The 57,671-nt window shown below is 57.6% G+C and carries 49 protein-coding genes and 2 riboswitches (2 of these 51 cut by a window edge); of the genes, 8 read left to right on the top strand and 41 right to left on the bottom strand.

The genetic code is table 11. The features are described from left to right. From FOI68_RS11025 to FOI68_RS11045, 5 genes are all read right to left on the bottom strand, one after another. Positions 1–1,721, bottom strand: partial view of a hypothetical protein gene (locus FOI68_RS11025; protein ID WP_185973925.1) — the 5' portion only. The gene continues 1,006 nt to the left of window position 1, outside the view; the window shows 1,721 of its 2,727 coding nt (coding positions 1–1,721); it begins with the start codon at positions 1,719–1,721; its stop codon lies beyond the left edge, outside the window. 1,293 nt (positions 1,722–3,014) lie between these two features. Then, entirely contained in the window at positions 3,015–4,007 is a 993-nt protein-coding gene (locus FOI68_RS11030) for an S-layer homology domain-containing protein (protein WP_143863198.1), read from the bottom strand. A gap of 45 nt (positions 4,008–4,052) precedes the next feature. Further along, entirely contained in the window at positions 4,053–4,448 is a 396-nt protein-coding gene (locus FOI68_RS11035; RefSeq protein WP_143863199.1) for a thioredoxin family protein, read from the bottom strand. A gap of 188 nt (positions 4,449–4,636) precedes the next feature. Then, positions 4,637–5,164, bottom strand: a complete 528-nt coding sequence (locus tag FOI68_RS11040; RefSeq protein ID WP_044899127.1) for a YwgA family protein — start codon at positions 5,162–5,164, stop codon at positions 4,637–4,639. Further along, positions 5,157–6,452, bottom strand: a complete 1,296-nt coding sequence (locus tag FOI68_RS11045) for an HD domain-containing protein (RefSeq protein ID WP_143863200.1) — start codon at positions 6,450–6,452, stop codon at positions 5,157–5,159. Before FOI68_RS11045 ends, FOI68_RS11040 begins: the two co-directional genes overlap by 8 nt. Before the next feature lie 302 nt (positions 6,453–6,754). On the opposite strand from FOI68_RS11045, the gene FOI68_RS11050 reads away from it, so the two are divergent. Next, the gene (locus FOI68_RS11050) at positions 6,755–7,648 is read left to right on the top strand and encodes a hypothetical protein (RefSeq protein WP_255433431.1); all 894 of its coding nucleotides are present in this window, start codon (positions 6,755–6,757) and stop codon (positions 7,646–7,648) included. 108 nt (positions 7,649–7,756) lie between these two features. Here the strand turns inward: FOI68_RS11050 and FOI68_RS11055 are convergent, their stop codons facing one another. From FOI68_RS11055 to FOI68_RS11075, 7 genes are all read right to left on the bottom strand, one after another. Continuing rightward, on the bottom strand, positions 7,757–10,870 hold the full coding sequence (locus FOI68_RS11055) for an efflux RND transporter permease subunit (RefSeq protein WP_143863201.1): 3,114 nt from the start codon (positions 10,868–10,870) through the stop codon (positions 7,757–7,759). Continuing rightward, a complete protein-coding gene (locus FOI68_RS11060) occupies positions 10,867–12,108 on the bottom strand; it encodes an efflux RND transporter periplasmic adaptor subunit (RefSeq protein WP_143863202.1) in 1,242 nt (413 codons plus the stop codon). The genes FOI68_RS11055 and FOI68_RS11060 overlap by 4 nt, the downstream gene beginning before the upstream one ends. A 227-nt stretch (positions 12,109–12,335) precedes the next feature. After that, complete coding sequence (locus FOI68_RS11065) at positions 12,336–13,262, bottom strand: RluA family pseudouridine synthase (protein ID WP_143863203.1); 927 nt, start codon at positions 13,260–13,262, stop codon at positions 12,336–12,338. A gap of 105 nt (positions 13,263–13,367) precedes the next feature. Further along, positions 13,368–13,538, bottom strand: coding sequence for a hypothetical protein (locus tag FOI68_RS23435; protein ID WP_156110380.1), 171 nt, complete (start codon positions 13,536–13,538; stop codon positions 13,368–13,370). Between the two features lie 217 nt (positions 13,539–13,755). Continuing rightward, positions 13,756–13,881 carry a hypothetical protein gene (locus FOI68_RS23950; RefSeq protein WP_255433432.1) on the bottom strand — a complete coding sequence of 42 codons (126 nt, stop codon included), beginning with the start codon at positions 13,879–13,881 and terminating at the stop codon, positions 13,756–13,758. 13 nt (positions 13,882–13,894) lie between these two features. Next, complete coding sequence (locus FOI68_RS11070) at positions 13,895–15,148, bottom strand: helix-turn-helix domain-containing protein (RefSeq protein ID WP_044899122.1); 1,254 nt, start codon at positions 15,146–15,148, stop codon at positions 13,895–13,897. Positions 15,149–15,313: 165 nt separating this feature from the next. Continuing rightward, a complete protein-coding gene (locus tag FOI68_RS11075) occupies positions 15,314–16,426 on the bottom strand; it encodes an aminopeptidase (protein WP_143863204.1) in 1,113 nt (370 codons plus the stop codon). Positions 16,427–17,056: 630 nt separating this feature from the next. Between FOI68_RS11075 and FOI68_RS11080 the strand changes: the two genes are divergently transcribed. Further along, on the top strand, positions 17,057–18,313 hold the full coding sequence (locus FOI68_RS11080; RefSeq protein ID WP_143863205.1) for an MDR family MFS transporter: 1,257 nt from the start codon (positions 17,057–17,059) through the stop codon (positions 18,311–18,313). A 395-nt stretch (positions 18,314–18,708) separates the two neighbouring features. On the opposite strand, the gene FOI68_RS11090 is transcribed toward FOI68_RS11080, so the two are convergent. The 4 genes from FOI68_RS11090 to FOI68_RS11105 all read right to left on the bottom strand — a co-directional run bounded on the left by FOI68_RS11090 (position 18,709) and on the right by FOI68_RS11105 (position 25,251). Next, positions 18,709–19,449, bottom strand: a complete 741-nt coding sequence (locus FOI68_RS11090) for a hypothetical protein (protein WP_143863206.1) — start codon at positions 19,447–19,449, stop codon at positions 18,709–18,711. Positions 19,450–20,253: 804 nt separating this feature from the next. Next, on the bottom strand, positions 20,254–23,010 hold the full coding sequence (locus FOI68_RS11095; protein WP_255433433.1) for a DUF4855 domain-containing protein: 2,757 nt from the start codon (positions 23,008–23,010) through the stop codon (positions 20,254–20,256). 31 nt (positions 23,011–23,041) lie between these two features. Further along, complete coding sequence (locus FOI68_RS11100; protein ID WP_029100444.1) at positions 23,042–24,199, bottom strand: THUMP domain-containing class I SAM-dependent RNA methyltransferase; 1,158 nt, start codon at positions 24,197–24,199, stop codon at positions 23,042–23,044. 155 nt (positions 24,200–24,354) lie between these two features. After that, positions 24,355–25,251: a GNAT family N-acetyltransferase gene (locus tag FOI68_RS11105; protein ID WP_143863207.1), complete on the bottom strand. Its 897-nt coding sequence runs from the start codon at positions 25,249–25,251 to the stop codon at positions 24,355–24,357. A gap of 200 nt (positions 25,252–25,451) precedes the next feature. On the opposite strand from FOI68_RS11105, the gene FOI68_RS23440 reads away from it, so the two are divergent. Together FOI68_RS23440 and FOI68_RS11110 are read left to right on the top strand one after the other, a co-directional pair. Then, positions 25,452–25,622 carry a bactofilin family protein gene (locus FOI68_RS23440; RefSeq protein ID WP_160297105.1) on the top strand — a complete coding sequence of 57 codons (171 nt, stop codon included), beginning with the start codon at positions 25,452–25,454 and terminating at the stop codon, positions 25,620–25,622. 10 nt (positions 25,623–25,632) lie between these two features. Further along, positions 25,633–26,277: a thiamine diphosphokinase gene (locus FOI68_RS11110; protein ID WP_143863208.1), complete on the top strand. Its 645-nt coding sequence runs from the start codon at positions 25,633–25,635 to the stop codon at positions 26,275–26,277. Positions 26,278–26,293: 16 nt separating this feature from the next. On the opposite strand, the gene FOI68_RS11115 is transcribed toward FOI68_RS11110, so the two are convergent. From FOI68_RS11115 to FOI68_RS11155, 10 genes are all read right to left on the bottom strand, one after another. Then, positions 26,294–26,995: a uracil-DNA glycosylase gene (locus FOI68_RS11115; RefSeq protein WP_143863209.1), complete on the bottom strand. Its 702-nt coding sequence runs from the start codon at positions 26,993–26,995 to the stop codon at positions 26,294–26,296. A gap of 228 nt (positions 26,996–27,223) precedes the next feature. Beyond that, complete coding sequence (locus FOI68_RS11120) at positions 27,224–28,507, bottom strand: MDR family MFS transporter (RefSeq protein ID WP_143863210.1); 1,284 nt, start codon at positions 28,505–28,507, stop codon at positions 27,224–27,226. 194 nt (positions 28,508–28,701) lie between these two features. Continuing rightward, positions 28,702–29,559: an alpha/beta fold hydrolase gene (locus FOI68_RS11125; RefSeq protein ID WP_143863211.1), complete on the bottom strand. Its 858-nt coding sequence runs from the start codon at positions 29,557–29,559 to the stop codon at positions 28,702–28,704. Positions 29,560–29,623: 64 nt separating this feature from the next. Next, positions 29,624–30,211, bottom strand: a complete 588-nt coding sequence (locus tag FOI68_RS11130; RefSeq protein ID WP_143863212.1) for an NAD(P)H-dependent oxidoreductase — start codon at positions 30,209–30,211, stop codon at positions 29,624–29,626. Positions 30,212–30,224: 13 nt separating this feature from the next. Then, a complete protein-coding gene (locus tag FOI68_RS11135) occupies positions 30,225–30,683 on the bottom strand; it encodes a hypothetical protein (RefSeq protein ID WP_143863213.1) in 459 nt (152 codons plus the stop codon). Between the two features lie 108 nt (positions 30,684–30,791). Then, positions 30,792–31,460 carry a TetR/AcrR family transcriptional regulator gene (locus tag FOI68_RS11140; protein ID WP_185973926.1) on the bottom strand — a complete coding sequence of 223 codons (669 nt, stop codon included), beginning with the start codon at positions 31,458–31,460 and terminating at the stop codon, positions 30,792–30,794. Between the two features lie 310 nt (positions 31,461–31,770). Beyond that, entirely contained in the window at positions 31,771–31,938 is a 168-nt protein-coding gene (locus tag FOI68_RS24255) for a putative holin-like toxin (protein WP_370512123.1), read from the bottom strand. 24 nt (positions 31,939–31,962) lie between these two features. Then, entirely contained in the window at positions 31,963–33,294 is a 1,332-nt protein-coding gene (locus tag FOI68_RS11145; protein WP_143863215.1) for an APC family permease, read from the bottom strand. Positions 33,295–33,482: 188 nt separating this feature from the next. Further along, complete coding sequence (locus tag FOI68_RS11150; RefSeq protein ID WP_370512122.1) at positions 33,483–35,153, bottom strand: glutamine--tRNA ligase/YqeY domain fusion protein; 1,671 nt, start codon at positions 35,151–35,153, stop codon at positions 33,483–33,485. A 95-nt stretch (positions 35,154–35,248) separates the two neighbouring features. Further along, on the bottom strand, positions 35,249–35,848 hold the full coding sequence (locus FOI68_RS11155; RefSeq protein WP_143863216.1) for an SET domain-containing protein: 600 nt from the start codon (positions 35,846–35,848) through the stop codon (positions 35,249–35,251). Between the two features lie 285 nt (positions 35,849–36,133). After that, positions 36,134–36,223, top strand: a riboswitch (cyclic di-GMP riboswitch). 249 nt (positions 36,224–36,472) lie between these two features. Between FOI68_RS11155 and ggt the strand changes: the two genes are divergently transcribed. After that, positions 36,473–38,095 (top strand): gamma-glutamyltransferase, encoded by a 1,623-nt coding sequence (ggt, locus tag FOI68_RS11160; RefSeq protein ID WP_255433442.1) that lies wholly within the window; start codon positions 36,473–36,475, stop codon positions 38,093–38,095. Between the two features lie 95 nt (positions 38,096–38,190). Then, the gene (locus FOI68_RS11165) at positions 38,191–40,179 is read left to right on the top strand and encodes a methyl-accepting chemotaxis protein (protein ID WP_143863218.1); all 1,989 of its coding nucleotides are present in this window, start codon (positions 38,191–38,193) and stop codon (positions 40,177–40,179) included. 110 nt (positions 40,180–40,289) lie between these two features. On the opposite strand, the gene FOI68_RS11170 is transcribed toward FOI68_RS11165, so the two are convergent. The 7 genes from FOI68_RS11170 to FOI68_RS11200 form a co-directional block, all read right to left on the bottom strand. Continuing rightward, a complete protein-coding gene (locus tag FOI68_RS11170) occupies positions 40,290–41,009 on the bottom strand; it encodes a glycerophosphodiester phosphodiesterase (RefSeq protein ID WP_143863219.1) in 720 nt (239 codons plus the stop codon). Between the two features lie 14 nt (positions 41,010–41,023). Further along, entirely contained in the window at positions 41,024–42,349 is a 1,326-nt protein-coding gene (locus FOI68_RS11175; RefSeq protein WP_255433434.1) for an ABC transporter substrate-binding protein, read from the bottom strand. Positions 42,350–42,397: 48 nt separating this feature from the next. Further along, a complete protein-coding gene (locus FOI68_RS11180; RefSeq protein ID WP_035296301.1) occupies positions 42,398–43,225 on the bottom strand; it encodes a carbohydrate ABC transporter permease in 828 nt (275 codons plus the stop codon). A 70-nt stretch (positions 43,226–43,295) separates the two neighbouring features. Then, positions 43,296–44,240: a carbohydrate ABC transporter permease gene (locus FOI68_RS11185; RefSeq protein ID WP_143863221.1), complete on the bottom strand. Its 945-nt coding sequence runs from the start codon at positions 44,238–44,240 to the stop codon at positions 43,296–43,298. Continuing rightward, complete coding sequence (locus FOI68_RS11190) at positions 44,240–45,307, bottom strand: ABC transporter ATP-binding protein (RefSeq protein ID WP_143863222.1); 1,068 nt, start codon at positions 45,305–45,307, stop codon at positions 44,240–44,242. The genes FOI68_RS11185 and FOI68_RS11190 overlap by 1 nt, the downstream gene beginning before the upstream one ends. Then, positions 45,295–45,969, bottom strand: coding sequence for an HAD-IA family hydrolase (locus tag FOI68_RS11195; protein ID WP_065067483.1), 675 nt, complete (start codon positions 45,967–45,969; stop codon positions 45,295–45,297). The genes FOI68_RS11190 and FOI68_RS11195 overlap by 13 nt, the downstream gene beginning before the upstream one ends. Further along, positions 45,947–46,549, bottom strand: a complete 603-nt coding sequence (locus tag FOI68_RS11200) for a glycerol-3-phosphate responsive antiterminator (protein ID WP_143863223.1) — start codon at positions 46,547–46,549, stop codon at positions 45,947–45,949. The genes FOI68_RS11195 and FOI68_RS11200 overlap by 23 nt, the downstream gene beginning before the upstream one ends. 700 nt (positions 46,550–47,249) lie before the next feature. On the opposite strand from FOI68_RS11200, the gene FOI68_RS11205 reads away from it, so the two are divergent. Then, on the top strand, positions 47,250–47,660 hold the full coding sequence (locus FOI68_RS11205) for a hypothetical protein (RefSeq protein WP_143863262.1): 411 nt from the start codon (positions 47,250–47,252) through the stop codon (positions 47,658–47,660). Positions 47,661–47,988: 328 nt separating this feature from the next. Here the strand turns inward: FOI68_RS11205 and FOI68_RS11215 are convergent, their stop codons facing one another. From FOI68_RS11215 to FOI68_RS11245, 7 genes are all read right to left on the bottom strand, one after another. After that, the gene (locus tag FOI68_RS11215; RefSeq protein ID WP_143863263.1) at positions 47,989–48,711 is read right to left on the bottom strand and encodes a nucleoside phosphorylase; all 723 of its coding nucleotides are present in this window, start codon (positions 48,709–48,711) and stop codon (positions 47,989–47,991) included. Between the two features lie 2 nt (positions 48,712–48,713). Beyond that, positions 48,714–49,376, bottom strand: coding sequence for a sulfite oxidase-like oxidoreductase (locus FOI68_RS11220; RefSeq protein ID WP_044898547.1), 663 nt, complete (start codon positions 49,374–49,376; stop codon positions 48,714–48,716). A gap of 34 nt (positions 49,377–49,410) precedes the next feature. Beyond that, complete coding sequence (locus FOI68_RS11225; RefSeq protein ID WP_143863225.1) at positions 49,411–50,328, bottom strand: ABC transporter permease; 918 nt, start codon at positions 50,326–50,328, stop codon at positions 49,411–49,413. Beyond that, positions 50,315–51,385: an ABC transporter permease gene (locus FOI68_RS11230; RefSeq protein ID WP_143863226.1), complete on the bottom strand. Its 1,071-nt coding sequence runs from the start codon at positions 51,383–51,385 to the stop codon at positions 50,315–50,317. Before FOI68_RS11230 ends, FOI68_RS11225 begins: the two co-directional genes overlap by 14 nt. After that, positions 51,360–52,889: an ABC transporter ATP-binding protein gene (locus FOI68_RS11235; protein ID WP_143863227.1), complete on the bottom strand. Its 1,530-nt coding sequence runs from the start codon at positions 52,887–52,889 to the stop codon at positions 51,360–51,362. The genes FOI68_RS11230 and FOI68_RS11235 overlap by 26 nt, the downstream gene beginning before the upstream one ends. A gap of 77 nt (positions 52,890–52,966) precedes the next feature. Next, on the bottom strand, positions 52,967–53,995 hold the full coding sequence (locus FOI68_RS11240; RefSeq protein WP_143863228.1) for a BMP family lipoprotein: 1,029 nt from the start codon (positions 53,993–53,995) through the stop codon (positions 52,967–52,969). A gap of 228 nt (positions 53,996–54,223) precedes the next feature. Beyond that, positions 54,224–54,334: riboswitch (SAM riboswitch) on the bottom strand. An 87-nt stretch (positions 54,335–54,421) separates the two neighbouring features. Beyond that, positions 54,422–55,903, bottom strand: coding sequence for a methyl-accepting chemotaxis protein (locus tag FOI68_RS11245; RefSeq protein ID WP_143863264.1), 1,482 nt, complete (start codon positions 55,901–55,903; stop codon positions 54,422–54,424). A 235-nt stretch (positions 55,904–56,138) separates the two neighbouring features. Here FOI68_RS11245 and FOI68_RS11250 point away from each other — a divergent pair, with 235 nt between their 5' ends. Beyond that, on the top strand, positions 56,139–56,759 hold the full coding sequence (locus FOI68_RS11250; protein WP_035296333.1) for a DUF3298 and DUF4163 domain-containing protein: 621 nt from the start codon (positions 56,139–56,141) through the stop codon (positions 56,757–56,759). A gap of 136 nt (positions 56,760–56,895) precedes the next feature. Here the strand turns inward: FOI68_RS11250 and FOI68_RS11255 are convergent, their stop codons facing one another. Next, a protein-coding gene (locus FOI68_RS11255) for a 3-hydroxybutyrate dehydrogenase (RefSeq protein ID WP_143863229.1) crosses the window boundary here: on the bottom strand, positions 56,896–57,671 show its 3' portion. The gene runs 10 nt beyond the window's last position; the window shows 776 of its 786 coding nt (coding positions 11–786); its start codon lies beyond the right edge, outside the window; the stop codon is at positions 56,896–56,898.

Below are 57,671 nucleotides of genomic sequence, written 5' to 3' on the forward strand. Positions count from 1 at the left end.
TTCACGCGATCAAAGCCCTGATTGATTTTGGTCTGGTCGATCTCGACGCGGATCCTGGCCGGTTCGCGTTCCCATACACCGTCGGCATTCACCTGCAGCTTCTGCAGCTCGCGGCCGTCGCTGTCGAAAATCTTGAGGCCGATCTCGCCGCCTTCAAAGCTGCCTCCTCCTCCCGGCGGGGCGGGAATGGTTCCTCCTCCGCCTCCGGTCACCTCGACCGGCCATTGAGCGCGGTTGTCCGGCCAAATGGTTTCGTCAGCCGGCCTGTCTTTGTTCGGGTTGATGTTGGCGATGAAATCCTCCGACTGCTGCGGGTATTGGGTCGGCACGGTAATTTTGCGGACTTCCCCCGGCTTGAAGTTGTTTACGTCCAGCATGGTGGCCGTCGGGGAGCTTTCCCAGCGAACCGCCAGTTTTGTATCGTGTTCCAGTTTTCCGGCGTTTTTCACGTCAAACGTGATGGTTGCGGTCGTCCCTGGAGCCTGCGGATCGTTTGGTGTAATCTTGAAGCTGCTTTTGATGATCAGCAGGTTTTCCCCATCCGGATTCGGGTTGGGATTTTCGCCGTCTCCAATGCGAACAAAGAAGTAACCGTCACATTGGTCAGAATCACTGTTTTCATCATAGAACTCGATTCTGTAGAATCCGGGTAACGGCAACCCCGTTGGTCCACTGCTATCACGGGGGAACGAAATGCTGTGATGGTTCTGCGCTCGTGACGATGCGCTCAGCCATTTTCCGTCACGCTGTTTTTCCCAGGTGTTCGTTGCGGGATTGAGCCATGTGAGCGAAAAATGCGTGTCCGTGCTGGTAAAGAGACGGAAGCCGTGATACCCGTCGATCCAGTCTTCCGGCTTCAACTCAAGGATTTCACCGCGTTCGACGTCCTTCTCCCAAACGACCTGTCCTGTCGTGTGTTCAATAGAGGCGGTTAGTGTGTAACACTTGCGATCGGACCAGATTGGCAGTTCCAGCTCCCGAATGCAGCCCGTCTCGGAAATAAAGACCAGCGTGACGGTGTCCCCTGCCTCCACATCGTATGGCAAGAACAGGTGGAACTTTTCTTTCGCTGCCAATTTTCCTGTCAAGGGTGTCTGGCTGCCGTTGAATTTCAAGTACCAAGTGCCCGGCACGTCTGCGGCCACTCCCAAGTGGGTGTCGTAGTCGTTTCCGGTATCCGTGAAGTGGCTGAAGTACAGCCCTTCGTCAAGCAGCGTGTCGTCCAGCAGCTCGCCGCCGGGCGAATAACCGACAGGCGGTTCCCCGTACGCGTAAAACTTGATCCGATCCTGCTCGTCTATTGTGCAGCTCGTATCCCGGACTTTGATGGTGATGGACCAGGCGCATTCCGGCCGGCTGGCAGCATCAAAGTTCGTATGCTCCAGGTTGAGTCTCAGTTGGTACGTCTTTCCCCGTTCCAGAGGAACTATGTCTTTCCTAGCGTATTCGTAGGGCAATGTGAGCTTGTCCGACTCGTACGGTCCGACCTTTCCCTTATCGTTCTCTGCCAGCGGCACGGTCACCAGTTTCCCATCCGGCAGCGTCACTTCCCAATAGACATTCAGGGGCTGCACGTCACCATATCGATCCGTGTACTGCACACGAAAGTTCAGCTCTTCCCCTGGTGATACCTCGATGGTTTCCCCGTTTCTCACCGTACTTCCCGACAGTTTTACGATGGGGCACTTGTCGAGGCGGTCTCCTTTCTTTAGCACAAACATCGTTTTTACCCAACAGTCAGCCCCGTCATCGCTTTCGTACTTTATCTGTATTGGTCCTTCGTCGAATGGGGCGTCCAGCACACCAACCTTGGCGTTGTTCCCGGGCCCTTTCTCCATTGGCACGCCGTTGGCCGTGAATCTTCCCGACTTGGCTGCCGTAATGATGATCCGGCTGCCCGGTTCGACATAGATGGTTTCCCCGCCGCTGGGAACGCTCTGTAATTCCCGATCGCTTTTCTCTTCCTCGATTCGAATATCCAGCTTGGTTTGGGTGGAAGAGATGCTGCACGTCGCGGGCGGTGGCGGTTCATTTCCCCCACCTCCATCCGGAGGAGGCGAAGGAGGGCTGCCAACAACGAAAGGTGCTGCATACGCAACACCTTGACCTCCCACTGCAGGGGCATTTTTGGTATTTCGGGCATGTAAATCTGTGAAGAGGATTCTTGCTTCGTAGTTTCCGGCTTTCGAGGGGACCCACGTTTGTTGTGGGAAATTTATCGCTGCACCGCTCCCGTCCCCCTCGCCACTGATCGGGTATTCTTTGATCAACGAGGAAAACGTATACTCTGTCTTTCCGGTATCGACATTGTAGATGTAATAGTTGAAGACTTTTAACCCGCGATTGTAAATACTGTAGTCCTTGCCAGAAGCATCAATCTTGACGGTGTCCCCAACATGATACTGGCTCTTATCGGTGCGAATCGAACCATCCGGTCGCTGGGTCGTTACAAATTTAACAACACCAACCCACGAGCCTTGTTCGCCACTTTTTGCAGGTCTGAAAGAGAAAGGCAGGCCTTTTCCTCCGGACATTTCGGCGACTTTTGCAAGAAGATACCCGGTGTACGGCTCAGCGTTAGGTCCACCCTTGGTTATTTCAGCACCGTAAAGACCATTTGCGTTAGTCATAAACGCCGGGTTCCCATTAAAAAGAGAAGCCCATGCTAGAGCCTCAGAATAATCTACAACGGGGTAGCCGTTATCGGCGGTCTGTGTAGCTTTATTATAGTTTAAGACCCTACCGCTTCCGCTTGTAGCCCCAGTATACTGTACGTCAGCGATCGTGAGGCGCATGGTTTCGTTTTTATTTATACCAAAACCATCAATAGAGTGTGCATCACTACCTTCAACACCTTTAGCATCATTAAGCCATCCGGCAGCCCGCCCATACATTTTCGGACTACTGGGACTTGCCTCGACAGGCGTCAGCGGGTACATTGCAGAGTTTAAAAGGATGGTACATAAAACTATTATGCGGGAAAAAAACCTAATTGTTTTTAACATCATAGCCTGTCACCGAATATTTACCCTTTCAAGGGAAGGGAGTTTAAGATAGTTATAGAGTGCTAACGGGACGGCTTCTCCCGTTCTCTGCACACTCAATTCAAGGTAGCTAATTTGACTAACGTTGAGCATAACTTCCCCAGATTTTAAAGACAGCCCTTTTCCATTTTTAAATCTTGCTAAGAGGTGAACAGAGTAGCCTTTAACAGTTGGAATTACCCCCGATAAATATCCTCCAGAAATCCTAAAAGACTGATGAATTTGAGAAGCAATTTTTTCTCCTTCACGGATTCCTAAAATATCTCTATGAAGAACTGTCAAAGCCACCGATTCTTCTGCTCTTGAGACATTCGATAAAGCATCGTAAAGGGTTGTTTGAACTCCATTGGAAAATTTCCCTGATTTTGGAGGAAGCCATCCGCTACTTACAGCGACCTCGGCATAAGACTGCCGCGTTTTGTTATAGCTTTGCCGCAAATTCTTCCACGCATTATTCATCAGCAATCCAGCCTCTTCCCGATTCAAAACCTTATTGGGATTAATCGAAACATTATCCAAAATCCCGTCTTTCTTCGCCCTCTCATAGTACACCTTGGCCCAATGATTCGCCGGAAAACCGGGAACCGGACTGCCTACAGTCAATCCCTTAACATTCACCAACCCAGCAACAAGATCCGCCTGAGTAACCGGCTGCTCGGGACGGAAATTCCCATCAGGGTAAAGCCACATCAGTTTATTTTTGACCACATATTCGATCGCTGCACGGTTCGGATGGTTTTCATAGTCTTTCTGCACCGTTTGCGCTTGCGCAGTAGAGGGATGGGCCGCCGCGAAAAGACCGCTTAATGAAAGAACGGTTCCCAACACACTGGAGAGAAAAAAATACATTCGTTTCAAGTGCCTACCTCCTCCAAAATCAATATTTCCTCTATTCGGAATATTGAAATTATATGGAATTGATACCACTCGCATCGACACAATCACGTTTGCCAGGTCGTCCATTTGATGCTTCTCCGCCCCGTCCCCCCCTTTTCTCCTACGACCATTTTACCCACCCTCATCTTTTCCAGAAAGAGGTTTTGTTAGATGTTTCTGCAAAAATCTTCGCAAAGCCGGTGCCGGCACATCTCCTTCCAGCTTGCCCGCCACCGCCCCGTCTTGCACGACGAAGACGGTGGGCGTCGCTTCCGCTCCCAGCCGTTCGGCTTCGGCCAGATCCCGTTTGTCGTGAACGTCCAGCCGCTCCACCTGCCATCGCGGAAACTCCTTGATCACCTGCTCGAACGTAGGGGTAAACGTGGTGCAGTACCCGCAGCTCTCGCTGAACACGTACACCACTTTCGTCTGATTGGCACTGGCACCGGCACACAACACCATCGCCGCGACCGCGCAGCCAAACAGCGACGCCACCCACATCCAGCGGCGTTTGATGCCACCCTTCATTTCCGTACCTCCTCATGCGCTTCCCAATGCGTAATTTGGCAGATCAGGCGTGTCCATATGGAATTGTCAAGGAACGGTGCCTTCATTATGCCGCTCCCTGTTGAGACAAAAAAAGGACCGGCATCACGGCCGGTCTTTTTCTTGCATCCCCACTCTATCATTTTCTATCATAACAATACCATCACGAATCAGTGCGCGGGCGCGTCGCTGTCGGCATTCATCAGCGCACGCAGCTCCTCGATAAACGACATGCCTTTGAGAATCTCCTCTTCGGTATAACGCTGTTTGCTTTTAAAGGTAAAAATTTTGGCCTTCATTTCATCATAGGGAAGATTGCTGAAATACAGGATGGTGGAGACCAATTCGAGAAAGCGGGAGTTTTCCTCGTTCATCCGTCGGATCAGCCGCTCTCCAAAGCCGAAATCCACCTCGTGGAAACGGAGAAAATCGCGGCCCGCTTCGTTCAGGGTGTACCGATACAATTGAATGGCCCCCTTGCTCTCCATCTGCTCGTCCAACAAGCCCATGTTGCACAGCTCGTCCACACGCAGCGTCAGTTCCTCGGAATAGGGGCCGTACATGTGAAATTCAAACCGCTCGTCGAAGTCCATGTTCAGTTGTTTCGCTATGTATACCATCTTTTGCAACTTTTTTCGTCCGCTCACTTCGCCGGCAATCTCGATCAAGCGTATGATTTTGGCGTGACGACTAAGCATCTTCCATCACTCCCAGACGTTCTCGTATCTTTCCGGAGACGTCCTCCGGCAAAGCCAGCACCTTATCCATTGGAAAGTACAGCTTGTAGTCAAACCGGCGCTTGCCGCTGATCGCCTCCACAATCTCCGATCTCTGCGACAGCTCTACCAGTTCTCCGGACGGCATCAGGAGCATGATGGGAATACGCTCCTCTTCCTCGCCGGCACGATAAAAATCATACGGAAGATCGGAGGTGGTGTCTACTTCCAAATAATACATCGGGTCGATGCCCGCCGCTTGGAACTCTTCTTTCAGCTCTGCCAGCAAGCGGTAATCCCTCGGATTGTATTCGACGTATTTAAAGAGATTCCTGTCCAGAAAACGGGCGCACAAATCTTTCAAAATGGGATCGCTCTCCTTGCGCCACATCTGCATGTAAAAGAGAATCACAGACTCGTCAAGGGACAGGTAATCCGACAGGCTCACCTTGTCCGTCAAGAACGGCAGCAGCAGCACCGGCTCCTGCGCGAACGAGTAGCCTTGGGCAAACAGTTCCTTGGCCCGCTGGAAAATCTTGCGGAGCACCACTTCCGCGCTGCGCGTGACCGGGTGGAAATACACCTGCCAGTACATCTGGTAGCGGGACATGATGTAGTCCTCGACGGCGTGCATCCCGCTGAATTTAAACACGATGCCATCCTCGTGGGGGCGCATCACCCGCAGAATCCGTTCGATTTCAAAGTTGCCGTAGTTGACGCCGGTATAGTAGGCGTCGCGCAGCAAATAATCCATCCGGTCGGCGTCGATCTGGCTGGAGATGAGGCTGACAATCAGTTTGTTATCGTACGTTTTGGCGATTACCTCTTCCACCCGTTTGGGGAAATCGTCGCCCATCCGGCGCAAAATGCGGTTGATCTGCGTGTCGCCGAGCAAAATCGCTCGGGTCCAATCCTCGTGATGGTAGCGGAACACCTTTTCAAACGAATGGGAAAACGGCCCGTGGCCCACGTCGTGCAGCAGCGCGGCACACAGGCAGAGCAGTTTTTCCTCGTACGACAGGTGAATCCGCCCTTCAAACGTCTCAAGAATGCGCCGCATGATCTCATACACGCCGAGCGAGTGGTTGAACCGGCTGTGTTCCCCGCCGTGGAAGGTAAAAAAGCTGGTGCCCAGTTGCCTGATCCGGCGCAGCCGCTGAAACTCCGGCGAGTTGATCAAGTCCCAGATCAGTTTCTCCCGGACGTGAATGTACCGGTGCACCGGGTCCTTGAACACCTTTTCTTCATGAAGAAGCTGGGGCTGTTGCATCCTGGACACTCCTTTCCTGGTTTACGTCTCGTCGTCATGTCCCGATCGGGCTTTTGGGTCCATCATACCATAACGTCAGCCGGCTGGAAAACGACGGCATGTCTGCCAGCGGAGAGAGCTGCCGCCCAAGACGGAGGAGTTGACCTCGAAATGCCGAATGAAATCCTACGTTCCACTTGTTAAAAAGAGGAAGGATTCGTCTCAGATTGGGAAATATCCCGTTTACACAGTCGTTTACCTTCATGCCAACGCTCCGCTCTGTCTTTCTGCCCTATATCTCAACACGAAGGAGGGTTTGCCCAGTGATCCGCACTTGCCGTTCCTTTGCCGAAGCCTCCCGTTTCCTGCCGTTCGTCTGCCTGGTTCCCCGCGACATGATCGACAACTGGGACATTGCCGAGATCCGTATCCGTCCGGAAGGAGAGAAGTGGGCCACACTGTGGTATCGCGTCCAGGCGAAAACCGGTGCTTTTCGCGTCAAACAATTTTTTCTCGACCTTATGGAACCCTCCTACCCCGACACCTGCATCTTCCAGGCCAAAGGGGAATGCCATGCGGTGGACGGGATTGTGTTTTGGCGCGGAACCAACTACAAACAACGCGACAGCTACGTCCTCTCCTTGTGGAAAACGCAAATCGAAATCTCGATCGACTCCGGCCGGATAGATCTGGAGGAAATGGGCCGCTTCATTGCCGGGCTGCAGCCGGAGGATCCGCTGCGGGCGGAGGAGATTGTGAACAATCCGTTCCATGCGCTCAGTTTTCACACCCGAACCGGGAAGGGACAGGGAGAAATCAGCCGCTGCCGCCGCTGGACGTCTCCGAATGCTGCCGGCTTCCACCCACTCCCCGTCACGCTGCCAGGCACGTGGATCCTGGAATCGGTAGGGGCGGCTGACGACGAGACCCAATACGTGTATTGGGATGAACATTCAAAGACGTATGCCCTATGGGCCATCCGCACCAAAGCGGGCGGCTATTATCCCGCCGCCTCCTGGACCCGCAATTACTCGCCGCCTGTCGTGATCGGCCGCCGCGAGTTCTACCGGCATCCCGCCCGCGGTACGGTTGTCCACGAACGGTTGGATGATGAACAGATCTCGTACGTGTTCAGAGGACTACCCGCCACGACGCCGCAAGACGTGGACAGCATGTTTGGGCTCAGCCCTTCTTCCCCGGGCGGGTTAACCGGTTGATCTTCACAAAGAACCCCCTCCGCGCGTGCGGAAAACACCCGGCTTTCCGGTTCGGCACGGAGGGGGATCCCCACCTATCGTTGCAGCGTTTGCTTTATGTCCAGCGCGTTACGCGTTCATCTCCGCCTCCGGCCCAAACAGGTCGGGGCGCTTGGCAGCCTTTTTCGCCAGCCGCTTCCTTTTGCGCTCCGCCAGCACCGTGTAGAAGGACGGCACGACGATCAGCGTCAGCATGGTGGAAAAGAGCAGCCCGAAAATAATCGTGACCGCCAACGGCTGGAACAGCACGTCACCGGAGATGGCGAGCGGCATCAAGCCGGCCACGGCCGTCAGCGAGGTCAGCAGAATCGGCCTCAGCCGCGCTTCTCCCGCCTGGATCACCGCCTGCTTCAGTTCCGCGCCGTCACGCCGCGCTTCCTCGATAAATTCGATCAGGACGATCCCGTTGCGGACGACGATCCCGGAGAGCGAAATCACGCCCATCATCGTCATGAAGCCGAGCGGGGTCTGGGTGACAAACAGCCCGATCAGGCTGCCCGCAAACGCGAGGTAGACCGTGCTTAACACCAGCACCGGAATGCTGAGCGAATAGAACTGCATGGCGATCAGGATCAGGATGAGGAACACCACCACGACGGACAGTTTGCCCATGTCGATGAAAATGTCCGTCTGCTCCGACGTCTCCCCGCCGATCTCCCAGCGATAGCCGTCCGGCAGGGGGAATGCCTGCAGCATCGGCTTTATCTCCTGCATGACCTCGGTCGCCGTGCGCCCTCTGACGTCGCTGGAGATGGTGACGCAGCGGGACAAGTCGCGGTGCGGAATCGCCTGCGTGCTGAAAGACGGCTTTACTTCCGCCAACTGGGACAGCGGAATCTGTTCGCCCCGGGCGTTGGCCACGGTCAGCCGTTGAAAGAGCAGGGACGGGTCCTCCTCCCCTTTTTGCAGGAACAGCTTGATGTCGAGCAGATCGGTCCCGTTGTCAAACTGGCTGACCGTAATCCCTTCGCTGACGAGGCGCAGCGTCTGAGAAAGATCATTGTAGTTGACCAGCTTTTGTTCCATGATTTCCTTGTTGACGACAAATTCCAGCGTGTAGCGCTCGATTCCGAAGTCGTCCTGCACATCGTACGTTCCCGGAATTTTCGCCACCCTGCTCTTGACCTGCTCTGACAGGGTGCGCAGCGTCGCCACATCCTCCCCGTACAGCCGGATCACCACCGGCTTGCCGACGGGCGGACCCGCTTCCAACTGCTTGGGAAGGATGCTTGCTTCCGGGTACAGCTTCTTGAACTCCTCCCGCCACGGTTCCATCATGTCGTCGATTTTTACTTTCTCCTCGTCAAAACGGACGACCAACTGGCCGACGGTGATGCCTTCGCCGGCACCGGTGTCGCCGCTGAACATTTTCGGCGCGCTGCCGCCGGCGTACGAAGCGACCGATTCGATGCCCGGCTGCTTCATGATCCAGTCGGAAACCCCTCTGACCACGCGATCCGTCTCGTCGATGCTGCTGCCGACCGGCAGGCGGATGTCCACCAAAAACTGCGGGCGATCATCGTTGGGAAACAGTTGAACCGGGGTGAACGGAATCAATCCGTAGGCGAGCGTGCCGATCAGCACGCCGACCATCCCGGCCAACAGCGGGCGCTTCAAAATCCTCGGCATCAGCCGGTTGGCGTACCATTTGGTCAACTGCTGCAGCTGCTTGCCCAACAGTCCCGCCGGTTTGCGGTAGCCTTCCACTCCGGAGCGGCGGCGCTGCTCATACCATTGGCGGAAAATCGGAATGATCGTCAGCGACATGATCATCGACGCCAGCATGGTCAGTGAGATGATGACCGGCACGGGACGGATGAATTGGCCCGCATTGCCGTTCAAAAACATGAGCGGACCAAATGAGGCAATCGTCGCCAGCGTGGCCGTCACGATGGAGATGGACACTTCATTGGCGCCGTTGATGGCCGCCTGCAGCGGCTTTTCGCCCAGAACCGAGAGGCGCCGTTCGATGTTGTCGTTGACGACCACGGCGTCGTCCACCAAAATCCCCAACACGATGATCAGCGAGACGATGGAGATCATGTTCAAGGTGATGCCCAGCGGGGGCAGGAACAACAAGCCCACGGCCAGCGAGATGGGGATGGCCAGGGCGACGACAAACGAGGTGATCAGGTTCAGCCCCAGCGTACACACGAGCAAAACGGCGGCGATGGCAATCCACATCTCCCGCGACAGATCGTCAAACAGCTCATCCACGCGCTCGTTCTGCGTGTAAATGGAGTGCTTCTCGGCCCACGCCGGCAGCGATTTTTCCAGCGTCGCCATCATCTCGTCCACCCGCCGCTGCAGCGAGGGGACGTCGCTGCCCGTCTCGGCGTTGATGCTCAGGGAGACGGACGGTTTCCCGTTGTAGTACGAATACGATTTGACCGTCTCCGTGGTCAGCTTCACGGTGCCGATATCTTTCAGATAAATGGGGTAGCCTTCCGCAGTGCGCGAGATGATCACCTGGTTCAGCGCATTCACATCGTAGTTCTCTGCCAGTTTGAGCTGGTAGGTCCGGCTGTCGGCGGTCAAATCCCCCAGCGGGACGCGTTCGTTCTCCTTTTTCACCGCCATCATGACCTGGCCCCAGGTGAGGCCGTACTGGCTCAGCTTCTGCGTATCCACCTCGATATGTACTTCCTCTTCGGGCAGGCCCTCGATGGAAACGTCCGCCACATTGGGAATGGTACGCAGTTGATCCTTCCACGACTTCAACAGCGAGCGCAGACTGTAGAGCTGCTCCCGCGTGTCGGCGGTAATCGCCAGCGTCTGCACAAACGTGCGGTTCAGATCGTCGTTGATGATGGGCTGTTTCGCGTCGGCGGGCAGGTCCGCTTCCGCGTCTTTCACTTTCTTGCGCAGTTCATCCCATTTTTGCTTGGGGTCGATACCGCTCTTCGTCTCCACGACGATCGTCGACACGCCCAGGCTGGAACGGGACGAAATGTAGCTAAGCCCCTGCAGCTCGTTGATTTTCTCTTCCAGCTTTTTCGTGACGGTCTGCTCTACCTTTTCCGGTGAAGCCCCCGGGTAGATGGTCGTGACGGTTGCAATATTGATAATGATGTCCGGTGACTCCTGCTTGGGAAGCTGGAAAAAGCTGAGAAATCCAACCAGCACGACCATCACGAAAAACATCAGCGTGATTTTCCGTTTGCGGACGATGTATTCGATCACTGTGGCTGACCCCCTGCCGCTTCGATTGGGTCGCCGTCAAACAACCGGTCCACGCCTTTGACGATCAGTTGGTCGCCCTCTTTCAGACCGCTCAGGATCTCCAGTCGGTTGCCGTTGATCGCTCCGATGGACACGGCTGTTTTGACCGCCTTTCCGCCGACGTTGACAAAGACGTGCGCGTCTCCCTGCCCGCGGCTGATGACGGCCTCGACCGGCACGAAGATGCCTTCCTTGCCCTGGATCGTTTTTCTCGCTTTCACCACCTGGCCGGCAAACCAGTCATGCCTGGGATTAGCGACGTGAACCTCCACCCCGATCGTCCCCGTTCCCTGGTTGGTCGCCGGATAGATTTTCACCACCTTGCCGTCGCGCTTTTGGCCGTAGAGATCCATGGCGACGGTCTCTCCCTCCTTCCAGGCAAAAATCTCCCGGTCGGGGACAGGCAGCACCACTTTCAACGTGTCGATGTTGCCCACGCGGTAGACCGGCGTTCCCACGCCAACCAGCGAACCGGTGGAGGACAGCTTGGCGATGATGGTCCCGCTGATGGGCGCGCGGAGCTGCGTTTTGGCCAGCGTGCTGGCGGCGAGCTCCTTGGAAATCATCGCCTGGTTGTAGCTGGCCCGGGTCAGCTCCCTGTCCTCCGCCCGCGCCCCCTGCGTGACCAGCGAGTACGCCTGCTGCGCGTTCTGCAGGTCTTTCTGGGCGACGGCCAGATAGTTTTGGGCATTTTCGTACTCGCTTTGGGAAATCGCTTTTTCCTGGTACAGCCGCTCAATCCGTTTGAAGTCGTCTTGCGCCTTCCGGTAGGCAATCGTCGCTTTTTCCACCTGCAGCCGCGCCTGCGTGACCTCCTGATCGCGCGCCCCGTTGTTTACCTTTTCCAAATTGGCGGCGGTCTGCTGGACGGACGCGTTGGCCGACGCCACCTGCAGCGAGTAGTCACTGCCGTCCAACCGGGCGAGCAGTTCGCCTGCCTTGACGTTGTCCCCTTCTTCCTTGGCCAGTTCGACCACCCGGCCGCCCACTTCAAACGAAACAAGCGCCTCTTCCAACGGCTGCAGCGTGCCGGACAATTCTGACACCTGGGTCGCCTGTTCCTTCTTGACCGCGGTGATTTCCACTTTCTTGACCTCGGCAGCCGACACGGCCGGAGCCTCTGCCTGCTCCTGTCCGCTGCAGGCGGTCGTGGTCAAGAGGCCGGCCATGAGTGCAGAAACCAACCATTTGCTGTTCATGTCACCCTCCGCTCCATTTCCTTTCATTTCAGAAGATTGATCCATCTGTTACATACGGAACAGAAATCGGTCAAATTTCACATATTGGACTTTCCGCCCAGCAAAATTTTCCGCGGCGTTTTGGAACAGGCTCCTCGTTTTCCACATGCAGATGCTGCCTGTTGTTCGTAACATAAACGGGAAAGCTGCCCGACCGAATACCCGCAGCTTTCCCTCCGGATTCCCCCCTACAAACGAAGCCGGGTCACGAGGCTCGTCATGTCCTCAGGCATGCGGGCGGTGCACACAATCTCGTCCCCGCTCACCGGATGCGCAAACGAAAGCCTCCAGGCGTGCAAGGCCTGTCGCCGCAGCAGCCTGCCGTTTCCGCCGTACATGGCATCGCCCACCAGGGGATGTCCGATGTGCTGAAAATGGACGCGTATCTGGTGGGTGCGTCCCGTCTCCAGCCAGACACGCACCAGCGTTGCCTCCTCGGCCCGCGCGATTACTTCATAGTGGGTGACGGCAGGATCGCCGCCATCGATCACGCGCCGTCTGGTCGGGTGTCGCGGGTCGCGGCCGATCGGGGCCGTAATGGTGTCCGCCTCTTTCTCCACCACACCCGAAGCGACGGCCAGATACTCCCGCTTGATGCCCCCTTCGCGCAGCAGCCGGTCAGCCAATTGGTGGCCGTACCCGCTTTTGGCCAACAGGATCGCGCCCGAGGTCTCCTTGTCCAGCCTGTGCACCGGATGTACGCCGGCCTGTTCTCCCTTATCCCGCAAATAGGCGGCAAGGGCGTGGACCAGAGTGCCGTCCTGCCCTTCCCGAACGGGGTGCACCAGCATGCCCGCCGGCTTGTCGGCCACCAGCAGGTGCTCGTCTTCGTAGAGAATGCTGACCGGTATGCGGGCAGCTTCCCGGGCTCCGTCTGCTTCCGACGTCCCTTCCCTCTGCTGCTGCCGTTCCGCCACCCGGACAACTACCCGGTCGCCCGCCTTTACCTGCCTTTGCAAATACGGAGACTTGCGGTTCAGCAAAATCCCTTTGCTCCGCGTCAGCCGCTGCAGCATCCGGCCCGATACACTCAGTTTTTGCCGGGCGATCTGCTCGACGGTAAGCCCCGCATCTTCCTGTTTCACGACGTACTCCAACCATCCCTTGCGACTCACGTTTATCCCTCTGTTTCACGCTTTTCTCCCCATTGTACTGAAAAAGCGGGCCGGTATGCCAGCGCTCCCCCCGCCGCGAAAAGGGGAAAGCGTCCGCGTCCCGTATCAGGAGCGGACGATCATCGCCTGCAAATCGCGGTCAAAATCCGCAATCGCTTCCTGCTGGCCCATCTCCAGCAGTTGTGTCACATACCCCTCATCCGCGTACAATTCCCGTCCCAGCAGCTTCCCGGCAAACATCACATGCAGCCGACGTTTCCACCCCAAATGGATCATGGCAACATCCCCCTCACTTACCATACTTTATTGTATGTTAAGTATAGTATCGGACAGGGGTGTTTGTAAACATTTTTGTTTAAAAAATTAAAAACCCTGCCTTTCAGGAGAGGGTGTCCCATTTCAGGCACGCGCCGATCTTTCCCGCAAAAAAATACCCCCTTATTGAGAGCGTGCATCTCAATAAGGGGGAAGTTACTGTTAACAACGCAACAGTTTACCAGTCAGGGTCTGCATTCGTTACGATAATAGCCGCTTGTCCATTCTGATTTGGCAGTGCTGCGGGGATGGTGGTTGCGGTGAAAAGGAAAGCAAAAACGAGCATGGAAAACAATGTTTTCATAGGATACACCTCCTTATCCCTTTATTGCATCATTATTACATATTTTCTCAATAATTTCCATATGGTCGTAGGACAAGTTCTTGCCGCTTAGCCGATGGTGCTTCACGAGCAGGCCGAAACACTCGATTACCTTTTCAGAAGCGCCAAGCTGCCGATAGTATCCAATACTTTTCAGAAGACTGTCGATCCCCTCGTCAATACGTCCCATCGAGAGCTGGCACATACTTTTTCGCTGATAATACCTAGCTGCATTTTTGATTCTGTTTGGATGACAGTCAACAGGTAAAAACCTATCTTCAGAATCGATCAGCTCGTTGATCGAGTCATTTCTTCCAGTCTCCAGGTACACATCCAAAAGATCGCTAACGATTGTCATTCGAGCATCTTGCTTTGCTTCATGAAGACATTCTTTATAGAGACGAATCGCTTGGTCATACTCCCCTTTTTTCGCATGCAGCAGCGCCCGGAGGTGGTTTTTGCGAAAGTCCGCATATTCGCTTTTTTCATACTTTTTCAGGTAAAGCTCGGCCAGAATGAGATCGTTCAGGCGCAGGTACGCGTTTACGATGGCAATCAGAGCGGAAGCTTTCTGTTTGCTGTCGGTTTGGTCTTCACGAATTCCCTTGCTGCACAGGTCAATGCATTCCTGATAATAATCCAGGATGTAGGCGTGTACGCCCAAACGATAATACGCGGAGATTCGCTCAAACGGGTGCAGGTATTCGATGTAGTGCAGCAGTTCCTTTCCTCTGCGGTAGGTCTCCTCGAATTGGGTGAAGTGGTCGCGTTCGATTTCATACCGTTCCAGAAGCCCTTTTGCCAGGTAGTAGGGAATGCCGCGTCTCCTGGTATAGTCGATCAAAACGTCATACAAGGCCAGTTTGATTTCCGCCTCTTCTTTCTCTTTTGCGACCTGCAGCAGCGTATCCAGGGCAAGAAAGGTGTCCATTTTAGGGGTCTCCAGCAACTTTTGAGCCGCTTTCCGAACCAGCGACCTGTTATTCAGGGAGACAGCTTCTTCCAGGAGAAATTTCAGCATTTCCGCCCGCTCGGTCACGTCTAGGTACGAGCTGACAAGCGATGCGTAGGGAATTTGCAGTGCGCGCGTTATTTTTTTGCAGGTGGTAAATCCGGGCCGTTTCGTTTCCCCGGATTCGATCCGTGACAGGACGCTTTTGCTGACACCTGTCCGCTCCGCCAATTCGCTGATCGTGATGTTCTCCTGGCGCCGATACCTCAGAAGCATCTCTCGAACGTCCTCTACCATAGCAGAAGCCCCCTACAAAAATCTTTATCCTTTTTAACTTTTTTAATAGATTATCACAAGATTTGATTAACTGTAAATATTTTACTGCCTTTCCCGGTATTGTCCGCCCCAACAAAAAAAGACCCGCTTGGATAAGCGGGCCAGACCGTCCATGGTTCGCGTTGTTCAGCCTTTCAACTTGTCCGGATTGAGCGCCTCCAGCTCCGGCAGGACGAACAGGCCGTCTTTGCGGATCAGCACGTCGTCAAACCAGATTTCGCCGCCGCCGTACTCCGGACGCTGGATGTTGACCATGTCCCAGTGCACCTGGCTGCGGTTGCCGTTGTCCGCGTTTTCGTAGGCGCGCCCGGGCGTGAAGTGAAAGCTGCCGGCGATCTTTTCGTCAAACAGGATGTCGTTCATCGGGTGCAGGATGTACGGGTTGACGCCGATGGCAAACTCGCCGATGTATCGGGCTCCTTCGTCGCTGTCGAGAATCTCGTTCAGCTTCTTGGTGTGGTTGGCCGTCGCCTCCACAATCCTGCCGTTCTCAAACGTGAGCCGCACGTTTTCAAACCGGGTACCCAGATACGTGGTGGCCGTGTTGAACGTAATCGTGCCGTTGACGGAGTCGCGCACCGGCGCGGTGTAAATCTCCCCGTCCGGGATATTCGCCTCGCCGGAACAGATGACGCTGGGAATGCCTTTGATGGAGAAGGTCAGGTCGGTTCCCGGCCCGATCAGGCGCACGTTGTCCGTCCGCTCCATCAGCGCTTTCAGCGGCAAAAACGCCTCGTGCATCTTTTGGTAGTCCAGCGAGCAGACGTCGAAGTAAAAGTCTTCGAACGCCTCGGTGGACATGTTGGCGCTTTGGGCCATCGCCGGCGTCGGGTAGTTCAGCAGCGTCCAGCGCACATGGGAGGTGATGTAGTCGTGGAACGGCTGCATCACCGTCTGATGGGCCCGGCGGCGCTCGATCGGCACGTCGGCTGCCTCGCTGTCGTTGGTGGGGCCGTTGATCACGATAAACGCCTGGATGTCTTTGAACATCGGCTCTTCCCACTTGACCAGATACCCGGCCCGTTTTTCGTCAGCCCCCATCATCAATTCGCGCTGAATGGCCGGGTCGATGAACCGCACAAACGGATACGCTCCCTTGGCGTACGCCTGCCTGATCAGTTCCTTCGCCAGCGCATGTCCTTCCCCGCGCACTTCAATCAACAAACATTCCTTTTCCTGCAAACGAACGGAGTGGTTCAACAGGGTTTCCGCCAGCTTGACGATGCGTGGATCCAGCATCCTAACTCCTCCCCAAGGTGCCTTAAATAAAAAATATCTTATCGAATGGACAGATATTTTTCAATTATGGAACCACTCATTGTTTCATCCGATGTCACGGAGCGCCATCCGGCCACGATCAGCGCACGGCCGTGACCGCGGTCAATCAAAAAAATTTCTTGCATGTTTTCACAGCCTTGGAGTATTCTAGTCATCAAGAGTTGATCTGTACGAACGTTTTGAATGAACACGCAAAGGATGGGAGTGTTGGTTCATGGCGAATGCTGCAGTTTTTCTGGCATAGGACGGGGACCTTGTGCGAGGGGTCTCCGCCCCTTTCACATCCCTGTCTTGCAAGAAGCTGCAGGACGCCTGAACCACTTCCGTCCGTTTCGATAGGGGGCCGGCCCGGACTGCCGAAACCATCGGCTGTCCCGGCACGGGCAGCGGAAAACGCGCCGTTTTCGCACCCGCCCGATTCCCCGTATCCGTACCCGGCCTTGTCGATCAAGCGCATGCGGAAGAGGTTTCGCTTCTCTCCCGTTTGCGCTTTTTTGGTCCCGTCTTTTCGCGTTTGCGCGCGGGTGGGAGGCGCAGCGGGCAAGGCGCCTGCAGGCAGCGAACCATCGAGAAATCGGAGGGATGCTTGTCATGCATTGGCGTTCATGGGACGTGAACTTGAAAGTCAGGCTTTTCGGCGAACTGATTACACATACGTTTTTCTGGATGTACTTTCCCTTTATGGCGCTTCATTTCAGCGACGCGTTCGGCAAAGAGGCGGCCGGACTGCTGCTGACCATTCCTCCGCTGCTGGGGATGTTCGCCAACCTGGCCGGAGGATACCTGGCCGACCGGATCGGTCGACGGACGACGATGCTGCTGTCCATCGCGCTGTCCTCGACGATGTTCGGGCTGTTTGCCTTTTCTCCCTCGCCCTGGGTTGATTATGTCGCCTTTATCGGCATCGGGATTGCCGGCTCCCTGTACTGGCCGGCCAGCTCGGCGATGGTGGCCGACCTGACGACGGAAGAGGATCGGCGCCTGGTATTTGCCACCTTTTACACCGCGATGAACATCGGCGTCGTCGCCGGGCCCGTTCTTGGCTCCTTCTTTTTCGTGCACCACCGGTTTGAACTGCTGGTCACCTGTATGATCGTCGAGCTGTTGTTTGGCCTCGCGATATACGCCTGGGTCAAGGAGACGCTGCCGCCGCGCCAGGCAGGATCAGCTCCCCAGGCGTTCTCGCTGAAGGAGCAGTTTCAAAGCTATGCCGTGATCTTTCGCGACAAGCCGTTTGCCGTCTACATCGGAGCGGGTGTCCTGGTCGCGATCGCCTTCATGCAGCTCGATTTGTACATGGCGCTGTACGTCAAGGAACACGTGCCCAGCCAGCCTCTTGTCTGGTGGGGCGACTGGTCGTTTTCGATCGGCGGCACATCCGCGTTCGGCTGGCTGATGGGACTGAACGGCTTTTTGGTGGTGCTGTTCACGCTGCCGGTCACGCGCCGGTTTGAAAACTGGAGCGACCGCAACAGTCTCGTGCTGTCGTCCGTCCTGTACGGTTTCGGCCTGTTCCTGATGGGCTTTACGGTCAACATCTGGCTCTTGTTCGGCTGCATGGTCATCCTGACGCTGGGCGAGCTGATTCGCACGCCCGTGGCTCAAAGTTTCATCAGCAAATACGCGCCGGACGACGCGCGCGGCCAGTACATGGGGGCGTCCTCGCTGCAGTTTTCCATCGGCCGGTTCCTCGCGCCGCTGACCATCGGCTTATCAGAGCGGCTCTCCCCTCTCGGCGTCTTCTCCGTCATTTTCGGGATCACGCTGGTGAGCGCGCTGCTCTACGTGTACATGTTCCGGCTGATTCCGGAAGAGCGAAAAAAGGAAGCGAGTGTTCGACAGCCATAGGCAGATGCTTCGCCAGCCACCCGCCCGGGCAAGACATGTTTCCTCTGCTCATGATACAAGGGTGTCTTGCACGCCACATACCCCTTCACGTCATCATCGGTTTCCCTGAGGGGCTTCCCATGACTGCGTGAAGGGGTGTACGTTTTCCCTTGTGGGGCATTGAAGGTATCAGGTTCGATGGTGTCTCCACCATTCAAACACATAGAAGAAAACCAGCAAGACCAGGCTTGTCCACCAATGATCAGGGCTAATGTGATAGAATATAACACAAATCGCCCCTCCATTGATCGGCCGGAAAATCCACTTCCTTTTAAAAATGTCATACAGGGAAGTGACAAGGATCAGTACAAAAAGGATAGACACAAAATTTTTTGCAATCATGACCACTTCCTCTGTTATCTAGAGTAAATTGCAGATCCACCACTATACACTCGAATAATAACACCATTACCTTTATTTCGGTTACTTAACACAGAAGCTGCGGTACCAGCAATAACAGAGCATATTGTAGCGGAAGCGGCAGGAAGTGATTGACCGAAAAGCCCCAAAACTACAGCAGTAATAGTGGTAATGGCAGATGTGTAGATTAATACGTCAATAACCTTTCTAGTATCATTATCACTTAAGTAAAGCCAGTCACCCACATCCCAGTTAGGCCCTTGATAATAATAAGTTTTTTTATCCTTTCCTGTATATGTGGTTCCACCAGTACCAGGATCCGGTGCATTGACGATTGGACCAGGAGAATTTATTTTTTCTGCTGAGGTTATTTTTTTGCTCTTTTTACCAAATTCGTTTGCTTGGTTAAACGTATCTTCCAACAATACATAGATCTCTTTTGGAATGTGTTTTTCGGCATCTTTCGTAAAAGAGTAACCATTTTCGTCAACAGTATAATACTGTTTATATTCATCTAAACCTTTAAAAAGTAACTTTGCTTCTTTTGATTCCATAATTTTCTTTATCTTTTGCGTTGTTTCTGGTGGAAGGTTTAGGTCCTCTAGTAATTTTATCTGATTATGTACACTCGTCTGTGTACGCGCCTGTGTACTTGCTTGTGCCGACGTAGCGTTTACTCCGTACAATGAAGCGGTCATTACAGAAAAGGACAAAGCAACAAAAAGAACTTTTTTCATATTAACCTTTCCCCCACCCTTGAATATTGAATACAATTGCGATATTACAAATATTTTCCTAAAAAGTCAACAGTTGCTTTTCCCTGGTTTCAATTTCGTTTGGTAACTTGTCTTATACATAGGACAGCTCTTGTGGAAAAACCGCTTCAGTCGGTACAACCAAAAGAAAACGTGAGCTCTATGCGCTCACGTATCAGTGTGCAGACAAAGTACTGCTGGGGGGAGAAGCACGTTTCCGGCTTCCGTTCCGTGCTCGCCCTGCAGGGAAGCACAGACTGCACGCTCCGCACCGATTTGCGGGGGATCGCCAAAGCCGCATCGCTACGCAGCTCATTCAAAGGTGGCGCTCCTTTTTTTCCCGCAAAACGCTGCTCCGCTCGGTAGGGCTCACAAGTCACTCCGCCTGGAAACATGCTTCTCCTTCGATGCAATCGGTTTGTCTTCAGTCTGAAACGTGAGCTCTATGCGCTCACGTAAGTCCGCTGCCAAAACACCTAAATTACACCAATTGGTTATAATCGTTGAAGTGTTAAGGTCTTCATGAATTTCTGGTGAACTGTGAAACGATTTGATGAAGGCATCATGCAGTAACCTTTTCGAATCATGATGCATTTCATTTCGTATTGGAAGATTCGTTTTTAGTATTAGTGAACAGTGTAGAATTCGTCGTCGCCTTGTTTGTTGGATCGATGCACCACTTGAGCCCCAACTGCCGTACAGTCAATGCGAGTCCACCACGACAAACCTCCGCGGCTGTCATCACCACGGAGGTTTGTTGTTTCCCGTTTCCAGCGCGGACAGGCCCTACGGCATCTCCTCCGGCAGGTAATACTCCTCCCGGTCAAAACGGCCGCGCATCCACTTGTAGGTGTCGTCGTAGATGCCCCGGATCACCGGGTCGTCGCTGTTGGCCGCTTCCAGCAGCGTTTTGGAGCCGAAGTAGTAGGCGTGGATCCGGTTTTTGTCCATGCCCAGCTTGTGGGCCGCCACCAGTTGGTTGTAGTAGATCTGGTAAAACTTCGGATCGCGGTACATCCGCTCGTCCCCTTCGATTTCCACGCCCATGTCGTACTTGCTCACCACGTCCAGGGTGCCTTCGAAGCGGTCGAGCTGCACCGGCTTGTCGTTGTAGTAGTTGGGCTGGAGGAACGCGTAGTCGAAGTAGAGCGATTTCCACTCGGCCAGCCCCGGCGCTCCGTAGTACGGGATCCAGTAGAAGCGCAGCGCGTCGTCGTGCACGATGCCGGCCATGTGACGAATCAGCTCCCGCTCCTTGGGCGCGCTGTCATCGATCAGCTCGTGGAACCAGTAGATGCCCTCCAGCTTCAGATAGGCAAAACCGGCTTTGTCCCAACGCTTTTTCAGCTCCCGGTAGTACCACTCCAGCGCCTGCTTGCGGTTTTGGTACGCCTGCTCCTCGCCCACCTGACCGGCGTTGAAGGAGAGGGACGGCTGCTTGTCGTCCAGACTGCCGAAGTCCGTCTGGGCCGGATTGGGGTAAGGAAGGGCGAGCACGACGTTTTCCACCGTCGGCGTGCCGTACAACGTGCCCCGCAGGCGGTTGAACTCGCGCATCGCGTCGTTCAGCGCTTCCAACTGCTGGCCGGAGCGGAACAGGTCATTCATGTATTCCTTCCATCCCTCTTTGGTGGCGGGCAGGATTGAATACGGCAAAAAGAGCACCGTGTCAAACATCTGGTCGACCATGTACCCGTCCTTGGTCCGGTAGCCGACCATCGGCAGGAAGTCTTCCTTCCGCCAGACGCCCCGCTCGCCGTATGCGCCGGAATAGGCCAGCAGCATGTTTTCCACGCGACGGACCGTTTTTTCCTCGACGACGGTCTGCTTTTGGTTTTCCGGCGGCAGCAGGACGGACGGGCTCTCTCCCTTGCTCAGATCGGTCCCCCACACTTCCAACTGGCGCGCAAAGGCAAACACTTTTACCGGGAACGACACGCGGACGTAGCGCGCCTCCACTTTCGGCAGCGTCACGGCCAGCGTGCGCACCACCACCGCTTCCTCCGCCGGCGACACGTCATGCTTCGCTTTACCGGCGTAATACCAGGCCCTGCCGTCGCGGGAGACCTCCACGTCCATCCATTCCGGCATGGTGATGCCCGCGCCTTTTTGCTGCTTAAACGTCAGCGTTACCCGCTCCAGCCGCTTTACCTCATGCAGGGCGACGGTCACTTTGCGCCCAAATTGGCGGTTGTAGCCGGTCCAGGTCTCCGACGGGGTAACCAGTCCGCCTACCGGGCCGGGGTACTGTTTTTCCAACTGGGTGAAATAGGCATCGGCCTTGCCCATTGTTTGGACAGAGGTAAAGCTGCCCGGCGCGAAGTTGACCAGGCCTTCCTCCTCGGCAGGTTGTGAGGCGGGCTCTGTTTCATGCCCGGCCTGATTGGGTTTTGCGGGTGCGGTGTCCGTGCCGGCCTGATCGCCCTTGTCCGAATCGGCGGTTTCGGCCGGTTTGTTGGCTTCGCTCGCGCCATTTTCCGCCTTCTTCTCCGCATCCGGAGCCGCCGTTTCCGCCGCCTTCGCTTCCGATGCCCCTCCGGTTGCAGCCGCCGCCTCCGGCTGTTCATTCGGCTCAACCGCATCCTGCGGCTGCTGCGGCTCCGGCGCAGCGGTAATTTCCACGGGAATGTCCTTCGTGCGATACCCCAGCGTCACGGTCAACGTGCCCTTGCCGGGTGTGGGGCCGGCGACAAACGTGCCGTCCGGCAGCACCGTTCCCAATTCCGGCCGGTCAAAGGCAAAGACGGGGGAAAACGGCAGGGTCCCGCCGGTTGGTGTCACTTCCACCCGTGTGCTGGTGCCGGCCATTACCGACAGCTTGGCCGCATTGAGCGTAAAATCGGCCTGTTCCGCCTGCTGGTAGCGGGCGTTCAGCACGCGCTCGGCGATGATCGCGGCATCTCCCCGGGTCACCGTCCCCTGCGGGCGGAAATTGCCGCCAGCCCCCTGCATCCAGCGCTGGGCGGTAACGGCGGTCACTGCTTCCCGGGCGTAGTCGGCAATCTCCTCCTCATCCGCATACGCCGGTACGGCTGCGCTCTGCATCTGGCCGCCGCCCGCTTTCCACAGCCGCGTCAGCAGAACGGCCAGCTCCTGCCGGGTTAACGGGTCGGCCGCTCCCAGCGTGCCGTCGCTTCGTCCGTGAAGCACCCCCAGCTCCGCCAGTCCGTAGACGTACGGGGCGTACGGGCTGTCCGCCGGCACGTCGGCAAACACCGCTTGGTTCGGCTGTTTCGGCTGGACGCCCATCACCTTGGCCAGCAGCACCGCCACGTCCTGCCGGGACATCGGCTTTTGCGGATAAAAGCGGTCCCCGCCCTGGCCGCTGATCAGATGAACCGCAGCCAGCCGGTTGACGGCCTCCCGGGCGTAGCTGTTTTGCAAATCGGAAAAGGTCACGTTCTGCTCGTTGGGCAGCACCCCGCCCTGTTTCTCCGCTGCCGGGGCCGTCGCGGAACCAGCGGCCGCCGCAGCCTGGGTAAACAGCATCGACAGCGTCAGACAAACGGTCATCGTCCTGGCTGCCATACGTTTCAACACCATGTTTCCTCCTCCAACGTACTGCTTCTCTGTATTACGCATCCGGCGCAACCGCCGCCGGACGAGGCGGTTTCGGGCCGAAAAACTGGTAGTAGTCCACCTTGATGTTGCCGTTGTACAATTTCCGCTTCTTGCTGGCCGTCCGGCCGAAGTGCTTCTCAAACTGCTCGTCCGACGTCAGCACGTAAAACGACCACGTGTCCAGCGCGGAAAAGACCTCACCCATGTCGCGGTACAACCGGCTTATCTGCTTCCAGTCGCCCAGACGTTCGCCGTACGGCGGGTTGCAGATCAGATAGCCGTATTTGCGTTTGGTACGGACGTCGCGCACGTCCATGCGCTGGAAGTGAATCTGATCCTCCACGCCCGCTTCGGCCGCGTTGCGCCGTGCGACCCGCAGAATCTCGTCATCGATGTCCGTGCCGATGATCTCCAGCTTCTGGTCGTAGCGGGCCAGATCGTGTGTCTCCGCCCGGGCTTCCCGCCACACGGTCTTCGGGATGGTCGGCCAGCTCTCGGAGACGAATTCGCGGTTCATCCCCGGGGCGATGTTCTGCCCGATCAGGGCCGCCTCAATCGGAATCGTGCCGGAACCGCAGAACGGATCCATCAAGATGCGGTCCGGCTTCCAGCGGGACAAGAGGATCATCGCCGCCGCCATCGTCTCTTTCAACGGAGCCGCGCCGATCAAGCCGCGGTATCCCCGCTTGTGCAGCCCCGGTCCCGACGTGTCGATGGTCAAGGTGGCGACGTCCTTCAACAGGGCCACCTCGATCTTGTACATCGGTCCCTGCTCCTCGAACCAGTCCCGCTTGTACGTTTTTTTCAGGCTTTCCACCACCGCTTTTTTCACGATCGCCTGACAGTCGGGCACGCTGAACAGCGTCGATTTCACCGATTTGCCTTCCACCGGAAACGCTGCGTTTTCCGGGAGCCAGTCCGACCAGGGCAGCGCCTTGGTCTTTTCAAACAGCTCGTCAAACGTCGTCGCCCGAAACTCCCCCATTTTAAGACGCACGCGATCCGCCGTTCGTAACCACAAATTTGCCCGCGGTATCGCGGAAATGTCTGCCGTAAACGTCACCTTGCCGTTGTCCACCTTGACGTCCTCGTAGCCCAGCGCCCTTACTTCCTGGGCTACCACGGCTTCCAGGCCAAACGTCGCCGTGGCGATCAATTCCACTTTTTGCATGATACAATCTCCTGTCGTTCGGAAATGGCAGGGTGAAACCCCTCTACTATATTACCCGATTTGGCATACGCGTTGGTAATGTTCGTCAAACAAAAGTCCCGTCTCCCAAATCGGGGACGGGTGACGCCTCGCATGCCGGCAGGAGGCCCAGTCGCTCAGCAGCCCTGCTCCATCGGGCGGATCATGTACACCTGTTCGGTGCCGGACGGCTGAAACCCGGCCTGCTCCAGCACGCTCACCACCAGCTTGCGGGAGGCCGGCAGATTGAAGGTGGAACGCATGCAGGCCAGCTCCAGCGGCGCCCACACATGGGCCAGCGCAAAGCGAACGATCGCCTCCGCGTCAGCCCGTCCGGGCAGGACAGCGCACTGCCGCAGCACGATGGCGGTCGGTTTGCCCGACTCGTCCAGCGTCCGTTTGTAGAAGGCGTAGCCGACCGTCTCGCCGTACCCGTCTTCCACGAAGACCGCCTCCCCGTCGCGAAGGCTGGGCCACTGGTTTTGCCACGGCACGTCCGCCTCGTAAAAGGAGAGCGAAGCCGCCTCCTGGGGAATGCCGCGCCGCAGCCGGTACGGGGCCGATGTGACGTCACCAAACGGCCGATCCGCCAGCGCGTCGGTACGCTGCCAGAACAGCAGCCGGTCCGTCACCTCGTACCCGAGCTGCCGGTAGAGGGCGATCGCCTTTTCGTTTTGCCGGAGCGCTTCCAGCGTGGCCAGCTCGACGCCTGCTTCCCGGTACAGCGCAAGCGTCTCTTCCATCAATCGGCGTCCCACGCCCTGCCGGCGGTACGCCGTGGCGACGCCGGTGCCTCCGTTCCAGGCCACCTTTTTCCCGTTGATGGTGCGAACGCCGCTGGCGACCAGACCGATCGGTTCCCCGTCCGCGAACGCGACCACAGACAGGGATGGCGCGTATTCCTCCCGTCCCAGCCGCTGCAGCAGACTTTCCTCCGTCATCGTCACCGGAACAAAATAGCCCTCAAATCCCCGGTTCCACGCCAGCGTGACCTCGGCCAGCGTGCATTGGTTCATGCGCTTGACGACAATCATCGTTTCACCTTCCCGCATTTGGTAAAAATATTTTAATCGACCGAATCCAAAACATTCAATCATTTTCATCGGCGGCATTTTGGGCGATGACGGCCGGCACGATCTGCATCGACGGCCGGATATGCGGCAGGCGAAACGGACGGCGGCATCTTCATTGGCGAATCGGGGCGGGTCCATGGTATTGTGAAAGGGAGAAAAACGTGGCGGTCGCGGGTCGGTTGGAAGGCTGCTCCAACGCCTCCGGCACGCTGCGCCTCGCCGCCACCGGACGGATCGGCGGCGGTACGGGGCCGGACTCGCTGATCAAGGAAGACGGGGCCCGCTCCCAAGGAAACTGTCAGAGGAAGACAAACGCAATCGACACGGAATGAGGAAGAAACCATGAGCAAACCAACGCGAATCATCCTGTTTGCGGGAGGCAGCCTGGGCGACTGGGCGCTCGCCGAAGTGCGGGAAGGCGACTGTCTGGTCGGCGTCGACCGGGGAGCGCTGTTTCTCGTCCGCCACGGCCTTCGCCCCCGCCTGTCCATCGGCGATTTTGACTCGGTCACGCCCGAAGAGTGGGCGGAAATCCGCGCGCACAGCGAAGAGGTGCGCTCCTGCGACCCGGTCATGAAAGATTTGACCGACACGGAGATGGGCTTTGCCTGGGCGCTGGAGCAGGGCGCGCAGGAGATTGTCCTGGCGGGGGCGCTGGGTTCCCGTTTCGACCACGCGCTGGCCAACGTCCACCTGTTGTGGAAAGGGCTGCGCGCCGGCGCACGCTGCCGGATCGTCGACGCCACCAACGAAATCATGCTCGCCGACCGGGAGCTGACCCTCGGCCCCAGCCGCTTTCCCCACATCTCGCTGCTGCCGCTCACCCCGGAAGTGACCGGCATTACCCTGTCCGGGTTTCAGTATCCGTTGAAAAATGCGACGCTGCGCCTCGGCGACACGCTGGGCATCAGCAACGTGCTGACGGCGGACAGCGGGACGATCTCGGTCGCAAGCGGCTGCCTGATCGTCATTCGCAGCAGGGATTAACGAAAACGCGCCTCGCCTACTGCGCCCTCGCGGCGGTCAGTTCCGCCTGCAGGGGAAGCTGCCAGTCGATTTCGCCCAGGCCCTGCTCCCGCAAAAAGCGGTTGGCCCGGGAAAACGGCCGGCTGCCGAAAAAGCCCCGGTTGGCCGAAAACGGGCTGGGGTGCGGGGATTGAATCACACAGTGCTTCCGGGTGTCAATAAACGACGCTTTCTCCTGCGCGTGACGCCCCCAGAGAATAAAGACCATCGGCGTTTCCCGCTCGTTCAGGACGGCGATGACCCTGTCGGTAAACTGCTCCCAGCCCATCCCCTTGTGCGAATTGGGGCTGCCCGCCCGCACGGTCAGCACTGTGTTGAGCAGCAGGACCCCCTGTTTTGCCCAGCTCACCAGATAGCCGTGATCGGGGATGGCACAGCCCAAATCGCTCTCTAGTTCCTTGAAGATGTTTTGCAGCGACGGCGGCGGCGTGACCCCCGGTTTGACGGAAAAGCTGAGACCGTGGGCTTGTCCCGGTCCGTGATACGGGTCCTGACCGAGAATCACCACCTTGGTTTCCCGGTACGGCGTCAGATGGAGCGCGTTGAAAATGTCGTACATGTCCGGATACACGGTGCGGCTTTGGTATTCCGCCTTCAGGAACTGCCGCAACTGCCGGTAGTACGGTTTCTCGAATTCGTCCGCCAGCAGTTCGGCCCAATCGTTGCGCAAAATAGCCATGTCCTTCACACCTTGCTTTTTCTTCTCCATTGTCTACTGTATCAAAAAGAGACGGGTCCGGCGATAACTTTCCCGAACCGGCCGCCCTCCTTTTCCTCCACAACCGCAGAAAAAAGGCGAACGACGCGTGCTGTCTGCCGCCCGGCCATCGGAACAATCGAACGCGAAAGGGCACCCCTGGACGATCAAGGGCGCCCTGTTTCCCTTCCCCGCCGGACAATTCCACCGCTACACAGGGATCGGCGTATTGCGGGAAGAAGTGTCGGTCTCGCTTTTTTGCTGACGCTGTTTTAACACGTACTGAAACAAGCCGAGCATGGTGATTCCGAGCAGGACATAGAGGCCGCTCATCATCCAGGACGGCACAAGCACCCCGACCAGGATGCCGGCTGCGCCCAGAAGCCTTCCCCCATGGCCAACCAGTCCGTACACCGCCATGTAGGACCCCCTCGCCTCATCGTTCACCAGATCAGCGATCACGGACTGGTATACCGGCGTCATCACCAGTTCGCCGCATGTCACGACAAACACCGCCACGAGCAGAATCCACAGCATGTTGCTGCTTCCCATGGCGGCGAAGCCGATCATGTACAAGCACGCCCCTGTTCGCAGGACAAGGCTGTCGGAAAACCGTTTGATCCACTTCGTCACGAGCAGCATGCCCATGGCGACCAGGATGGTGTTTTCCGTCTGCATGATGCCGACCATTTTGATCCCGTTGATCTCGAGCGAAAACCAATTCGCCACGGATAAGAGCTGGCTGCCGAACTCCTGCTGAAGACGGACGGCAATGTAATAGGTTTTCTGATTGAGCAGGGCGTTTCCCAACAAGACCGCGAGGCAAAAGAAGAGAAAGGTTCGGTCCTTTGCCACGAGCCGATAGCTTTGCAGCAGTTCCTTCCAGACCGCCACGTTTCTTCCCTGTTCATTCCGCTTCGTTTGGTGCGATTCGGTCATGAACCAGACAAACATGATCAGCGTGAACAAATGAACGCCTGTCAGCACCAGAAACAATTCAAACCGGTGCGATTGAAACAGGAAGCCGCCCCCCAGGGCTCCAATCGACATCGCCAGGTTGATGGACCAGTAATTCAAGCTGTAGACATACCGGCGGTTCTCCTGATTCGTCACGTCGATGATCATGGCGTCCACGGCAGGAAACAGCATGCCGGTGCCGACGCTTTGCACCAGCAGCATCGCATAGGTGAGCCAGGCCGAATCGAGCCAGTCGGAGTTGGCGATGGTCATGACGGTGTACGCCCCCACCAGAACCGATTGCGACATGATCATCACTTTCCGCCGCCCGATCTTGTCGGCCAGAAATCCGCCGTAAAAGCTGATGATCACCGTGGTCAATACCGTCGACAGCATGAGAACCCCGGCGATCGCCTGCCCCAGCTTTTCCGTGAAATAAATCGACATAAACGGAAAAATCGTCGCACCGACGATGATGCTTAAAAATCTTGTCAGCAGACGCACCTTGATGTTGATGTGAAGATCGCGAAATCTCATCGTTTCCCCCCTTTTCCAAATTTTATACAGACATTATACACTAATATATGGGAATTTCACCTTCATTTTCATATTGAAAGGTGCACTTCTCCCCTGCTGACGTTCCGGCTCCACGACAAAAACCTCCTGACATGAATCAGGAGGTTTGTCGATGCAGCCGCTGCCGCCCGGCTTCCACCGTACGCATCGTGATGCTAACGGGCGCAGTCGAGAAACTGTATCATACGCTCCGCCGTTTCCCGCGGATGGGTCACCATCAGCAGGTGGAGCGAGTCGTCGATCTTTTCGCATCGCGCCTGCGGCACCATCCGCACGTACTCCGAAGCCGCATGCCGCAAAAACTGCCGCTGCGCCTCGTCCGGCAGCATCTCCTCGTCGGCCAGCAGCAAGAGGACGGGACAAGCCAGCGCGCCGAACAACCCGGCCCGGTCAAACGAGGCGTACTCGCGAAAATACGCGTCAAACGCTTCCGCCGGCAGTTTGTACCCGTATCGACCGTCTTCTTTTTGCTCCAGTTCGCTCTCCGCCAGACCGGCCGGAACAGCGTGCGCTCCGTACCGTCGGGCAAACTGTTCCTCCGCCTCGGTCAGCGAGGCGAACCGGGTGCGGGCCAGCCGGTCCACCACGGCTGCCCGGTCAAAACCGGGCAACTCCCCCAGTCGGTAAAAGCCCCCGTCCAGGAGCACCAGCCGCGACACGCAAGCCGGGTAACGGGCGGCAAAGAGCTGAGCCGGCACCGCGGAAAACGAGGCGGCCGCGACCGCCGCCTGCTCGACGCCTTCCGCATCGAGAAGCAGCCGGATGTCTTTGGCGATCCGCTCAAAGGTGTACGGCCCCTGCCGGGAGGAATTGCCGTGTCCGCGCAAATCGGGAGCGATGACGCGATAACCCTCGGCCAGACGGGGCACGATGCCGGCAAACAGCAGCCGGGTGTTCCGAATCGCATGGAGCAGGAGCAGGACGGGCCCGTCCGCCGGGCCGGCCACGCCGTACTCCAGCATAACCCCGTCCCGTTCCAGCCGCTTCACACGTTCAAATACCGCTTTACTCACGTTGTCGCCCCCTGTTCCCTTTGCCATTTGCCGGGGATCGACCCCCGGGATAACCGATTCTTCATCATGATTCCCTGAGTCCAAAACGCACCTGATGATAGACGGATGCCAGCCATTTTTGACGTCGCTTTTGGCTGCTCCTTTTGACGCCGGCAAACATGAATCTCTTGACCTTTCGTATTCCGCAAAACGCGAGGATCGCATCTCTCATGACCCTCCATTCGACGCTGCGGCGAACTAGTCTGACATACCATCCGGGAGAGTCAATCGTATAGAACACCCATGCCGATTTTCCGTTGAGCAATCCCTTTGGCACCATCCCCTCGTAGTGATAGGCGAATCCCGAGACAAACACGCGATCGAAGAACCCCTTCAGAATCGCCGGGACACCATACCACCAAACGGGATAAATGAAGATGAGATGATCGGCCTGCCGCACCAGCTCACGATAACGCGCCGTTTCCGGATCGTTCTTGAGGTCGCTGCGCCGGATGCTGTCATTGTACACCAGTACCGGCTGAAAGTTGTCCTGGTATAGATCGATGACCGTATACACGTGGCCGGCCTCTTGCAGGCCGCGCTCCACTTCCTTCAAGATGGCAGCATTCAAACTATTCGGATTCGGGTGTGCGTAGACAATCAACACATTCATCTGGATGCCTCCGTCAGAACGGCAGGATGACCAACAACACAGCCAAAACAAGAATGACGACCGAGAGAAACTCAACCCGCCGGTGTCCAGCACGCTGCTCGGCACTGCCGACAGCTTCAGCGCCGGCATCTTGCAGCCGCGTTTTCAGTGTCTGATCGATCGATAACTTTCCAAGCAGAGCCACTAAGATTGTAAGGATCAGACCCACATGCCACCAGGAAAAAGCCAGACCCGTAAAGATACGCACAAGATCAACGACCGCAACGACAATGGCCGCCCATAAGGCAAATCGGTTGTATCGGTTCCACACGCTGATCGAGAGCCCCTCAACGGTTTCAACCAAAACCGGTTGTTCCGGCTTCGCCAAAATGGACAGAAGGAGAGGACGGACACCAGCGGCCATGACAACCCCTCCGCCGACGATCACAGTCAGTGCCAATCGTTCCATTGCTGCCAGAACCAGATTCAACATGGTAACACCTCCATTATTTTTTGGTTGTATGACCAACCAATACAGAAGAAACCTGCACTCCTAACAACACACACATACCTTCCAAGCCTCGCAGCGGCACGACCCATGTCATGTCCGCTCACGTTCCGATTGCGTTTGCAAGAATTGTTTGACCATTTGGCCAAGGATTCGGTAAGCACCTTCAAGGTCAAACTCCGAATCAACGAAAGACTGCAAGGCCAGTCCTTCAAAACAGGCGAACAAAATGGCGGACATCTCAGCCCCATTTGGCAGCGGTTTTCCTGCCACCGTTTGGATTGTCTCTTCGATTCCCTCTCGTCCCCTTGCGAAAAGCTCTTTCACCCCGGACTGAATCGCGGGATTTCGCAAGCCAAGAACATACAATTCATATCGCAGCTTGTACCAATCCGCCTTGCTCTTCGTTCGCTCCATCGACTCCGCCAGCGCAGCGTCGGCAAGTTTGTCTTCAGCGACTGTTTCCCGTAGATGTCTCATCTGTTGGCAGTACTCATTTGCCGCTTCTTTGACAACAGACACCAAAAGGTCTTCCTTGTTTGCAAAGTGGTAGTGCACCAAGCCGGGCGACACGCCTGCCTCACGAGCAATGTCCTTGACGGAGCAGTTTTCGTATCCCTTTTCGGCGAGAACCTTATAAGCCGCTTCAATCAATTGGGCTCGCGTATTACCTGCTCTTGGTTTCATTCCGGATCCCCATTCATTTTTGGTTGGTTGTACAACCAATATATCATCTGTGTGTTGGTTGTCAAGATATTCCATGGGATATGCTGCCATCCAAAAGAAGTCTTTTCATCAAATAACGTGACCGGAATCGAGCATATCCGGCAGGTCGAACCTCTCTCGTTCCACAATCACGCTGCTGAGATCGGGGGGAAACGTGTATGCAGACGGTCTGTACATGTTGACTTATCACTCAGCGTTGTCTATCCTAATAACAACAGAAACTGCATAAACTAACACGACCGCCGGTGTTGCCGCACCGACGGTCGGTACAATAGACGTTCCCCACAAGGGGGCGGCTCATGTAATTGCGAGTAGACCACCTTAGCCTACCAAGTCCAAGGGTGGTCTACTTCTTTTTGTGGAAGGACAGTACGGCCACGATTAACAGCCCAAATGTCAGCATGAGCGAAATCGCCTCGTATACTGTCACGTTCTCACCCCCTTCCCGTGTGGGATAGAGAGTGAGCCGACCACCCTTGGGAGCCGAACCTATTGTACAGGTAAATGATACCACAGAACTCAAAAAATTGAGACTGGTTCAGCTCTCGTCAAAGCTCAGCTTCCGAACGGCCACCCGCTTGATTTTCACCAGGTACACCAGATACATCGCTCCAATCGCTGTCCAAACCAAGCCGAGCTGCATCGACTTGGCCTCCAGGTGGACCCATAAAAACGCGACAAAGCCGGCCCCGATCAGCGGGGAGACGAAATAGCTCCACCAGCCCGACAGCCCGCGCCGTTTGCCGGTGTAGTGGGCGATTACGCACAGATTGACAAAGGTAAACGCGATCAGCGCCCCAAAATTGATGAACGACGTAGCGGTGAGCAAATCCAAAAACAGTGCGCTCAGCATCAGTGCCCCGATCAGCAGCACGTTGAGCAGAGGTGTCTGCAGGCGGGGATGGACGTAGCCGAACCACTTTTCCGGAAGGTACCCGTCCCTCCCCATGGCGTACAGCAGCCGGGTCACGCTGGTTACCGACACGAGGCCGGACGCCAGCGTCGACGAGAGGGCCGCCGCCAGGAAGACGAGTTGAAACACCGCACCGCCGATGTGCAGCGCAATCTCGGCCGAGGCCGCTTCCGGGTCGGCGAAGACGCTCACGTCGGGAAACAGCGACTGCGTGAAGTAGGAAGCCGTCACAAACAGCGCACCCCCGGCCAGCGCCACGAGGATAATGCCCCGCGGGATGGTGTTGGCCGCGTCCTTCGTCTCCTCCGCCAGCGTCGTGACGGCGTCAAAGCCCAGAAACGAGAAACAGAGAATGGACGCGCCCGCAAGCAGGGCGGCGGCGGACATGTCCGGTGAGTAAAACGGCTGGACGGCAAACACCTGGCCGATCCCTTCACCGTGCAGCAAGCCTCTGACCGCCAGCGCGGCGAAGACGGCCACGACGGACACCTGAAACAAGACCAGGAGCGAATTGACGGTGGCCGTTACGGTCACCCGCATCACGTTCAGCGCGGTGATCAGGATGACAAACCCGACGATCCACAGCCGCGCCGGTATTTCCGGAAACACCGCCGACAGGTAGACACCGGTCAACAGGGCGTTGATCATCGGCAAAAACAAATAGTCCAACAGCGACGCCCACCCGACCAGAAAGCCCACGTAGGGGTGAAACGTCTGCTGCGCGTACGTGTAGGCGGAACCGGCGGAAGGAAACACCCGGACCATTTTGCCATAGCTCGCCGCCGTAAACAAAATGGCCAGCAGGGTGAGCAGATAGGCGGCCGGGACGTGACCGCCCGTCTCCTCCGCGACGATGCCGTACGTGTCAAACACTGCCATCGGCGCCATGTATCCGAGGCCGATAACGACGATGTGCCACAGTTTTAAACTGCGGTGAAGCTCTGATTGCTGTTGCATGGGCAGTCCCCCTCCGAAAGATGACATGAATTATTATACAGTTAGATGAAAAAATATCCACACTTTTCGGACTGCCCCACTCAAAAAAATCCCCCGCCCAGGTGAGCGCATGCTGCACCCGGCGGGGTCCCCAAGAATATGGAAAAAGCTGTTAACCGCGTTAACAGCCTTTCCACTTATGCTCGAAATTATCCCTGCTTCGGCAGTTCAAACGAACTTTTCAGCGAAACGATCCGGTTGAACACCAGTTTGTCCGGGGTCGTGTACTTCGGATCGACGTTGAAGTAGCCGTGGCGGAAGAACTGGAACTTGTCGTGCGGCTTGCTGTCCTTCAGGTTGGGCTCGACAAAGCCGTGCAGCGTTTCCAGCGAGTTGGGATTGATGTTTTCCAAGAACGAATCGCCGTCCTCCTGCCCGTCCAGAATGAGCGGTTCATACAGGCGAAACTCCGCCGGAACGGCGTGCTTGGCGTCCACCCAATGGATGGTCCCCTTCACTTTCCGGCCGGTGAACCCGGTGCCACTCTTCGTCTCCGGGTCGTACGTGCAGTGCAGTTCCACCACGTTCCCCTGTTCGTCCTTGATCACGTCGTGGCACTTGATGAAGTAGGCGTGCTTCAGCCGCACTTCGTTGCCCGGGAACAGGCGGAAGTACTTGCTCGGCGGATTTTCCATGAAGTCATCCTGCTCGATGTAAATCTCGCGGGAAAACGGGATTTGTCTGATGCCCATCGCGGGATTTTCCGGGTTGTTTTCCGCGTCCAGCATCTCCACCTGGCCTTCCGGATAGTTGGTGATGACCACTTTCAGCGGGCGCAGCACGGCCATCGTGCGCGGCGCCTTCAGCTTCAGGTCTTCGCGGATGAAATGCTCCAGCATCTTCGCGTCCACCACGCTGTTGCTGCGGGAGACGCCGATTTCCCGCGCAAACGCCCGGATCGCTTCCGGCGTGTAGCCGCGGCGGCGCAGTCCGGCGATGGTGGGCATCCGCGGGTCGTCCCATCCGTCCACGATTTTTTCGTCCACCAGCATTTTCAGCTTGCGTTTGCTCATCACCGTGTTGGTCATGTTCAAACGGGCAAATTCATACTGGCGTGGCACGTGCTCCATCTCGCACTCGCGAATGACCCAGTCGTAGAGCGGACGATGGTCTTCAAACTCGAGCGAGCAGAGCGAGTGGGTCACGCCTTCGATGGCGTCTTCCAGCGGGTGGGCAAAGTCGTACATCGGGTAGATGCACCACTTGTCTCCCGTGTTGTGATGGGTGGCATGGGCGATCCGGTAGAGCACCGGGTCGCGCAGGTTGATGTTCGGCGAGCTCATGTCGATTTTGGCGCGCAGCACTTTTTCGCCGTCCTTGAACTCGCCGTTGCGCATCCGCTGGAACAGGTCCAGGTTTTCCTCCACCGAACGGTTGCGGTACGGACTCTCCGTGCCCGGCTCCGTCAACGTCCCCCGCGTTTTGCGGATTTCCTCGGCGGAGAGGTCGTCGACGTACGCCTTGCCTTTTTTGATCAGCAGCACCGCGCGATTGTACATTTCCTCAAAGTAGTCGGAAGCGAAATACAGACCGTCCCACTCAAAACCCAGCCATTTGACGTCTTCCTTGATCGCTTCCACGTACTCGGTGTCTTCTTTCAGCGGATTGGTGTCGTCAAAGCGCAGGTTGGTTCTGCCCTTGAACTCGTCAGCCAGCTCAAAGTTCAGGCAGATGGATTTGGCATGCCCGATATGGAGATACCCGTTCGGTTCCGGAGGGAAACGGGTAACGACTTCTTTCACTCGTCCCGCCTGCAAATCCTCGATGACGATGTTGCGGATAAAGTTGGATGATGCCGACTTGTTTTCCAATTGAATCAACCTTTCACTTCACCTTTACATTCAATAATACTGATTCCTCATCGAGAGTTCAACAAATCGGGCCTCCCCCGTCCCGCCGCACACCGCCGGGGCACTTACCGCTGCAGCAGCCGGTCGTAGTAGATGTTCACGATGGAATCCAGCGGCTTGCGCTGTTCGACGACAGCCAGAATCTTCTCCAGATGCTGCGGGCGCACCAGATGGGCGAGCGGCTGCGGAACGCGGGCAAACTGGCGGAACGCTTCGCTGGCTAGGGCATCCCAGTACGCGTGATAGCGCAGCAGATCGTCCGGCATCACCCTGACCCGGTCGGTGCCCGTTTCCGGCAGGCAGTCAAACGGTTCGTCCAGATTGAGCGTTCCGTAATCGTCGGTAAGCTGTTCACCGGGCTGAATGTCCCGGGCGGCCAGCTCCAGATCGTAGGCCGTGCCGACGCAGTTGGCGTGAAAGCTGTGGTTGACGAAGCGGGCCTTATCCCAGCAGAGAATGTACGCTCCATGCTGATTGCGAAACGAGTATTTCAACACGTCCTGCTTGCGCAGCGGATCAAGCGATTCCACGTAAGACGGGTCCAATACCTGATCGAGATCGTCCAGCACCCAGACGATGGTTCCCTTGGGAATCAGCTTGGTGGCAAAGACTCCGTACCCGATTTCATCATGAATATACCGCAGTTCCGTATCCGGATGCATCATCGTCTCATTTCCCTCCTTGGCGAAGCGGCCCTGTTTTCTACATCATAAGCAGTCCGGCCGGCTCGGGTGTGTGCAGAGAAAAAAGTTTTCCGCCAAGAGAGGGAGGATCGGACGATGGTCACAAATACAACAGAATTTTTTCATTTTATTATTAAACATCGGGACGTTTTTACCGATCTAATGAAAGGAGATGTGATTTTTCCAAGTCGATTGGACTGCTTGCACCGCGGGATGAAATGAGGATGGTCTCATTTCCCGTTTTCTGAATTTCAAGACCAGCCATTGATATCGAAACGGCAAACCCGGGGAAACCCGGCGGCGCAAAGCTACAGGGGCTACCTCCGCCGCGTGCGGACACGCCAGCCAGTTACCGAAGTATTGATGTAGGACAGACCGATGATCCTATGTCATCGGTCTTTTTATGTAAACAAGCGGTTGCAGGCCATAGGGGGAGGTGAAGCGCCAGACGTACGGACCATCCATCGCAACTCGCTTCTACAACAAGACAAAGGAGGAACGATTGTGAAAAAGTTCTGGACAAAAATCAGCGCGCTGGGTCTGGCCGGCGTTTTAAGCCTGTCCGCCTTCGCACCGGCGGGAAATGCCGCCAACCGTCCAACCTCCATGTCGCCGAACGGCATGGTTACCTCGCCGCACTACCTGGCTACCGCTGCTGCACTGAAGACGCTGCAGGAGGGCGGAAACGCGGTAGATGCCGCGATCGCGGCGGCTTCCACGCTGACCGTCGTCTATCCCCACTACACCAGCATCGGCGGAGACAACTTCTGGCTGATCTACAACGCAAAAACGAAAGAACTGCGCGCCCTGAACGGCAGCGGCCGTGCCGGGGAGAAAGCGACCATCGAGTTCTACAAGAGCAAAGGGTACGATAAAATCCCGTCCCGCGGTTACCTGGCCGCCAACACCGTCCCCGGAGTCGTTTCCGGCTGGTGGGAAGCGTACAACTACGCCCACAAGGAGATGAGCGGCAGCAAGATCCCGTGGAACAAGCTGCTGGAACCGGCGATCGAATACGCCGAAAAAGGCTATCCCGTCTCTCCCAACCAGGTGTACTGGACCAAGTACGCGACCGATCCGACCGACAACGAACTGAAAAATCTGCAGCGCTTCGAAGAGTTCCGCAAAATCTACCTGAAGCCCAACGGCGAGCCGTACCAGGCCGGCGAAATCATGAAGCAAAAAGACCTGGCGGAAACCTTGAAAGTGATCGCCAAAAAAGGGGCGGACGGATTCTACAAAGGCGAAATCGCCAAGAAAATTGTCGACGACGTGCAGAAAAACGGCGGCCTGCTCACCCTGAAAGACTTTGAAACACACACCGCCACCTGGGCAAAGCCGATTTCCGTCGACTACCGCGGGTACAAGGCGTACAACGTGCCGCCCAACTCGCAAGGGATGGCCTCGCTCTCCATTCTCAACATCCTGAACAACTTCGATCTGAAGAGCATGGGCGAAGGCACCCCCGACTACTACCACGTGATTGTCGAAGCGACCAAGCAAGCCTTTGCCGACCGTGACAAATGGCTGACCGACCCTGAGTTTGCCGACATTCCGCTGGATTACCTGCTGTCCAAAGAGCACGGACAAGAATTGGCCAAGCGCATCGACATGAAACAGGCAGCCAAAACCGTGGAGCCGCTCGATCCGAAGGGGGACACCGTCTGGCTCGGCGTCGTCGACAAGGACGGCAACGCCGTTTCGATGATTCAAAGCCACTACTTCGACTGGGGCTCCGGCATCGTCGCCAAAGGCACCGGCGTACTGCTGCAAAACCGCGGCAGCTACTTCTCCCTGGATCCGAACCACATCAACCGGTTGGAGCCGGGCAAGCGCACCTTCAACACCATCAATCCGGCGATGCTGTTTAAAGGAGACAAGCCCTACCTCCTCTACGGAACCCAAGGCGGGGAAGGACAGCCTCAGACCCAGGCCGCCCTGGTGACCCGCATCGTCGATTTCGGCTTCAGCGTACAGGACGCGATCGAAGCGCCGAGATGGCTGCACGGACGCAACTGGGGCGCTTCTTCCAACAACCTCAAGGTGGAAAGCCGGATTCCGCAGGACGTCCTGGACGAACTGATCAAACGCGGTCACCCGGTCGAGAAACTGGAAGCCGCCTACACGGATCAAATGGGCCAATCCGGGGCGATTCTGATCGATCCCGTCACCAACGTGAAGTTTGGCGGCGCCGATCCGCGCGGAGAAGGAGCAGCACTCGGATATTGATTCACTCCAGACTGCCGGGAATGTTCCCGGCAGTCTGAATGCTTTCACGCTTCAGACGTTCGAACAGGCCTCATCATAAAAGGAGGAATTCCCTCGTGTTTGTCTTCGGCAAACTTCGAAACAAACTCATTGTTTGGTTTCTTGTCGTAGCGATCATTCCACTCATCGGCACCTCCCTGTACATCACCACCAGCAGTTCGGCAATCATCACGGACAAGCAGCGGCAGTCCTACATCGACCTCGCCCAAAGCACCGCCATCGCGATGGATCAATACCTGGACAGACGGATGACGGAGGTTCAGGTGCTGGCCCGCTCGTCGGACATCCAATCGACGGACGCTGCCGCGAAAAACCTGTTCATCCGCTCGTTCACCGAGGAAATGAAGATCTTCGACGGCAACACCTTCATCTCTCCGGACGGGAAAGTGTCCGCCGACACGTTTCCGAAAAGCGTCGGCATCGACTTGTCCGAACGGCCGTTTTTCAAGGACGGGATGGCCGGAAAATCCAGCTATTCCGATATCGTGATCGCCAAGACGACCGGCAAGCGATCCATCGTCGTCGCCTCCCCCGTCAAGAGCCAAAGCGGCCAAATTCTCGGCGTCCTGACCGGTCTCGTCAACGTTGACCAGTTTACCGATACCTTCCTGCAAAATCTCAACCTGGGCAGCGGCGGGTACGCCATTCTCGTGGACAACAAAGGGCTGATTCAAGCCCATCCCAACAAAGAGCTGATCGGCAAAGCGGTGGATGAAGCCGGCCTGCCGCAGGGGTTGGCCGAGATCCTCAAGAAAGGCGGCACCGAGACGGCCTCCTATACCTACAGCGACGCCGGCAGCGAGTACATGGTCGCCTATGCGCCTATTGCGAAAACGAAGTACGGCTTGTTCCTGCATATCCCCGTCCAATCCATTACGTCGGCCGTGACCGCTCTCAACAGCAACATCGCCGTCATTGTGGTCATCGTCAGCGCTCTTGTGATCGCGATCGCATTCGCCGTGTCGCTCCGGATCACGCGGCCGATCAAGGAAGTGGCCACCGTGACCAAACGCATCTCCGATGGAGAACTGACGGTGGAGCCGCTCCGCATCCGCACGCAGGATGAAATCGGCCAACTGTCCCGGGCCGTAAACGCCATGGTGGAAAATCTGCGCACCATCATCCAGCAGGTGAACGCCAGCGCCGAAAATTTGGCTGCGTCCGCGGAAGAGCTGACCGTAAACGCCGAACACACGAGCAAGGCCACCGAGCAGATCGCCACGACCATCCAGGAGGTGGCGTACGGCGCGGAGCGGCAGGTGCAAAGCGTGGAGGAAAGCGTCCGCGCGATCCAGGAGGTGTCCTCCGGGGTTCAGCAAATTGCCGCCAGTGCGGAAAACGCGGCAGATTCCGCCCTCAGGGCTTCGCAAATCGCGATCGACGGCAACCAGACCATCCAAACCGTCGCGCAGCAAATGCAGTCCATCAACGAGACGGTCAACCAGATCGCCCGCATCGTCAAACGGCTGGGTGACAGTTCCCAGGAGATCGGTCAAATCGTCCAGGTGATCACCGACATCGCCGAGCAGACCAACCTGTTGTCGCTCAATGCCGCCATCGAAGCGGCGCGGGCCGGCGAACAGGGACGGGGATTTGCCGTCGTGGCGAACGAAGTCCGCAAACTGGCGGAACAATCGGCCCAGTCCGCCCAGCAGATCGAACAGCTCATTCTGGCCATCCAGCAGGAATCGGACCTGGCCGTTCAATCCATGGAAAAAGGGACAAAAGAAGTGGCGCTCGGGATCGAGGTCGTCAACGAAGCCGGCAAGTCGTTTGAACAGATTCAGGATTCCGTGACCCACACGGCCGACCAGATCCAGAAAGTAAAAGACCACTCCCGCCAGATGACCGCAGGTACGGAACAGGTCGTCCAGTTGGTCACCCAAATCGCCGAAGTGGCGGAAAATTCCGCAGAAGGAACGCAAAGCGTCTCCGCCGCCACCGAGGAGCAGTTGGCCTCCATGGAGGAAGTCACTTCTTCCGCCAGCTCGCTGGCGAGAATCGCCGAAGAGCTGCAGGCCCACGTCAAACGCTTTAAGATATAAGCAAAACGGAAAAAGGCACCCGTGCAGCGGTGCCTTTTTCTGCTCCCCGGCTGTCCCGACGCAAACCGCAGCCGTGAGGACAATTCCTCACGGCCGCTGTGATTCGATGCTCAGCGAAGGGCCAGCATCCGGTCCGGATGGTTGGTGCAGATTTGCACCTGCGGATGCCACTTCATGATCGTGCGGATCGCCTCCGGGTCGTCCACCGTCCAGGCGATGACGCCAAACCCCTGGTCGATCGCCTCGCGGGCCAACTCCCGGGTGAGAAACGGATAGGACATGGAGAGCATGTCCGCTCCCGCCTGCCGCAGTTGTTCCAGGATCATGACCGGCCGTCCGTATACGATCAGCCCGGTCTTGACCTCGGCGTCCAGCCGCCGCACCTGCCGGATGAGCTCGTGGTCAAACGAGGTGAGGTACACATCCCGCTTCATCCCGTGCCGGTCCAGCAGCGTCAGCACGCGTTCCGCCAGTCCGGGATGCATGTCGGCCGCCGTTTTCAGCTCAATGTTCAGCGTGCATCGTCCCTTCGCGGCAGCCAGCACCTCTTCCAGCGCGGGAATCCGCTCGCCGGCAAAGCGCTCGTCAAACCAGCTCCCCGCGTCAAGCTCACGCAGTTCCGCCAGCGTCATATCCTGCACCCGTCCGCTGCCGTTGGTCGTCCTCTCCAGCGAAAAATCGTGGAACAGGACTGGCACGCCGTCCTTGGAAAGCTGCACGTCCACCTCAATCGCGCGAATGGCCGGTTCCGCCAGCGCGAGCCGAATGGCCGTCATGGTGTTTTCGGGCGCCTTGCCCGACCAGCCGCGATGCGCCATGCAGACGTTCATGCAACGTCACCTCGCTACTTTTTCAGCAGTTTCTCGCCTTTTTCCACAACCTTGGCAATCGCTTCGTCTACGGTCGCCTGTTTCAGCACGGCCCGCTGGATCTCCGTCATGATGACTTCCTGCAGTTCCTTATAGCCGGGGACCATCGGACGCGGTTGGGCGTACTCCAGTTGTTTGACCGCCACCTGGAAGTTCGGCTCTTTCTGGTATGCTGCTTTCATCTCGTCCGACTCGACCGCTTCCTTCGTCACCGGCATGTACCCGGTTTCCAGCGACCAACGAATCGTCTGCGGGGTGTCCGTCATCCATTTGATGAATTCCCATGCCGCCTTTTTCTCCTCATCCGAAGACTTGGCGAGCATCACCAGGTTGGCGCCGCCAGTCGGCACCCCGTAACGCTTGTTGGCCGGCAGGAAAGCCGCCCCTACTTCAAACGTGGCGTTCTCCTTGAGCGAATGCAGGTCTCCGGTCGATGTAAAGATCATGGCCACCTGCTGGTTGAGGAAATCCTGCTTGGCCACGTCCCAGGCGTTGTATTTTTCGCCCGGCGGAGCCTTCATCACACCTTCTTTCAGCAGGCTGCTCCAGAACTCCAGCGGCGCTTTTCCCGCTTCGTTGTCGAGCGCCACGCTCTTGCCGTCTTCGCTCAGGATGGTTCCGCCGCTCTCAAAGACCAGCGCTTCGTAGAACCAGATGTCGATCGGCGTGGAGAAGCCGTAGGTCGTCGTCTTGCCGCCTTCTTTTTTGGTCAGGGCCTTGGCGTACCGGCGCAGTTCCTCCCAGGTCTTCGGACCGTCGGGATCCAACCCGGCCGCTTTCAGCTTGTCGCGATTGACGTACAAGAGCGGGGTGGAACGGTTGAACGGCACGGCGTACAGCTTGTCGTTCCAGTAGGAGTTGCCCATCAGGCCGGGAATGTATTTGTCTTCCTCCCCGTTCGCGTAGGGCCCCAGGTCCTGCAGCACCTTGGCGTCGGCAAACGCGCCCACCGAAGCGATCTCCACCATCGTCACGTCGGGCTGGTTTCCGGCTGAGACGGCGGCCAGCACCTTGGCGTGGTTTTCATAGTAGCTGCCTTGATAGGACGGCTTGACGACGATGCCTTTGTGCGTGTCGTTGAATTGTTTGACCATCTCTTCGATCACTTCGCCGTTGCGGCCGCCCAGCGCGTACCAAAAGTCGATTTCCACGGGCTTTCCGGCATCGGCTGTCTGCTGCTGGCCGCCGCTTCCGGAACCGGACTTCTGTCCGCCAGCCGCCTCCTGCTTGCCGCTGCACCCGGCCAGTACGGCCGTCACGGTCAAAACGCACGCCAGTATGGATACTTGAACCTTTTTCACCATGCATACCTCCTTTTTCTGATCGGGAAGAAACGCGGGTGTTCCCCTTTATTTGGATGAATAGACAAATGCGCTGATGATGTGCCGCTGAGCGATGAAAAAGATGGCCAGGACCGGCAGCACGAGGATCATGTTGCCCGCCATGATGACGTTCCAGAGCTTGCCGCCTTCCGCCGCCTTCAGCATGGAGATGCCGATCGGCAGCGTCCGCACGGCGTCGCTGTTGGTCATGATCAGCGGCCAGAAGTAGTCGTTCCAGTGATAGATGAAGCTGAACAGCCCGAACGTGACCAGCACCGGCTTGGCCATCGGCACCATGATCGTCCACATGATTGTCCACTCGGAGGCATTGTCCAGCCGGGCGGCTTCGATCACCTCGTCGGGCACCTGCATGAAACACTGGCGGAGCAAAAAGATTCCGAAGGCGCTCGCCCCGTACGGCAGAATCAGCGCCCACAGCGTATTCACCAGCCCCCACTGGCTCATTTCCACATACACCGGCAAAAAGACCACCTGGGGGGGAATCATCAAAGCAATCAGGGTCAGGCCAAACAGCAGATTCCGCCCGCGAAACCGGTAGCGGGCAAAGGCGTACGCGGCCGGCACGCCGGTCAAGAGCTGCAGGACGAGAATGCCCGCCGCCACGAGAAAGCTGTTCCAGACGTAGGTGAGAAACGGGCCGGATTCCCACGCGATGCGGAAGTTCTCCAACTGCCACGACTCCGGCCACCAGGTGGGCGGGAACCGGTACACCTCCGGCATCGTCTTGAACGCGGTCACAAACATCCAGAGAAACGGAAACACAAAGATCAGGGAAACGACGGCGAGAAGCCCCCACTCCACCGCTTTCCACGCCGCACGTCCCGCATGTCTCATACAACCTCCTCCTTCCTCCCGGCGAACCTGTGTCGAATTCGCTTCCATACCTGGCCGGATCAGGGGCCCGTCAGCGGTAGTGGACCCGTTTTCCCATCAGGCGGAAATGCAGCAGCGTCAGCAATCCGACCATCCCCAGCAGGATGACGGATGCGGCGGAAGCGATGCCGCCGTTGTAGAAATCCATGCCCTGCTCGTAAATGTAGAAGACCAGCATGTTGGTGCTGTTGACCGGACCGCCCTGGGTCATGATGTAGATCGTGTCAAACACCTGAAACGATGAGATCGTGTTGATCACCAGCAAAAAGAACAGCGTGGGCGACAGCATCGGAACCGTGATGCTGACCAGGGTGCGCCACCACGGAGAGCTGTCCAGGGCGGCTGCCTCGTATATGTCGCGGGGAATGCTTTGCAGCCCGGCGATGAAGACCACCGTGTTGTAGCCGACCCCTTTCCAGAGGCTTACCACGATCAGCGACACCAGCGCGCTTTTCGTGTCGGTCAGCCAGGTGTACGCCGGCAGTCCGACGAATTCCAACAGGGCGTTGAGCAGACCGTACTGCGGGTCCATCAGCCACATCCAGAGCATCGCGACCGAGACGAGCGAGACGATATGAGGACTGAACACGGCCGCCTGCACCAGCCCGTACACCCTGGCCTTGCGGTTGAGCCACAGCGCCAGGAAAAAGGCGATGACGATGCCGAGCCCCACCGTGGCGAGCGTGTACATCAAGGTGTTGGCGAGCACCTGACGAAAATCGGCGTCTTCCCACAGCGCGGCAAAGTTGTCCAGCCCCACCCACTCGATCTCCTCCAGGTTGAGCAGCGACCAGTCGTGAAAGGACAAGTAGATCACATACGCGATCGGAAAGAAGAAAAAGACGGCAAAGAACAGCAGGGCGGGCGCGATGTACAGGTACGGACGAATCCGCTCGGCGAAGGCAAACCGGGCCGCCGGCAGCGCCCCCGCCGATTGCGCGTTCGCCACCTCTTGGACGGCAATGGCTTTACGCATCAGACCACCCCTCCCGCCAGCGAATGGTTCCGGGTCCGTCCCTCCAGCCGTCCCAGCCGCTTCCCGGTCGCGCGGTCAAATACGTGGATGTGCGCCAGCGGCACCGACACCAGCACCGTCGCGCCGATCTCCACCATCGTCTCCGTTCCCGCCTTGACCACGACGTGTCCTCTCTCCGTTTCCACGTGGTACAGCGCGTCCGAACCGAGAATTTCCCGTGACATGATGGTGCCGCCGAGCGACCACGCCGCTTCCGCCGGGACGGCCGACGCGCCGCCCGGCAGGAGGACCGCCATTTCCGGGCGAAACCCCCACAAGTGTTCGGCCCGCCCATCCGCCGGGACGACGTTCATCGCCGGCGAGCCGATAAACTGGGCGACGAACAGGTTGGCCGGCTCCCGATACAGCTCCATCGGCGGCGCCACCTGCATGATCGTACCCTCGCTCATGACGACGATCTGATCGCCCATCGTCATCGCTTCCACCTGGTCGTGGGTGACGTAGATAAAGGTGGTGCCGAGCCGTTTGTGCAGGCTGGTCAGCTCCACCCGCATCTGGTTGCGCAGCTTGGCGTCCAGGTTGGACAGCGGTTCATCCATCAGAAACACCTGCGGCTTTTTCACCATCGCGCGGGCCAGGGCGACGCGCTGCCGCTGTCCGCCGGAGAGCTCCGAGGGCTTCCGCTTGAGATACGGTGTCAGCCCGACCACCTCCGCGATTTCTTCCACCATCGTCCGGCAGTCTTTTTTCGAGTACCCCCGGTTGCGCAGGCCGAACGCGATGTTGTCGTAGACGTTCATCGTCGGATAGAGCGCGTAGTTTTGAAACACCATCGCCACGTCCCGTTTGCCGGGCGGCAGATGATTGACCGGTTGGTCGCCGATCAGGATTTCCCCGTCCGTGACGCTCTCCAGCCCGGCAATCATCCGCAGCGTGGTCGATTTTCCGCACCCTGACGGACCGACCAGCACGGTAAAGGAACCGTCCGGTATGACCAGGTCCAGCCCTTTGACCACCGTCTGGCTGTGAAATGTTTTGGTTACCTGCTTCAATATCACTCGTGCCATCTGGCTCCATTCCCTCCCAGTGCCCTGACGGCCAGCATCTCTTCGGCAAAGGTCTGAAAATTGGCAAAGCGCAAGTCAGGAACGGCGGACGTCCACTCTTCCGCGCCGTACCACTCCAGCACCGCCGACTTGACGCCCGCTCCTGCGGCCGCCAGTACGTCGTAGCGGCTGTCACCGATCATCAGGGCCTGCTCCGGCCGCATCTGAAGCAGGCGGAGCGCCTGTTGAACCGGTTCGGCGGACGGCTTGCCGCGCGACACGTCGTCGATGGTGACGACAACCTCAAAGAACTCCACCAATCCCGCCAGTTCCAGCCCCGCGACGGCAAACTCGCGCTGCTTGTTGGTCACCACGGCCATCCGGTAACCGGCCGCTTTCAGTCGCTCCAGCCCTTCGCGTACGCAGGGAAACAGGCGGACGTGCCGGTCGTGATGCTCCCGGACGTAGGCGGCGTAGCTTTTCCTTACCGCCTCGCGGTCGTACGTCTCCCCGGCCGCCGCCGCGAGAAAGTCGTCCAGCGATTCGCCGAAACGCTTCAAAAGATCGTCCTGGCTGAACACCCCCGGCGCAAAGCGCTCCGCCGTACGGGCGACCGCGTCGATCACCGCATCCCGGCTGTCCAGCAGGGTGCCGTCCAGGTCAAACAACAGGCATTGATACATCCGCAAGACTCTCCTTCCATAAAGAATGGCTGCCGACAGAGACGGCGACGGCCCCGTACTGGAGCGCCTGCACCATCTGTTCCCGTTTGCGGATCAGACCGCCGGCAATGATCGGCGTCTCCCCCAGCTCCTGCCGGTATTCGGCGATGACCTCCGGCAGCAGTGCCGGCATCAGCTCAACGGCGTCCGGCTGCGTGTCCTGCACCGACTGCAGCCCCGATCGGAGGGCGTCGCTGTCCACCAGAAACAGCCGCTGGATCGTCAGCAATCCCTGCTTTTTGGCCAGCTTGATCAGCGTGTTGCGGGTGGTGACGATGCCGTCCGGCCTGACGTAGTGGGCGACAAACGCGACGCCTTCCCGGTCGTAGCTGATTCCCCCGATCCGTTCCAGATGCAGGAACACCGGCACGCCGTGCGTTTTGAAAAAGTCGACGTAACGCTTGATCACCCCGATGTTCCCGATGGACAGCACCACCGCGCTTGCCTGCGCTTCCGCCGCCTTTTCCAGATACTTGGGCTCCTTGACCGAGGCAATCAGCTTCTGCCGGGCCAGCCGCTCGTAAAATTCCGCTTGGTTCATCCAGGCGCGCCTCCTTTCGCCCAAAACAAAACCCCCACGACATGACAATCGCCAAATACTTCTCGATGAGAGTGCTTGGAAATGATGTCGAGGGGTTTCTCCAGGGCTCCAACCGCGGGAATCGTTCACTTGTCAATTACGATGGTACCGTTGGAAAGTTAAGGGAACGTGAAGCGCGTATTAACGTTGGGCCAGGGTTTTGTAAAGGAATGCCCGTTTGAGCGAGAGTCTCGTCCGGCAGCCCGCATGAAAAGGAAAAGCGTCAGACCTCACGACGAGAAAATCGTGGATCTGACGCGCTCTCCATATCCGTGTGCTGTCAACCATTTCCATCCAGACCGTGTAAAACCACCTGCCATTTTCCAAAAACCTTTTTCATTGTAAACACTTTTTCTTTGTCGAGTCTAGCGAATTGCAACAATACCTTCACCTCCGTGGAAGTATTGTCCGCTTTCGTAACGCCCAACACCTTAAAGTCAAGTAATTTCGTAGTTTTCGCGGAATGTAAAAAATCTCCGCGCTTAGGATAATAACTGCCGCTTTCTTTATAGACATACTCATAGGCTTCTTCACCTTGTTTGCTTACGATCAGCGATAAATATCTTTCAAGAGCTACACAGGAATAAAATTAATGTACATAGCGTACACTATGTACACATTCCAACGACTCGTTTATAATAGGGGGTGAGAGGTGGTGTTTATGCTAACTTTAAACGCTACAGATGTACGAAAAAACTGGGGTCAGTTTATTGACGATGTTGTGAGACATCAACCCAAAGTAGTCAAACGTAGCAGAGACCATTTCCTTGCCATATCAATCGATCACTTAAAAGCACTGACCGAGAATTATCATTTCCATGTCGACTTACATAGGGAAGATGACGGTTCAGTGACCGCGTCTCTCCGAGAAATCGACCTTGTTGCCAACGGCGATACTGACAGGGAAGCCAAGGTGATGTTGGCACAAGAACTCCTGGAATATGCCCAAGAGTACTATGAAGACTTTGCCACGTATTATAGTGCCCCGAATCGCCGAGCACACTTTCCATATGTATTGAAAGTGTTAATCCAAGACGATCTGCAAGGGATTGTTCATTTGCTGGATGCCTAGTTGGAAAGAACTTAAACGCTTCTGCGAGAACGATGGTTGGGAGTTGTATAAGAAGACCGACCACTTCTTCTATCGCAAGCGTATGCCAGACGGCACATTAAAACGAACCAAAGTATCCAATAGTTCGGGACAGATCAACGGGCATATGTGGAAAGATATTCTCAAAAGGCAGTTGCAGGTAACAGAAGAGTATTTCAATAGCAAAATCTAATTGAGCCGACGCGGATACTAGATGTTAGGTCGGAAAAGTACGATAAGCGAACTATGAATTACAGTAAAGTCAAATCCCTCGTGCCATCACACGAGGGATGTTCTATGGATGGGCTCCCTATTCCACCGTCACGATCGCATCCAGCGCGATGCGCGCCTCCGCCTCAATCGCTTTGGCCGTCGTTTCGGTATGAGGGTTGTACGTTTCCAACAGGTCAGCGTCGGCGTAACCGTCGATCGCCAGGATGGAGCCGGCGCGCATGCCTCTAAGAGCGGCAATCACGAACAGCGCCGCATTCTCCATCTCCACGGCCAGCACGCCCGCCTGTTGGTACAGCTTGTGGGGAAACTCCACGACGCCGCTGTAAAACATGTCCATCGTCAGCGTCACGCCCTCGGCCACATGGAGTCCCGTGTCGCGCTTCGCGGCGGCGGCGGACAGCGCATCGACGACGCGGCGGTCGGCCACGGCCGGGAAGCCCGGCGGAACCAACTGGCTGGTCAGTCCGTCCCGGCGGACAGCCGCCGTGCTGATCACCAGGCTGCCCGGTTCGATCGCTTTTTGGTAGGAACCGGCCGTTCCGACGCGGATGATCGTTTTCACGCCGCCTTTGGCCAGCTCTTCAAAGCAGACGGCCGCCCCCGGCGAGCCGACGCCGTGGCTGACGACGGCCACCGCCGTGCCGTTCCACGTTCCCGCATAGCTGTGGTATTCCCGGTTTTCCCCGATCGGCCTGCTCTCGTCCAGCAGGGCGGCGATGCGGGACGCCCGCTTCGGATCGCCGCAGACGATCGCGCGCTTCGGCAGGTTTTCCGGGTCAACTTTCAGATTGGGCAGCATCATCAATCAAACTCCTTTTTCTCCCATTCGTCTTCCGGAATCGGCAGGGCTTCGCCGGAGAAACGCTCTTCGCGGAACGGGTCGCCGTTCAGATGAAAACCGTTTTGCTCCCAGAAGCCGGGTTTGTTTTCGTTCATGAATTCGATCCCGCGCAGCCATTTCACGCTCTTCCAGAAATAGAGGTGAGGCACGATCAGCCGCAGCGGCCAGCCGTGCTTGTCCGTCAGCGGCGCTCCGTCAAAGGAGTGGGCCAGCAGCACGTCGTCCCGGTCCAGGTCGGTCAGCGCCACGTTGGCCGTGTAGCCGTAATCGCCGTGCAGCATCACGTACCTGCCCTGCGGCGTGACACCGGCCGCCGCCAGGAAATCGCGGAAACGAACGCCGGTAAACCGGTTGTCAAACCGGGACCAGCGGGTGACGCAGTGGATGTCGCAGGTGATCGTCGTCTGCGGCATTGCCATGATGTCGGCGTACGAGAGCGTTACGTCCCGGTCTACTTCCCCGAAGACCCGCAGCGTCCACGTCTCCATGTCGTAGACGGGCACCTTCCCCTCATGCAAGATCGGAAACCGCTCCGTCAGCACCTGTCCCGGCGGCAGCCGCCGCGCCAGGGCCGGATCGACTGTGGGCACCCTCATCCGTTTGATTCGCTCTGCCTTGTTCATCTTCTCGTTCCCTCCCAAGTCAGTCCGTCTCCGTCTAGCGGGCGCTCTGCCGGCTGGCGGTGCTTGCGGCCGCGCCCCTGTCCTTGAGGAAGAACATCGCCGCAATCGTCAGCACGTAGGGCAGCATCGCGGTAAACTGCGTTGGCAGCGAAAAGCCCTGCAGACGGATGCTGAGCGCGTCCATCAGCCCGAACAGCAGGCTGGAGGCGAGAATGCCCAACGGGTGAGACTGCCCCAACATCATCGCCACCAGCGCGATAAAGCCGCGCCCCGCCGTCATGCCTTCAGTAAACATGGTCACCTGTCCCAGCGAGAGCTGTGCCCCGGCCATGCCGCAGAGAACGCCGCACAGGGCAATGGCCAGCACCTGCAGCCGCGTCACTTTGAGGCCCAGGCTGCGGGCCGCCACCGGATTCATCCCGGCCGCCAGCACGCGGAAGCCGGTCACGGTGTGGGCAAAGAACAGATGCAGCAGAACCGCCGCCAAAAAGGCCGCGTAGACCAGCGGCGAATGACCCGACAGGATGTTTCCCAGCACGGGGATGTCTGTGACCAGGGGGATCTGCCACTGCGGCAGCCCGGCCATGTCCTTGTCGTAAAACGCCCCTTTCACGCCGAAGACGGCGCGCAGCGCAAACGTGGTCAGCCCCAGCGCGAGGAAATTGATCGCCACGCCGACGATGATTTCGTTCGCCTTCAGTCCGATCGCCATGTAGGCAAACAACAGCGAAAACAGCACGGTGACGGCGGCGGCAAACAGGACGGCCAGCGGCAGGCTGCCGGTAAAGTGGTTGCCGACGATGGCGGAAAACGCTCCAACCAACACCAGCCCCTCCAGCCCGACGTTGAAGATGCCCACCCGGGCGCACAGCGCTCCGCCCAGTGCCGCCAGGAGGATCGGAGTCACCATCCGGATGGTGGAACTGACGAGGGCTCCATCAAACAACTCCATGCGACTCCCTCCTCTTGCTCTTGCGGTTCTTCCACCAGTCATGGCTGAATTTGGCGGAGATAAACAGAATCAGCACGGCCTGGATGACGCTGGCCAGCTCCAGCGGCACCTCGGTGTTTCGCTCCACGCCCATCGCGCCCGTCTGCAGGGCGGCCAGCAGAATCGAGGTAAACACGACGCCGATCGGGTGGGAATTGGCCAGCAGCGTGGCCATCAAGCCCGTCCAGGCATACCCGGGGACGGTCAGCGCGCCGTCGACGAACCGGTAATGCGCCCCCAGCACTTCCACGGTGCCGGCCAGCCCGGCCAATCCCCCGCTGGCAAACATCGCCACAAGCATCACCCGGTCCTTGTCGATCCCGCCGTACCGGGCAAAAAACGGATTGTGTCCGAGCATCTTCACCTCGTAGCCGAACGGCGTGAACCGGACGACCCAGAACAATGCCAGAGCGGCGGCCAACGCCAACAGGAAGCCGGCGTGCACGCTCATGCCGGCGAACAGCTTGGGCAGCCAGACGCTCTTCTCCAGCATGGCCGTCTGGGCCAGCGCCGCCGAGCCTGACTTGTCCTGAAACGGTTCACTGACCAGATACCCGGCAAACAGGACGGCAATGTAGTTGAGCAGCAGGGTGGTGATGAGCAGTTGGACGCGAAACTTCGCCTCCATGTACCCGGCCAAAAGCGACCAGAGACCGCCCACGGCCACCCCGGTTGCCAGCGCGGCCAGCATTTTCACCAGTCCGGGACCGGGCAGGTACAGCCCGACCAGCGTCGCGCCGATTGCTCCCAGCACCATCTGCCCCTCGGCGCCCAGATTGAACACCCCGGCGCGAAACGCCAGCGACAGCCCCAGCCCGATCAGCATGATCGGCGTGGACCGGGCCAGCGTGGAGGCGAAAAAGTAAAAGCTGCCGAACGCCCCTTTCCACATCTGCTGGTAGGTGTCCAGGATCGATTCGCCTACCGCGCTGATGACGACCGCTCCCGTCAACAAGCCGATCGCCACCGCCAACAGCGGCTGGACCAGCGATTTACACAGCTTTTTGACCGCTTCCATGGATGCTTCCTCCTGCCATCAACACGCTGATTTTCTCTTCCGTCGCCTCCGACCGCTTCAGCTCGCCGACGATCCGTCCCTTGTACATGACCAGAATTCTGTCAGACAGCGCCAAAATTTCCGACAGCTCCGACGAGACGAGCAGAATCCCGTCGCCGCTGTTTCGCTTTTCGATCAGCGCCTGGTGGATGTGTTCCATCGCCCCGATGTCCACGCCGCGCGTCGGTTCGGCGGCGATCAACAGCGGCGTCTTTTGCCCCAGCTCGCGGGCGACAATCAGTTTTTGCAGATTGCCGCCGGACAGGTTGCCCGCCTGCTCCTGCAGGTGCCGGGAACCGGTCTTGATGGCAAACCGCTCCACCCACTGCTCCACCACGCGGCGGAACGCGTCCCGCAGAATGACGCCGCGACGGCTGAACGCCGGTTTGCGCTGATAGCCCATCAAGGCGTTTTCCTCCACGCTCTCCTGCTTGGCCGTTCCCCACAGGTACCGGTCTTCCGGAATATGGGCCAACCCCGCTTCGCGAATGGCCGCCACCGGACGGTTGGTGACGTCTTTTCCGCCCAGCAGCACCCTGCCCGCCGTGACCGGCCGCAGCCCGGTGATGGCCTGCAGCAGTTCCGACTGGCCGTTGCCCGAGACCCCGGCGATTCCGACGATCTCCCCGTGGTGCACGGTAAAAGCAACGCCGTCCACGATCGTCTGCCGGTCGCGAACGGTCAGGTTTTCCACCTGCAGGAGCGGCCCGCCGGCCAGACTCACCCGCTCGCTCAACGGCTGCAGGTCGCGGCCCACCATCAGCCGGGCCAGTTCGTCCACGCTGGTCTCCTGCCGGGAAACGGTCCCGGTCACCCGGCCGCCGCGCAGCACCGTGATCCGGTCGGCCACCTCCATCACTTCCTTGAGCTTGTGCGTGATCAGGATGACGCTCTTGCCGCTCTCCGCCAGGTGGCGGATCGTCTGCAGCAGTTCCTTTACCTCCAGCGGCGTCAGGACGGCGGTCGGTTCGTCCAGTACGATGATGTCCGCTCCCTGGTACAGCACCTTGAGAATCTCCACGCGCTGCTGTTCCCCGACCGAGCATTGGGATACCCGGGCGGTCACGTCGATCGGGATGCGGTAGCGCTCGCTGAGGGCCCGCACCGCCTCCACCGCTTCCTTGCGCCGGAACAGGCCGGCGCGCTGCGGTTCATAGCCGATGACGATGTTCTCCGCCACGCTGAAATCGGCAAACAGCATGAAGTGCTGGTGCACCATCCCGATGCCGTGTTTGATCGCGTCGTCGGGGCCGCGAAAGACCACCGGCCGGCCGTTCAGCACGATCTCCCCGGACGTCGGCTGTTCCATGCCGTACAGCATCCGCATCAGGGTGGTTTTGCCGGCGCCGTTCTCCCCGACGATGGCGTGGACTTCGCCGGCCCGCAGGGTGAACGACACGTTGTCGTTGGCCGTAAAATCGCCGTACCTTTTCGTCATGTTGCGCATTTCCAGACGGTACGCCATCCCGTTCTTCCCTCCTTTTTCCTGTTGGCCCGTTGCAACAGGAAACCGACTACCACAGTAGTCGGTCGCCGTCTCGTTTACTGCTGCAGCGGATCGGGCACCTTGCGCGTACCCGCCACGATCTCGTCCTTGATCGCTTTCACCTTGTTGATGATCTCTTCTCCGATGAACGGATGGAGCGGCGTCTTGCTCTCGCGCGTGACGTAGGTGACGCCGACGCCGTCTTCCTTCAGGCCGTACGTTTGCACGCCCGGTTTCAGGCTGCCGTTTACAAACGCCTTTACCGTTTCGTAAGCGGCCGTGTCGGTTCCTTTCAACTGGGACAGGACGATGTGTTCCGGATCGATGCCGGTGCGGTCGACGTCCTGGCCGGAGGTGTAGAAGCCTTTTTCCTTGGCCGCTTCAAACACGCCCAGGTCGCCTACGGCAGCGGCCCCGTAGATGAAGTCGGCTCCCTTGTTTGCCTGCAGCAGGGCCAGCTCCTTGGCTTTCGCCGGGTCGTTGAAGCTGCCGACGTAGTTGACGAAGACCTCTGCCTTCGGATTGGTCGCTTTCAGTCCTTCCTGGAAGCCGACCGTCCACTTTTTCAGAAGCGGAATGTCCATCGCTGCGACGATGCCCACCTTGTTGGTCTTGGTCGCCAGGCCGGCCGCCGCTCCCATCAGGTAGGCGGCTTCATGCTCGCGAAAGACCACGCTGCGGACGTTCGGCAGGTCCACGACGGTATCGATGATTGCAAACATGCGGTCCGGGTTTTCCGCCGCCACTTTTTTCAGCGCGTCCTCCGATTCAAACGACGACGTAATGATCAAATCGTAATTCTCAGCCACGGCCGCGCGGATGTTCTCCTCGATGGCGGCGTGGTCGGTCGACTCGATGGTTTTCACGTCGACGCCAAATTCCTGCGCCGCTTTCTTGGCGCCCTCGTCCATTTGCTGGAAGAACGGGTTGACCCCGATCTTCTCCGGAAGAACCAGCGCGACCCGCTTTTTCGCGCCGCCGTCCTGTCCCCCGGCTTGTCCCTTTTCCTCCGGTGCGCCGCTCCCCGCCGCACATCCGGCGGCCAGAACGGCAAACGTCGTCAATGCCAACAGGTACTTTTTCATGCTGCTCTCTCCTATCCAGTGACAAAAGTTTCGATTTTACGATTCTCATACCGGTAATTTACGGGTTTTTATCGAAAATATCAAGAGAAAACACGAATATTTTACTATAGAAACACAAAAATGTTCGACTTATTCCTCCTTTTTCCACAAGAGGCGCTTCCATGGAAACCCTGCTGATGATATGAAAAAAACTCTTCCCGGAGGAAGAGTTTGGTATCGCGAACCTCTTCCTCATCTGTCAAAACCCACGGGTTTTGCAGGAATTGGCACCTTTCTGTACCGGGGTACAGTGGTTGCCGGGCTTCATCGGGCCAGTCCCTCCGCCTCTCTTGATAAGGTAAGGTGAATCCACTATCCAGTTGTAATGTCTCTTATTCTAGCAAAAGGAAAGCAAAATGCAAACGATTTTTTTGTCATTTCAAAACATTACGTTTGTTGCCCCTGAAACGACTGCTGCAGTTTGCGCGACAGCGCGTTCAGCTCGCCCAGCTCCTCCGTGATTTCCCGCACCTTCTGATGCTGGTTTTCCGCCGTGGCGAACAGCTCTTCCAGATTGGCCACCGATTGTTCCGTCACGGCCGTAATCGTCGACATCTCGGCGGCCACCTCCCCGGAGCGCAGCTTCACCCTGTCCATGCTGGAGCGCACGTGCTCGACGGCCTGCAAAAACGATTCCATCCCGGCCCGAACCGCCTCGATGGAGGTGACGGTCTGGACGGCCAGCTCCTGTCCCTTGGCCACCGACGTTTCCCCGTTGCTCATGTGGCGCACGGCGTTTTCGCTCTCCTGGTGCAGCGACTGCAGGATCTCGGCAATCTCCTGGGTGGCTGTGGCGCTTTGTTCCGCCAGTTTTCGCACCTCGTCGGCCACCACGGCGAAGCCGCGTCCGTGTTCCCCGGCCCGGGCCGATTCGATCGCTGCGTTGAGCGCCAGCAGGTTGGTCTGGGTCGCGATCTGGTTGATCGTCTGCACGATCTCCTCCACCCGGTTGGCCTGCCGGTTCAGCTCACGGATGGTGGACGAGGCCACGTTGACCGCCTGCACGATCTGCTCCATCTGCCGCGACAGCTCGTTCATCATGCCGATGCTGTCGGTGAGGCGGCGGTTGTTCTGATCGGCCTCCGCCTTCATCGCGTTGGCCTGCTCGTTGACCGCCACGATCTCGTGGTCGATTGACTGGACTTCCTCCTCGATCTTCACCGTGGAGTTGGCCTGCGCCTCCATCCCCGTCGCCACTTCGCGGAACGCGATCATCATCTCGTCCGTGTTCCGTTTGGTCGTCTCCGCGTGCTCATGCACGTGCTCCGACGTGCGGTCGAGCTGTTCCGTCACCAGTCGGATGTGGCCCAACAGCTCCGCCAGCCGCTGTTCCTTTTCCTCCGCTTCCCGCCGCGCCGCCTCCGCTTTGCTCAGTGAGGCTTGTCCGGCCAGACACAGGTAGGTCAAGCCGGCGATCATCAGCACAACGGACACGAGGTGCAGGATCAGGTTGACCTCCGTCCGGCCTTCGTCGAACATGTCGTAGAAACCGGTGTAAAACCCGACAAACGTCGCCGCGATCTGGACAATCCCGGCGGAGACGACCAGCTTCCAGTCCAGATAGGCCGCGAGGAAGCCGAGCACGATGAAGGAAAGGAACGCCGTCTCCGGGTAAGACGTAAAGTGGTCGAACGCGATGGAGTAATACATAAAGCCGATCGCCACCAGGTAGCGAATCACGTAACTGCCTTTGCGGATGAAGTAGTACGGCGAAACGATCAGCGTCACCAGCAGGCCCAGCGATGTCAGCTTCCAGAAGTTCACGTCCTCCTGATACGCGATCCATCCGGCCAGCCACAGATGATTCCAGAGAATAAAGATCATGAAGCCTTCTTTGTTGGTCAAGGTGTTGCGGACCAATTGAAACATGGTCTGAAGCATAAGTTCCTCCTTTACCTCCCGTGTGTCTGGATACAGCTTTCTTTTGTCATTATATCCTGAAAAATCTTCCAAATACTATCGGGTACATGGAAAACATGTGAAAAAAGTTCTAACGCGCCCGTAGTGCTGCCGGATCAGAAGAGGGTTCCGCAATGACCGTTTGGCCCCCCTGCGAATAGGCTAATGCAGGGAACGCATTTTTCAGGAAGGGAACGGGAACGCCGTGGAACTGAATCAACTGCCGGCAGCCGTGCTGACCCGCACGATCAGCCGTCCGAACGTGACCATTTATTACCCGCAGTTGGCCGGCCTGGCCAATCCGCAGGCCGAACAGAAGATCAATCAAACCCTGTCGCGGTACGTGCAGGATTTGATCAACCGGCAGCATGACATCCAGGTGCCGGGAACGACGGACATGCAGGGGAGCTACGAGATCAAAAACAATCAGCGGGGCATCTTCAGCGTCACCCTGAACAACTACGCCTACACCTATCCGATGGCTCACGGCATGACCTATCTGAAGTCGCTCACCGCGGATGTGCAGACCGGGAAAATCTTCTCCCTGCGGGACCTGTTCAAACCGGGCAGCGACTATGTCAAGGTGCTGTCGGACAACATCAGGAGACAGATCGCGGAACGGCGTATTCCCACCCTGGAGCCGTTCAAGGCGATCCGCCCCGACCAGGATTTCTACGTGGCCGACAAAGCGCTCGTCATCTATTTTCAACTCTACGAGATCACGCCGTACTACGTGGGCTTCCCCATGTTTCCCATCTCGGTGTTCGAGCTGGAGCCGATCATCAGCGAAAAGGGGCCGCTCAGCGTCATGGCGACCAACTCGTAGCGTGCGTGGCGGGATTCGGCCATTTGTGGGATCGGACTCATAAAAACATCCAGGCTGCCGACGATGTCGACAGCCTGGTTGATTGCCGGGCGCCCGGGTGTGGAGACGGCGGCAGCAGACGGGAACACGTACGGCGTTACTGTGCCGTATACCCGCCGTCAATCACGACCGCTTGCCCCGTCACTCCCCTGGCCTTGTCACTTGCCAGAAAGACGGCGTAGTCCGCAATTTCCTGCACGGACAGCAGCCGCCGCTGCGGAACGAGCGGGTAAATGACTTCTTCCATCACGCGTTCCAGCGGGACGTTTCGGGTCTTGGCCAGATCGGCCAATTGATTCCGCACGAGCGGCGTGTCCACGTACCCCGGACACAGCGCGTTCACGGTGATGCCGTGAGCGGCTCCCTCGAGGGCGGCCACTTTGGTCAGGCCGATCACCCCGTGCTTGGCGCTGTTGTAGGCCGCTTTTCCGGCAAACCCGATCAGGCCGTTGATCGAGGCCATGTTGATGATCCGCCCCTGCCCCTGACGCTTCATGACGGGAAAGGCGTGCTTGATGGCGACAAACGGCGCCGTGAGCATGATGGTGAGCAGCCGCTCAAATGTGTCGGTCGGGAAATCCTCGATCGGCGACACAAACTGCAGCCCCGCATTGTTGACCAGGATGTCCAGCCGGCCAAACGTCTCCACGCTCTTCTCAATGCTCGCCTTGAGCTGGCCTTCATCCGTCACGTCGCAGCCTGCTCCCAGGGCTTCCCTCCCCTCGCTCTGCAGCTGCTCGGCCGCTTTTTCCACGGCCTCCCGGTTGAGGTCCAGCAGCAGCACCTTGGCTCCTTCCCGGGCAAACGTCCGGGCGATTTCATACCCGATTCCGCTTGCCGCACCGGTGACCAGTGCGACTTTTCCTTCCAGCA

Source organism: Brevibacillus sp. LEMMJ03 (assembly GCF_007197875.1).
GTDB classification, from domain to species: Bacteria; Bacillota; Bacilli; order Brevibacillales; family Brevibacillaceae; genus Brevibacillus; species Brevibacillus thermoruber.

Coding starts and splice junctions, on each gene's coding strand:
- FOI68_RS11030 (WP_143863198.1), bottom strand. CDS start 4,007: ATGGACGACCTGGCAAACGTGATTGTGTCGATGCGAGTGGTATCAATT.
- FOI68_RS11035 (WP_143863199.1), bottom strand. CDS start 4,448: ATGAAGGGTGGCATCAAACGCCGCTGGATGTGGGTGGCGTCGCTGTTT.
- FOI68_RS11040 (WP_044899127.1), bottom strand. CDS start 5,164: ATGCTTAGTCGTCACGCCAAAATCATACGCTTGATCGAGATTGCCGGC.
- FOI68_RS11045 (WP_143863200.1), bottom strand. CDS start 6,452: ATGCAACAGCCCCAGCTTCTTCATGAAGAAAAGGTGTTCAAGGACCCG.
- FOI68_RS11060 (WP_143863202.1), bottom strand. CDS start 12,108: ATGAACAGCAAATGGTTGGTTTCTGCACTCATGGCCGGCCTCTTGACC.
- FOI68_RS23435 (WP_156110380.1), bottom strand. CDS start 13,538: ATGATCCATTTGGGGTGGAAACGTCGGCTGCATGTGATGTTTGCCGGG.
- FOI68_RS23950 (WP_255433432.1), bottom strand. CDS start 13,881: ATGAAAACATTGTTTTCCATGCTCGTTTTTGCTTTCCTTTTCACCGCA.
- FOI68_RS11070 (WP_044899122.1), bottom strand. CDS start 15,148: ATGGTAGAGGACGTTCGAGAGATGCTTCTGAGGTATCGGCGCCAGGAG.
- FOI68_RS11075 (WP_143863204.1), bottom strand. CDS start 16,426: ATGCTGGATCCACGCATCGTCAAGCTGGCGGAAACCCTGTTGAACCAC.
- FOI68_RS11080 (WP_143863205.1), top strand. CDS start 17,057: ATGCATTGGCGTTCATGGGACGTGAACTTGAAAGTCAGGCTTTTCGGC.
- FOI68_RS11090 (WP_143863206.1), bottom strand. CDS start 19,449: ATGAAAAAAGTTCTTTTTGTTGCTTTGTCCTTTTCTGTAATGACCGCT.
- FOI68_RS11095 (WP_255433433.1), bottom strand. CDS start 23,010: ATGGTGTTGAAACGTATGGCAGCCAGGACGATGACCGTTTGTCTGACG.
- FOI68_RS11100 (WP_029100444.1), bottom strand. CDS start 24,199: ATGCAAAAAGTGGAATTGATCGCCACGGCGACGTTTGGCCTGGAAGCC.
- FOI68_RS11105 (WP_143863207.1), bottom strand. CDS start 25,251: ATGATTGTCGTCAAGCGCATGAACCAATGCACGCTGGCCGAGGTCACG.
- FOI68_RS11110 (WP_143863208.1), top strand. CDS start 25,633: ATGAGCAAACCAACGCGAATCATCCTGTTTGCGGGAGGCAGCCTGGGC.
- FOI68_RS11115 (WP_143863209.1), bottom strand. CDS start 26,995: ATGGCTATTTTGCGCAACGATTGGGCCGAACTGCTGGCGGACGAATTC.
- FOI68_RS11120 (WP_143863210.1), bottom strand. CDS start 28,507: ATGAGATTTCGCGATCTTCACATCAACATCAAGGTGCGTCTGCTGACA.
- FOI68_RS11130 (WP_143863212.1), bottom strand. CDS start 30,211: ATGAATGTGTTGATTGTCTACGCACACCCGAATCCGAATAGTTTGAAT.
- FOI68_RS11135 (WP_143863213.1), bottom strand. CDS start 30,683: ATGTTGAATCTGGTTCTGGCAGCAATGGAACGATTGGCACTGACTGTG.
- FOI68_RS11140 (WP_185973926.1), bottom strand. CDS start 31,460: ATGGAATATCTTGACAACCAACACACAGATGATATATTGGTTGTACAA.
- FOI68_RS11145 (WP_143863215.1), bottom strand. CDS start 33,294: ATGCAACAGCAATCAGAGCTTCACCGCAGTTTAAAACTGTGGCACATC.
- FOI68_RS11155 (WP_143863216.1), bottom strand. CDS start 35,848: ATGATGCATCCGGATACGGAACTGCGGTATATTCATGATGAAATCGGG.
- ggt (WP_255433442.1), top strand. CDS start 36,473: ATGTCGCCGAACGGCATGGTTACCTCGCCGCACTACCTGGCTACCGCT.
- FOI68_RS11170 (WP_143863219.1), bottom strand. CDS start 41,009: ATGAACGTCTGCATGGCGCATCGCGGCTGGTCGGGCAAGGCGCCCGAA.
- FOI68_RS11180 (WP_035296301.1), bottom strand. CDS start 43,225: ATGAGACATGCGGGACGTGCGGCGTGGAAAGCGGTGGAGTGGGGGCTT.
- FOI68_RS11185 (WP_143863221.1), bottom strand. CDS start 44,240: ATGCGTAAAGCCATTGCCGTCCAAGAGGTGGCGAACGCGCAATCGGCG.
- FOI68_RS11190 (WP_143863222.1), bottom strand. CDS start 45,307: ATGGCACGAGTGATATTGAAGCAGGTAACCAAAACATTTCACAGCCAG.
- FOI68_RS11195 (WP_065067483.1), bottom strand. CDS start 45,969: ATGTATCAATGCCTGTTGTTTGACCTGGACGGCACCCTGCTGGACAGC.
- FOI68_RS11200 (WP_143863223.1), bottom strand. CDS start 46,549: ATGAACCAAGCGGAATTTTACGAGCGGCTGGCCCGGCAGAAGCTGATT.
- FOI68_RS11205 (WP_143863262.1), top strand. CDS start 47,250: ATGCTAACTTTAAACGCTACAGATGTACGAAAAAACTGGGGTCAGTTT.
- FOI68_RS11215 (WP_143863263.1), bottom strand. CDS start 48,711: ATGCTGCCCAATCTGAAAGTTGACCCGGAAAACCTGCCGAAGCGCGCG.
- FOI68_RS11220 (WP_044898547.1), bottom strand. CDS start 49,376: ATGAACAAGGCAGAGCGAATCAAACGGATGAGGGTGCCCACAGTCGAT.
- FOI68_RS11225 (WP_143863225.1), bottom strand. CDS start 50,328: ATGGAGTTGTTTGATGGAGCCCTCGTCAGTTCCACCATCCGGATGGTG.
- FOI68_RS11230 (WP_143863226.1), bottom strand. CDS start 51,385: ATGGAAGCGGTCAAAAAGCTGTGTAAATCGCTGGTCCAGCCGCTGTTG.
- FOI68_RS11235 (WP_143863227.1), bottom strand. CDS start 52,889: ATGGCGTACCGTCTGGAAATGCGCAACATGACGAAAAGGTACGGCGAT.
- FOI68_RS11240 (WP_143863228.1), bottom strand. CDS start 53,995: ATGAAAAAGTACCTGTTGGCATTGACGACGTTTGCCGTTCTGGCCGCC.
- FOI68_RS11245 (WP_143863264.1), bottom strand. CDS start 55,903: ATGTTTCAATTGGTCCGCAACACCTTGACCAACAAAGAAGGCTTCATG.